Raw genomic sequence first — 56,461 nt, forward strand, 5'->3', positions numbered from 1 at the left:
GATCCTGATCGACGACCTGATTTCAAAAGGCACGAACGAGCCGTACCGGATGTTTACGTCCCGCGCCGAGTTCCGCTTGCACCTGCGAATCGACAACGCCGACCGCCGCCTCACTCCCTACGGACGCCGCGTCGGTCTGATCAACGACCAGGCATGGTCCGATTTCGACGCCAAGCAGAAGCGTCTGGAAGGCATGCGCGCGTTGTTGGAGAAGACGCGATTTACATCGGGCATGCTCGACCTGATTTCGGCAGAGCCTGGGAGCCAATCACCCGAAACGGGAGGGCACGACTCTAGTCGTGCCGCAAAGTTCCCTGATTCGACTGCGGCTTTAGCCGCCGGGGCTGAAGCCCAATTCATGGGGAGCGCTATTAGCACGGCTGAAGCCGTGCCCTCCCGTTCTCTGCGCGCCACTCTGGGCCAACCTCTTGCGCAACTCCTGAAGCGCCCTGAAATCACGATCGAAACTCTGGTTCCCGCGTTGCGCACACTCGCGCCAGATTTTTTTGACGAGTCTTCCTCCGTGAACCCCGTGACCTCCGTGGTTAAGATTTCGTCGTCCGTCCGCAACGAACTCAAATCCCTCGAAACCGAAATAAAATACGCCGGCTATCTCGACCAGCAGCAACGTGCCATCGACCGCCTGAAGAAATCCGAACAGCGCCGCATCCCCGAATGGTTTGACTATCGCGCCGTTAGCGGCCTTTCCCGCGAGATGCAGGAAAAACTGGGCCATGTAACGCCGCAAACCCTGGGACAAGCCTCCCGCATTCCCGGCGTAACTCCCGCCGCCGTGTCGCTCATCAACGTCTTTATCGAAATTCAAGCGAAGCGCCGCGAACAGGCGTCCGCGCTGTAACCCGTCCAATCAAACTCACTAGAAACGCAATATTCGCGCGCAGGCCTACATTCTGGATTTGACTGGCACTCACCGAAGTACTCCGCCATCGAGAGTTTAGAATCATCTCGATCTATGCCCAACAACTTGGAAGGCCAAACCGCCCTAGTCACCGGCGGATCGCGCGGCATCGGCCGAGCGATATGCCGGGCTCTTGATTCGAACGGGGCGCGAGTGATCGTCCATTACCACCGCAACCGCACCGCCGCCGAGGAAGTACGCGCCATGCTGTCGCGGCCACCCACCTTGGTGCAGGCCGACCTTGGCTCTGCGGATTCAATCTCCCAAATGGTCGCGTCGCTCGCAGACGATAGCCTCGACATTCTCATCAACAATGCGGGCATTTGGAAACCTACGCCGCTTGGGTCCACGAGCGAGGCACTCCTCGACGAAGTTCTGAGCGTGAATCTGAAGGGCATGTTCTGGCTCACGCAAGCGGCGATGCCCAAACTGCGCGACGACGCGCGGATCGTGAACATTTCGTCCACCGCCGGCCGGGTCGGCATTGCGGGTGGACGCAGCCTCTACAGCGCGACCAAAGCAGCCGTCGATTCGTTTACAAAGAGTTGGGCGCTGGAACTGGCGCCGCGAAAAATCCGCGTCAACGCCGTCGCCCCCGGCTACGTGGAAACCGATATGACCGCGGAGCACCTGGGCAACCCGAAGACAAGGGAGAATGCGCTGAGCCGCCATCCCCTGGGACGACTTGGAACGCCTGACGACGTCGCGAAAGGCGTTGTCTTTCTCTGCTCGGAGGAAGCGTCATTCATTACCGGCCAGTCGCTGAACGTGAGCGGCGGCTTTGTAATCTGATTTATTCCCTCTTGCAACGCGCGCCACTTCAGTCCGGCAAGCAAGGCGGCTGATTATTGTGTCAGGAGCATGATCATGCCGGGACTTGTAGCTGGGCCGTATCTCGACCTTCTCTTTTTCTTCGCTCTGTGGCATACTCCGCTGATGGTGACTGAATCTCGTCACCGGCATCCTGCAATGGAAGCATAAAAATAAATCTGATTTCGGACGAGTTTTCCATCGCCATCACCGAACTTCCACAGGCGCAAAAGGGATACGATGCAACGCACTCACTTAAACATCGTGGCGACCCTAGAGACAACCATCAGCCGCATGCCGGCGAACGTCGAAGCGGAACGTTCGATCCTGGGCGCGATCCTGCTCGACAATCAGGCTTATAACGACGCCGCACAGCACCTGAAGCCCGACGATTTTTCCATCGACGCGCATCGCCGTCTCTATTCCCGCATGATCGATCTCGCCGAGTCGTCCCGGCCCATCGACATCATCACGCTCGTCGAAGAACTCGACCGCCGCAAGGAACTCCAGGCCATCGGCGATGTGGGATACGTTTCCAGCTTGCTCGACGGCGTGCCCGATCGCCCATCGATCGAACATTACGTCAAGATTGTCCGCGACAAAGCCATTCTCCGCGGACTGATTCACGTCGCGAACTCCGCGATTGCCAAAGCTTCCGAACAGGCTGACTCGGCGGACGAAATTCTCAACGAAGCCGAAGCGGCTGTGTTTCAACTCTCCGAAAAGCGCATTGGCAAAGGCTTTCAGGGGATCACGGAAATTGTTCGCAACTCCTTCGGATCGGTCGATGCTCTTCTGCAACGCGGCCAGCGCATCACCGGCCTCGCCACGCATTACACCGACCTCGACGAGATGACCAGCGGATTTCAGAAGGCCGATCTCGTGATTCTTGCCGCTCGTCCCTCCATGGGCAAAACTGCGTTCGCGATGAACATCGCCGAGAACGCTGCCATCGATGACGGAAAAGTTGTCGGCATCTTCTCGCTCGAAATGTCGAGCGAAGCGTTGCTGCAACGTCTGCTTTGTTCGCGAGCGATTGTCGACGCGCAGAAGATGCGCACGGGATCCCTGTGGCGTGATGATATGCAGAAAGTTGTGCGCGCCATGGAGGAGTTGTCGCAGTCGCAACTGTACATCGACGACACGCCTGGACTTTCCATCAGCGAGATGCGTGCGAAGGCTCGCCGCCTCAAACAATCCCAGGGACGCCTCGACATGCTCGTCGTTGATTACCTGCAACTGATGTCGGGCGGCAGCAAGCGTTTCGAAAATCGTACGCAGGAAGTTTCTTCCATCTCGCGCGGACTGAAAGCTCTCGCCAAGGAACTGGAAGTACCCGTGCTCGCGCTCTCCCAGTTAAGCCGCGCTCCCGAAAGCCGCGGCGGCGACCACCGTCCGCAGCTCTCGGATCTGCGTGAATCCGGCTCCATCGAGCAGGACGCCGACCTCGTGATGTTCATTTTTCGCGAAGAGGTCTACAAGCAGGACGACCTCGCGCTCCGAGGCCGCGCCGAGATCATCATTGCTAAACAACGCAACGGCCCGATCGGCCGTTTTGACCTCGCTTTCCTTCACAATTCGACCCGCTTTGCCAACATGGCTGAAGGCAATAACGAGCCCGGAGAATAGGCCCTGAAAGAGGCATCCCACGGGCCAAGTTCGGCGCCCCTCCACCTGTGGAAAATGTTGTGGATGCTAAGGACCCGTTCTGTAACAATCCATAACCGACCCAGTGGTCGGTCATTCCCGCACCCCCTGCCCGTGACCTAAGAGCATGTTTCTAAATTGGTTAACCACACTCCGCGCGGGTGTTAACTAAAGCGGTCCGGGGTCTACACTTTCGTCACAATTATTAGGATTTGCACATTTCGGAATCAAGCGTCTACGCCGGAAAGCCCTGAAATCGCGAATTTTCGCGGCCATCTTCCCGCTCCTGCTTCTTACGCCGGATTGGCCTGTTCCGGCGCGCCCCGCGTCCACCAATCCGCAACGCTGATCCCAACCGCGATCATCGGCTTCTCGACGGTGTGATACAGCACAATCGGGATCGCAATCAGCAATCCGGCCAGCATCGGGAACTTGATCCACGCCGGCCACGAACTGAAGACGTCCGCCACCAGCCAGATACAAAATTGATGCGACAGATAAATCCCATAGGAGTACGTCGCGATCCAGTGGCTCGTCCAACGCAACCAGGAGGTTTGTATTTCCCCGAAGTAGGGAATCGCAACTCCAAGGATCAGGCAGAGAACCCAGGCCGCTCGATTGAGCGGAGCAAGCAGGTACACGCCCACCAGGATCAAAAGGAAAGGAAGCCAGAAAATGGATTTGAATTTTGGAATGTGCGGCAGAACAAACGCAATCACGCCCGGCAGAAAACAGGGCACGAATAGCACCAGCCCAATTCGGTCCCACGGAAAGGTCCCGGCAATCTGCTTGTAAAGGATGGCCACGATGACCGCGATCACCCACAGCACACCCAGCATCCGCAATGCATTTTGCTTTCCGCGAATCCACAGAAATAAAAACGGAAGAAAGACGTACATCTGCACTTCGTAGGGGAGCGACCACAACACGTTGACGATCGATCCGGGCTTGATCACATTCTGGATCAATAGCAAATTAGAAATGATGCGTCCCGTGGGAATTGCCACCACGTGCGAAAGCCCGGTAATGCCATTCGCCATCGAATCCAGGTGCAGAGCGACCGCGGCCAGAACTGCAATCATGCTGAGCGGGTAGATGCGAAAGATGCGGCGAATATAGAAATTTTCAACCAGGGCACGGCCGTTCAAGTGACTGCGTTCCATCGAGTACATCAACACCAGGCAGGTGTGGACAAAGAAAAGATAAACGCCAAACGTCCCCATGGTGGGAGCGCCGATGTGCAGCGCATCAGCCCAGTGAAAACGAACCAGAAGATGCTGTGCCAGGACCAGCAGCACAGCGACCGCGCGTAGGAGATCCAGATTGGCTGACAGCCGCGTTGGCAAAAAAGCTCCGCGAAAAATTCCGCCTCAGACTATCAACCGGAGCATCGCTTGGCAACGGCGTGCCGGCTAACTACTGCCTTCGCCGATTTTCAGCACGGCGAGAAATGCTTCCTGAGGAATATCCACCCGGCCAATGCGCTTCATGCGCTTCTTGCCTTCTTTTTGCTTTTCGAGAAGTTTTCTCTTGCGAGAAATGTCGCCGCCGTAGCACTTCGCAATTACATTCTTGCGGATCGCTGGCACCGTCTCACGAGCGATGATTTTCGCGCCGATCGCCGCCTGGATTGCTACTTCAAACATCTGGCGGGGGATCAGTTGTTTCATCTTCACCGCCAGAGCCTTGCCGCGTTCATATGCGAAATCACGATGGATGATGGTCGAGAGCGCGTCGACCGGCTCGCCTGCCACCATGATGTCGAGCTTCGACATCGGCGATTCCCAATTGCCCGACAGGTGGTAGTCGAGCGAAGCGTAGCCGCGCGAGACCGATTTCAGCCGATCATAAAAATCGAGCACGATTTCATTCAGCGGCAACTCATACTGCAGCATCACGCGCGCCGAGCTCACATACTCAAAACTTTTCTGCTTGCCGCGCTTTTCTTCCACCAGCTTCAAGATGCCGCCGACATATTCTTCATTGGTCAGGATCACCGCTAGAATCACCGGTTCTTCGACCTTGGCGATCTCACTTGGGTCCGGCCAGCGGGAAGGATTATCAACTTCGATTTTGCTGCCATCCGTCTTCGTAATCTGGTAACGAACGCCCGGAGCGGTCGTGATCAGTTCCAGGTTGTACTCGCGCTCCAGCCGCTCCTGGATGATTTCCATGTGGAGCAGTCCCAGAAATCCGCAGCGAAATCCAAATCCCAATGCCGCTGAACTTTCCGGCTCGAAGAAAAATGAGGAATCGTTGAGCCGGAGTTTTTCCAGCGCCTCGCGCAGGCGAGTGTGTTCATGGGCGTCCACCGTGTAGAGTCCCGCAAACACCATCGGCTTGATGTCTTCAAATCCCGGCAACTGCGCGATCGCCGGCCGATCATCATCGGTAATCGTGTCGCCGATTTTCGTATCGGCCACATTCTTGATATTCGCGATGATGAATCCAACTTCTCCTGCGACCAGCTCACCAATCTCCACCGGCTTGGGCGTGAGCACACCAAGCGCTTCCACCTGAAACACCTGTCCGTTTGACCACAGGCGAATCTTCTGGCCTTTTTTCAACGTGCCCTGAAAAACCCTAGCCAGCACGACAACTCCGCGATAGGGATCGAACCAGGAATCGAAGAGGAGCGCCTGAAGATGGGCTTCGGGCTTGCCTTTTGGAGGCGGGATTCGTTTGACGATCGCTTCGAGGACATCGGGTACGCCCTGCCCAGTTTTGGCGCTGATCAGCAAAGCGTCGGTGGCATCGAGACCGACCGCGCTCTCGATCATCTCTTTCGTGCGCGGGATATCTGCGCTCTGCAAATCAATCTTGTTGATGACCGGAATAATTTCCAGTCCATGATTGATGGCGAGATAGGAATTCGCCAGCGTTTGCGCTTCGACTCCTTGCGAAGCATCGACAATCAGCAATGCGCCTTCGCAAGCGGCCAGCGAGCGCGAGACTTCGTAGGAAAAATCTACGTGCCCGGGAGTGTCGATCAGGTTGAGTTGATAGATCTCGCCATCGTGCGCGGGGTACAACATGCGGACGGCATGGGCCTTAATCGTAATGCCGCGTTCGCGTTCCAGGTCCATCGAATCGAGGACCTGTTCCTGCATTTCGCGCATGGCGAGGGATCCGGTCAGTTCCAGCAGTCGATCGGCGAGCGTGGATTTGCCGTGATCAATGTGCGCGATGATTGCAAAATTTCTGATGCGTGTTGCTTCCATGGGATACGTTGATTCTAACAGGTGCAGAGGGCCAGAAGTTTTTGCGACAAATGTTCCACGTGGAACATTTGTACGTGCGATAATATAGGTATTAATCAATACATACAGTGATGACAAATGAAACAACGGAAAGCAGTTTCGAAGAAAAAAGCAACCACGCTCCGGGCGTCGGCTGACGAGCGAAAACGCTCCAAAGAAAAGACGCCGGAGTGGGCCGAACTCTTCAAGCCGATCAAGAAGCCCATTACTCTACGTGTGGACGCCGACGTCTTAGCGTGGTTCAAGAAACAGGGACGGGGCTACCAGACGAGGATCAATCGGGCGCTGCGAAAAGCGATGGAAGAGTGAAGGAAGGTCAGAGGTGAGAGGTCAGATTGCAGAGGTACGATTCACTACCCACGTAGTTTTCAGCTTCGCAATCTGAGCGGGCTCAGTTTCAGCCGGGAGCCGCGGCGAGCCGCGTCTCTACAGCTCACTTTTCTAGAACGGGTTGAGTTTTCCCAAGCCCTTTTTCTTTTTCTTGCTGGTGGAGATGTCGGCTAGTTCTTCGTCTTTCGCAGCCGAAGTAGTGGGCGTCGCAGTTGCGGGAGCAGCGGGCGTGCCTGCCAATTCGTTATTCTGCTGGAGTGGCGGCAAGGCCGTGGGATCAACGATCGGCTTCAGTTCGTTGGGATCCGGTGCGGCGCTGGGTGTCGGATCAGCGGTTGCCTGTTCTGCAGGCGCTGGCTGTTCGGCGGGCGGTGCGACGGCAGCCGGCGGATTCGTGACGGCTGGATTATCCGACCGTGGCGGCTCCTGGTTCGGTGCGGGCGTTCCGTTGATGGTTTGCACGCTCACTTTGTTGTCGCCGCCAACACTGCCGCCGATAGCTCGATTAACCGCTTGCAAGACGTCCTTGGCATTCACCGGGGTCGGATCAGTCATGGTTGGCTCGCCAACGCGGGACGCTCGTCCCGTATCCGGATGCCTGTTGATTGACCCCATCACGCTTGACATCATGCTGGGTTCGCGCCGGCTGGCGATTTCCTTCTTATTGAGTTCGAGAGCAGCACGCGTAGGCCGGGGCACGGGCTGATTCAACGCTTCGAGGCGCGCCTTGGCATCGAGGGCGCGGTCCATCGCGGGATAGCGCTGGATGATCTTGCGATACGCGGCCGCCGCACCTTTTTCGAACTCCTCAATCATTTTGGCTTTGGGACCTTCCGCCACTTTGGGATTTGACTTGATCATGGCGATCTCGCCCTCGTAAGTCTGTCCCAGCAAGAAGAGAGTTTCGTCGGCGCCGCTGTAAAGGGGATAGCGGTCGACCAGGGTCTGCAGGCGCGCGATCGCTGCAGGAAAAGCCTGGCGCAGATAGTAAAAACGTCCGATGTTGTATTCACGTTGCGCCAGAACTTCCTGCACTTCGCGCAGACGCTGCTTGGCTTCCTTGAGCAGCTTGCTGTCGGGATACTGCAGGATCACTTGCCGGTACTCTTCTTCGGCGCGCATCGCGTGCGTGTAGTCGCGATCCGCTTTTTCCATCTGCTGAAAGTGGATGTTCGCGACTTTCAGGGCAGCCTCGGCGGCTTCCGGCATGTTTGGAAAGAAGGTGCCGAAATCCTTGTATTCAATTTCCGCCTGTTGGAGAGCGGTGGACCCGCCTTCGGCGTACCAGGAATCGGCCACGGCCAGCTTGGCGCGGGCGATGAATTCGGAATCCGGATAGGTGTTGATCAGGGTTTGCAGGGTCATGCGTGCGACGTCGAAGCGGTTGTGCTTCATCGCGTCCATGGAGCGGTCGAACAGGACCTTGTCGGGCTGTTTCGAACCCACATTCGCGAGCGGATTGCTGACCTTCTTGTTGGTGCAGGCTACCGAAACTGCCAGGAGCGCGAGTAATCCGGATATCAAAACACGACGCATAGAAACCTCAAAAGGCTGCTGGCTACTAGCTTCTGGCTGCTAGCGACCAAAGCGATTTTGTTTGCCAGCAGCTAGCAGCTGTTGTTCAAACTCTTTGCAAATTGGCGCTGCGGGCGGCTTCCAGCAATGCAGAAGCATTCGCCTTGGGATCGCCTTTACCGAACACTGCGTTGCCGGCCACCAGAATTTCCGCGCCGGCTTGTACTATCTTGCTGACCGTATCCATCGCGACGCCGCCATCGACTTCGATTCGATAGGAGTATCCGCGGGCCGCGCGTATTTCTGCCAGTTTCCTCATCTTACCGAGCGATGAGGAAATAAACTGTTGTCCGCCAAACCCAGGATTCACACTCATCACGAGCACATAATCCACGACATCCAGAACCTCAGACAGCGTTTCCACCGGCGTCGCAGGATTGATCACTACGCCCGCCCGGCAGCCGTGACTCTTGATGAGATGCAGAGTCCGGTTCAGGTGCCGGCAAGCTTCCTGGTGCACGGAGATCCAGTTGGCACCCGCCTCAGCGAAATGCCCTATGTAGTCGTCGGGGTTCTCGATCATGAGATGGCAATCGAGTGGGAGCCGGGTTGCCTTGCGCAGAGATTTCACGACCGGAGGGCCGATGGTCAAATTGGGCACAAAATGGCCGTCCATGATGTCGACATGGATGACGCTGCCGCCGCCCGCCTCGGCCTGAGACACCTGGTCCGCGAGATGAGCAAAGTCAGCCGAAAGAATCGACGGTGCAAGTTCGATCAAAACCGGGAACCTGGACTTAACAAAGGAGATAACCTGCGAAGATTCTAGCACGTGCGGGGCAAAGGGAAAGGCTACGAAAGAGCGGTAGCAGTGGCTCAATTTGTCGAGCTTTTACCACGAAGGTCACGAAGGGTCGCACGAAGGTTCACGAAGGAAATCCTGGCCCAAGCCTTTGTGATACTTCGTGCGGAACTTCGTGGCCTTCGTGGTTTTGCTTCTGCGAGCGGACTCAAAATGACCCACTACCCACGTTTCCCGGTATGAGTCGCGAGTCCCGGCTATGATCTTGAAGGTGACGGCAAGTCCAGATATGCAGCCCGCCCTTCCGCGTCGAAAGGGATCCCGCCCAATCCTCAAGTTCTTTGTTCGATGGCTACTCACGGGTGTGGCACTCCTTTGGTTGCTGGCCGCGCTGACGTTGCTGGCCGCCCGGTGGATCGACCCGCCGTCAACGGCGGTGCATGACCAGCGCCGGTTGCAGGCCTGGATTCAGGGCAAGCCGTATCACGAACGCTACCGATTCATTCCGCTCGAGCAAATCTCGCCCGATCTCCAGCACGCGGTCGTCGCTTCGGAGGACGCGCGCTTCTACCAGCACCATGGGTTCGATTGGCACGAGATCCAAATCGCTGCCGAAGACGACCTGGATGGCGGGCGCTCGCGAGGCGCCTCCACCATTACGCAGCAACTCGTAAAGAACCTGTTCTTCGGAACCGGCCGCTCGATCCTCCGCAAGGGGGCGGAGGTCACACTGGTGCCGGTGGCCGAGCTTGTCCTCGGCAAGCGCCGCATTCTGGAGATTTACCTCAACGTGGTCGAATGGGGCCCGGGGATTTACGGTGCAGAGCCGGCGTGTCGTTACCACTACGGAACGGCCGCCCGGAATATCGACCGGCAACAGGCGGCCCGTCTCGCCGCGATTCTGCCGGCTCCCCTGAAGCGGCGGCCCGACCGCATGAACGACGCCAGCACGCGCATCCTCGAGCGGATGCGCCAGATGGGCTGGTAGTCGCGACCGAACTCATCTCTAACGCTACACTCCTTCCTGTATTGCCTCGACCTCGGCGACCGCCTATGTTCGTTTAAATAGCATTGAATTTGGATTCTGTAGCCTTCCCTCGTTGCCGTCCGTTCCCTCGGAATCGTTCCCGGCCAGCAACCTGCCAAGGCAGATCGGGTACGTCAGATGCCGCTCAAGATCCTCATCGCCGACGACAATGCAACTGTCCGGCGCCTGCTGCGAAGAACGATTGAGGACAATGCGGAACTGAATATTTGTGGAGAAGCTGAGAACGGCCGGATCGCCGTCGAGCAGGTCAGACAATCCAATCCAGATGTCGTGATCCTGGATTTCCAGATGCCGGTCATGAATGGACTGGAAGCGGCTCGTGAGATCGGGCGAATTGCTCCGAAAACCACGCTCGTGCTGTTCACCTTGTATGCCCACGCGGAGGTACTGAAACAAGCGGAGGCGGTCGGTATCCGCCGCGTTTTCTCAAAACCCGATTCCTTCTCCCATCTGGTCGCATGGCTACGAACCATGGCGGTGGTCGGACCGTCATGACACTGCGGTGTTGTAAGCGAGGGAAATGCTTTAGCGACTGCGGGATCGCGAGTGCGTAGGCGCTGGCCGCCCATGCGGAGCCTTGGATCGTGCTCCAACCTTGCCCGGCACTGACTTGCGAACCGCAAATTTCTTAGCGGGTGCATGGCGCTGCGGGCGCTCGCTTGAGAATACTTTTGGTTTGCTAAGCGGCAATACTTTTGGTTTGCTGAGCGGGAATACTTTTGGCTTGCTTAGCGGGATCACCTTTGTTCCCGAGGCCGCCGCCTTCAGGCGCGAAATCTCTTCCAGCGTCAGGCTGCGAAATTCTCCCGGCGGCACATCGAGCGCCAGTGGACCATACTGCACGCGCCGGATCTTCTCCACATGGTGTCCGACTTCTTCGAACATTTTGCGGACTTGGCGGTTGCGCCCTTCGATAATCGTCACTTCGAACCAGGGATTGTCGGACTCGCGGATCAGTCGAATCTTCGCGGGCGCAGTTCGCACCCGTCGTCCACCTTTCTCCGCGATCGAAACTCCCTTGCGCAGCTTTTCGATCTTCCCTTCGTCTGGCTGCCCCGCAACTTTGACCACGTAAACCTTCGGCACACTTGACGACGCCTTCATTAGCCCGTTGGCCAGCGCGCCATCGTTCGTCAGCAGCAGCAATCCTTCACTAGCCCAATCCAGCCGTCCCACCGGATACAGGCGCGCCTTGGCTCCGCCGATTAGATCCATCACCGTCGGCCGATTCTCGGGATCGCTCACCGTCGTGACATAACCCTTCGGCTTATTCAGAACGATGTAGGTATGGCGCTCCGGACCCCGCAGCAACTTGCCATCCACGCGGATGTGGTCCTGCTCGGAGTCAGCTTTCGTGCCCAGTTCGGTGACCATCTTGCCGTTCACCTGCACGCGTCCGGACGTAATCAGCTCCTCAGCCTTCCGGCGAGAAGCGACTCCGGCAGCAGCGATGATCTTTTGTAAACGTTCGATGGGCATTGATTTCAGACTACCAGAAAGAGTACCGTCACACCCGCAACTCGACCACCGTAGCCCCGCCTCCACCTTCGTTCTGCGGAGGCTCCGTCACGGTCGCGACGTGCGGATGCTTTTGTAGATATTGTCGTAGCGCCTTGCGCAATATTCCCATACCGCTGCCATGAACGATGCGGACGCGCGGCATTCCGGCGAGAAAGGCGCGGTCAACGAAGCGTTCCACGTCGCGCGTGGCATCGTCGACGTTCTGGCCGATGACGTTAATCTCCGTTGGCGTATTCAGATCGCTTGTGTCGTCCTGCAACGACACGTTAACGCCCCGCGCCCTGGCGGCTTGCACCGGCGAATCCGAGACGCGGCTGACCACCTCTGCAATATCTTCGCGAGCGATGCGCATCTTCATCGAGCCGATTTCCACTTCGAAGTGGCTGTCATCAATCTTCTTCTTCACCACCCCCGCGCGGCCCATGGACTTGAGCTTCACCGTGTCGCCTTCCGCTACATGCTTCACCAAGGCGGGTTGCGCGTTTGGATCGCCCCGGTCTGCGCCCGTCGCGGCCGCTACCACCGTGGAGTCGAATTGCTCGCGGAATTCGCGGCGCATTTTCGCGATGCGGCGTTCCGCATCCTTCGACAGTTTTTGCGCGGCGGCGCGATCCTGCACAGCATTGACCGCTTCCCGTGCGTGATACTCGAAATCCCGAAACATCATTTCGAGTTTCTTTTCCATCTCGCGAATCTTCGCTTGCTGTTCCTTGCGGCCTTCTGCGGCCAGTTGCTGTTTCTCGCGGTCCAGTTCCTGCTCGCGCGCCTGCAATTTCGCACGCTGCGTATCGGACTCGCGCAACCCCGCATGCAGGCGGTCGAGGAACTTTCCCACGTCCTGCACTTGCGTGCTCAGCCGTCCGCGCGCGGATTCGACAATTGCGGGATTCAACCCCAGTCGCTGTGCAATGTTGATTCCTGCGGACGCGCCCGGCACCCCGATTTTCAATTCGTACGTTGGCTGCAACGTGACCTCGTTGAATCCGACCGAGGCATTGATCACTCCCGCGGTGTTCGCCCCATACACTTTGAGCGACGTGTGATGAGTCGAGATCACGCTCATGCAGCCGATCGTGCCAAAGTATTCGGCGATCGCGACCGCCAGCGCGGCACCTTCCTCGGGATCGGTCGCGGAGCCGAGTTCATCGAGGATCACCAGCGAATCTCGCGTCGCCGTGCGGGAAATGAAATCGATATTCGTGACGTGCGCAGAGAACGTCGAGAGATTCTGCTCGATCGATTGATAGTCGCCGATATCGGCGAGGATCGCATCGAATACCGGCATATCTGCGCGGTCGGCGGGAACCGGAACGCCCGCTTGCGCCATCAATGCCAGTAAACTCACCGTTTTGAGTGTGACTGTCTTGCCGCCGGTGTTGGGGCCGGTGATGACCAGTTGGCGGCGATTGCCTTCCAGTTCCACCGTAACCGGCACGACGTCGACCTTCTTCAACTTCAGATTTCGTTCCAGCAATGGATGACGCGCTCGATGCAGCAGCAACCGGGAACCAGTTTGTGCCCCGTCCCCACACAAGCTCACCGCAACACAGTTGTAATCTTCGGCGAAGCGAGCCTTGGCGAACTGAAGTTCCAATTCCGCAAGAATATTCGCCGCCGCGAGGATCGCTTCGGAATTTTCGCCAATCCTCCGCGTCATCTCCAGCAGGATGCGATGGATCTCCGCCAGTTCTTCATCAAGCAGCCGGACAAGTTCATTGTTCTGCTCGATCGTCTCCAGCGGTTCAACGAACACCGTTTGTCCACTCGAACTTGCGCCATGAACCACGCCCTGCACGCGGCGTTTCTGCTCCACCTTCACCGGGATCACAAACCGTTCCCCGCGAATGGTGATGAGTTCGTCCTGCAGGGATCCACCGTCTGACAGGCGCCGCAAATATCCGCGTAACGATTCCTGGATCGTGCGTTTCTGTTTCTCAATTTCACGCCGGATACGGGTTAGCTCTGCCGAAGCACGGTCATCAAGTGTGCCGTCCGGCATGATCTTGTTGCGAAAATATTTCAGGAACTCGCCGAAATCCTGGATCTCAGCCGACAGCGCGCCCACCGCTTTCCATTCCGACCGCATCGCCGCCGGGGGCTGTTTTACAATCTCGCGCCATTCCGAAGCGCGATCCACCAGCAACACGATGTCGCGGATCTCAGTGGTCTCAATGGCCGCACCGCGAATGCGCGATTTCTCCAGCAGCTTGCCGACTTCCGGCAATCCACCGAATTCAAATCTCCCGCCGACGCGGCGATACTCCCGGATTTCCGTCGTAAGCTGGTGCTGGGTTTCAATCCACTGTCGGTCGAGTGACGGCTCCAGTTCCGCAACCCGCCGCCGCCCCAGTGGCGAAGAGGCGTAGCCCCCCAGCAATTCGCGCAGCGTCTCGAATTCCAGCAAACGCGCGCTGCTGTGGTGCATCGGATTGGGCACAAAGGACATGCTTCTTGATGGTACAACGAACGGCCTGATTGCCTTTGGCGACAAGAATCCAAGACTATTTAACTTTCAGTTAAATAGGCGCAAAGAATGCGCATGGGTCCCACGTTTACCTCTATAACCAATGTATGGACGTGTTGAACAAGCTGATGGTCCAGGACCGCGTCCGCCTCCGCCGCTCCGGCTGGCCCGACCCGGACGGCACCTGCGTCGTCTACTGGATGCAGCGTTCGCAGCGCGGAGTGGATAATCCCGCTCTCGATATCGCCGTTGAGGCCGCGAACGCGCTCGGCAAACCGTGCGTCGTATTTTTCGCGCCCGTCCCGTTCTATCCCAACGCAAACCTGCGTCACTACCGCTTCCTCGTGGAGGGCATTCCCGACATCGCCGAAGCGCTCGCCAAACGCGGCGTTGGATTTGTCCTACGACGCTTTCCCGATCACAGCCTCTTGAAGTTCTGTGCGGAAGTGCGTCCCGCGCTGGTTGTGGGCGATGAGAATCCGCTTCGCGAAACGGAACACTGGCGCGACCTGGCTTCGAAGAAGCTGCGTGTGCCGTTCTGGACGGTCGATTCCGACGTCATTGTCCCTTCGCGCCTGATTGAAAAAGAACAATACGCTTCGCACATCATTCGCAAGAAGCTCGAAGCGCACCTGGACACGTTCCTCGTGAATCCGACCAACGTGCGTGCGAAAGTCGCTTGGAAACCTCTCGCGCATCTGCACTCGCTGGCGCCGGATTTCGACATCACCGATGGCTGGACGCTGGACCGCACTGTCCAGCCGGTGAGCACATTTAAGGGTGGCACTAAGGAAGCGCTTAAACTGCTGCGTGAGTTCGTCAAGCAAAAGCTCGAAACGTACGGTCATCGCCGCAACCATCCTGAAACCGACGGCACCAGCCGCCTCTCTCCTTATCTTCATTTCGGACACATCGGCCCACTCACCATCGCCCTCGCAGTCAAGAACGCGGACGCACCCCAGGCAGCGAAAGATTCCTACCTCAACGAGTTGTTAGTCTGGCGCGAGCTGGCGATTAACTTCGTCACCTACAATCCCAACTACGACAATTTCGAGAGTGGTGAAAATTGGGCGCACCGCTCGCTCGCCGCGCATGCAGCCGACCTTCGCCCAGTCCTATACACCGAAAAACAGTTGGAGAACGCCGAGACCTACGACCCGCTCTGGAACGCAGCGCAGAGTCAAATGGTGAACGGCGGCTGGATGCACAACTACGTACGCATGTACTGGGGCAAGAAAATCCTGGAGTGGAGCCGCACTCCGGCGGAAGCCTATCGCGTCGCGGTGGCGCTGAACGACAAGTACGAACTCGATGGCCGTGATCCCAACGGCTATTCCGGAATCGCCTGGTCGATCGTTGGCAAATTCGATCGTCCCTGGTTCGACCGGCCAATTTTCGGGACCATCCGCTACATGTCGGGGCATAGCACCGGAAGAAAATTCGACAGCCAGAAATACATCGAGCAGCAAAATCAGCCGGTGCTTTTCTAGTTTGACCGTCACATGTTTGCCGGCCGGTTCAACATCATTCCCAGGAGGAGCAAGGCTTCCGGAGGGCTGCGCGGACTTTGGGCTCACCAAAAGGCAACCCTGCAGCAGTATTGAATGACCTTCGTAACTTGGTTGGTGTTTACATCGCCGTAGAATTTCAAATGTGACAGTGTGTCTTTCCAGAGGCCAGAAAGTATGGCTGGCGATGGCTTCCGCATGCGTGTGTCTTGCGCTAGTCGTGTCTCTGGCGTGGCGGCCTTCTTCCTCTCTCACCACAGCTGGAGACTTGATTCAATCCTTGCTGCTGTCTTCTCTCCTGGTCGCTGTTGCGATCAATATGCGTGTGGGCGAGCGTCCTGAGCGTATCTTCTGGCTGTTCATGTCGATCGGTACAGGGTTATGGCTTTCTTCCCAGTTGCTGTGGACATATTTCGAAGTGATTCTAAGAAAGGAAGTGCCAAATCCATTTATCGGGGATGTGGCGATCGTCTTGCACTTGGTCCCGATCGTCGCGGCGCTCGCGATACGTCCTGACAGGGAAGGACAGAGATCGCAACTCCGATCACTCGATTTCGTCCTCCTCTTTAGTTGGTGGCTATACCTCTATCTTTTCTTTGTCATCCCGTGGCAGTACGTAATTCCCGATGCCCACACCTACGGCATCAACTTCGATGTGCTGTATTTTGCGGGGCATGTTGTCGTACTTTTCGCAGCCGCTGATGCCTGGCGAAACGGCGTGGGAATGTGGCGCGCAATATATGGACGAATCTTCCTGGCATCCCTCGTGTACGCGACTGCCTCGATTGCTGCCAGTGTGGCGATTGACTATGGCGTGTACTACACAGGTTGCCTCTACGACATTCCTCTGCTCTTTTCTATCGTGTTATTTACGCGGATGGCTCTGCTCGGCAGTCATACGAGATCCACGGCGAGCCCGACAGGCACGCCCGCTGGACATGGACAACCCCGGGTGACAGCCCTCGCCATTCTGGCTGCGATGAGTCTTCCGATCCTGGCGGCCTGGGGAGTTTTTCTCAGCGACGCGCCGGATAGAATTCGGCAATACCGACTTGGCTTGACGCTCGCGATGATCGTCTTCATCGGAGCATTGCGATCCATAAAACAGTACACGGCGGACAAGGAACTCGCGCACGCCAACGCGGAACTGCAGGAAGCCTCGGTGACAGACGCGCTGACGGGAGTGCGCAATCGCCGTTTCCTGACAACGACAATCGACAAGGACGTGCAGCAAGCTCTTCGCTTCTATTCGAGCGGTGACACGATGAATCGCAACCGCGATTTGATCTTTTATCTCATCGACGTCGATCATTTTAAATTCGTGAACGACCGATTCGGACATCAACAGGGAGATGTTCTCCTGGTGCAGGTTGCGGCAAGAATCAGCTCCGCGATTCGATATTCCGATGTCTTGATCCGATGGGGCGGCGAAGAATTTCTGGTCGTCTCGCGATTCACTGATCGGGAGAATGCTGAGATTCTGGCCAAGCGAGTCCTGGAAGCAATCGGAGGCGAAAATTTTCAGCTCACTTCCGAAGGAATACGCCGAACCTGCTCGATTGGATGGGCAGTGTTTCCGTGGTCGCCCGAAGAACCGGAAGGCGTTTCATGCCAGGAGGTTCTCCGCCTGGCAGATCAAGCTCTCTATCAGGCAAAAAATGCTGGCCGCAACACGGCAATAGGGCTGCTTTCGATGCCTGCGGTGTGCCATTCTGAAAAGAGGGGTCAAGTCTCCGGTAACCAGCCTGGCGAGGAGACTCAGGCCAGAGTGGTTGCCACAAAGGGGCCTGAGAACTTGCTGCCGCACGATGGTAAGCACTGAACAATGATTTGAGCGGTTCATCGCGCTCACGATCAAACCGCCATCCGACGCTATCCCAATACAAACTTTACGATTGCCGCGAGAGAAAGTTTTTTTTCGAACTCCGATAGTTGTGGCAATGTAGATGAATGCCAAAATCCTTCCGAATCGATCTACTCGGCAGTCCGAAATTTCAGGGAGAAATTGGGAAGTCGAAGAGCGGTCCCGCACCGGAACGAGTGCGCTGTCCGATCGAGGGTTGCGAATGCGCTTACGAAATGTTCGGCTCCCTGCCGGCAAATCGCACGGGCGATGTCACGATCTTGCTGGAACGGGTGCAGCGGGAACATCCCAGTCACACCAGCGAGGTGCTGTCGGTAAATCAGTTCCGCAGACCTCGTAAGTAATGGCCCAGCACTGGAATCACTGTGATCGCATCAATACAGAATCAGCTTGCCGAAAAACGCCGTGTTCCGCCAGAACAAATCGTTCATCCCCGACCAATGTAGTTCCTGCTTCAGAGGGCCAGCGCCCGCGTCATTGTCGTTAACGGCCAGATCGAACCCGATCGCGGCGCCACCCGCATGGATCGGTTTCATTTGCGCACCGGGCAACGCCATCAGCAGTTCCAGGTTGTAGCCATCGGGTGTTCGTTTGAATGCGAAGGTTCCCCGGTAGGGCGGTTTGCTGAAAACCGCCGTCACATCGTTCTTTGCCATTACCTCGTCGGGATAGGCAAGCGGTTCTTTACTGCCGTCCGGAAGGGTGAACATGGGTTGGGTCGCGTCCGGCTGGTTCTTCCAGAAATTGTCGAAGACGAAGGGATGTTTTTCGCTGAACACAAAATGAAATTCATGGTGCATCGGATCGCCGATGTAGTAGCGCGCCATATTCGATCCGTCATTGTCGAACATCAACTCGATCCCATCGTCATCCCACGAGCCGGTGTCATTGGTTTGGATCAGCGACCCGTGGGGCTCCGTCACTTTGTCGTCGACCACGTGGACGGCCACGTAGATGTACTGCTCGTCCCACGCCAGCTTGAAGGTGGCGGAAAGATCCTTCGGACCACCCCAGGATTTCGACGACATACCCTGGCCGACAAAAAAGAATTTCTCCTGGTCCATCGTGAAAGCCTGCACCGAAGCCCACTCGGAAAGATCGCCATCGATGGTGATCGGGAATATGCGCCGGGGAGCATAGTAAGTCGCCCAGGAATAAGGGGACGAACCCTGTAACCAAACGGGAATCGTTATCACGGCGAAGAATACCGAGAGTTTCAGGGCGCGGGAGATGTTCATTGAGAGGATCTCGTCGACTCCGGGGTCGGCGCTGATTGTACAAGGCGACGAATCGACTCTCGGGGTGATGTGGCGACTCAGGACTGTCCCGGCAAGGAAGACGGGTTCTCCCAACTACCCAGTGGGCCTCAAGGCCTAGGATGCGTCATCGTCTTGGCCGAACAGCGTTTTGACGTCTTCAACAGCGGTCAAGATCAGCACTACAACGCAGCCTACTGAGCCCACGATGAATATTCCTTCCAGCAGGCGAACCATCAACACGATCGTGGCGTTCATACGAAGCCCTCAAATCCCAGTTCAGCACAAAGGGCATAAGGATTTCGTAAGGGAACCCGCGTTCCGAGGTAGAATCGAGGCAGCGATTCGGGGTGTGCACTATGAGCGTTGTGTTTCTCTTTGTGTTTCGCCTGCTTGAGGTTATGTTCGTCATCGGACTATTGGGTTGTCTGTTCGTGATCCCATCGACTGCCTACATGATGTTCAAGGTCCTCGCCGGCGGCGATGATGGCTCGCCCGAAGAGCCGGAACCTGCTCCATAGGTTCGAGACCGCGTTTCCCTCTGCATCCAGCGAATCTTGGATCAATGACCGTTGTAAGCAGGCCTATCCCATTCATTTAGCTGGCTTTTCTTGCATACTGGCATTTTCCGCATGCCCCAGATGGGCACAGTCCCTTTGCTGTTCCGGAGTGATCGGGGTGGGGGTTTCACCGGCGGGGACAGAATTGCAGCGCATCGTATCCTCGAACCCCGGCGCAGAGAAGATGAACATCAGGCTGATCGGCTCGGTGCCCGTGTTCTTTGCACTGACCCAGGTTTGAGCCGGAATAAAAACCAATCCCCCCGCATGGAGATCGCTCTCCTCGTCGCCGAGCCAAACGTGAGCCTTGCCGGTTTGAATCAGCAGGATTTCATCCTGATCCAAGTGCCTGTGCTTCGGTATCGCGGCTCCGGGCGCAAGTTCCTCGGTGCCCGCGACAAGATGCTGAGAACCGTTGTTTTTGGGACTCACTTTCAGCATGAACTGAGAGGAAGCCGGGCGGCTGGAGTCAGTGTGAACGCGGCGAGTTCGCAGTTCGCCTTGGTCCTTTTCCAACAGAAGCGGCTTAGCCTTGGTCTCTGGGCCTGGAACTGCGTTGGATTGACTCGATTGAGAGAACGCACTGGACAGCCCGACCACTACTACGACCGCCGTAACCGCACGCTGTATTGATGTTGATTTCACGCGTCACCTCTAGTGGGGAGTCTACGCGGAGCACCTGTGGAATACACTTCGGCAAAAGAGGACGGATGAGAAGGCCGATCACGTACACGCAACCAGCCGTTTCTTGGACTTCGCTGCTCTCTTGATAGGCCTAGCGTTTTGCTTCCGCGATCATCGGCAGGCGGGCGGCGCCGAATAATCCTGCATCGCTTCCCAGCAAGGCTCGCGTGATGATTGTCTTCCGGCCGGGGCCGGGATCGACATGCGAGGAGGCTCCTCCACTTAGTGCCAGAGCGTCGGCGGGTGCAGTGGCCGCATAGACCATGCAGCGCTGCCGAAGTTCCTCGAAGACGGCGGGTGCAAAGGCCTCCCACCCGCTGGCCACTCCGCCTCCCACCACATAAATCGGGAGGTTGAGGGAATTGACGAGGGTGGAAAGGACGATGCCCAGAGCACGTCCCACGCGGCGGTAAATGCGTTTTGCGTCGTCATCGCCTTGCAGGGCGAGATTAAAAATGGATTTCGCGCTGAACTCCGCATCGGTGTGCGCAGCGCGTGCCAGCGTGCAGGATTCGTTCTGGGCGATGGCTTCCCGTGCCATGCGCACGATCGCGGTGGCGGAAGCATACTGCTCGAGGCAGCCGCGATTCCCGCAGCCGCAGGGATGCCCCTCGGGCTCGACGGTGGTGTGTCCAAACTCGCCCGCCATGCCGTTCATGCCATGCCAGATCTTGTTTTCCATCACCAGGCCGCCGCCTACTCCAGTACCGAGTGTCAGCATTGCCATGTCGTCATATTCTTTGGCGGCGCCCAGCCATTTCTCGCCGAATGCGGCAACGTTGGCGTCGTTCTCCAAAATCACCCTGGTGTTGAGGCGGCGCTCGATCTCGGCGCGTACGGGGTAGTCGGCCCAGCCCGGAAGGTTGGGAGATTCGCGAAGGAGACCAGTTTCCATGTCGATAATGCCGGGCACGCCGATGCCGATGCCGAGCAGGGCAGACGAATTCTTGTACTTGCCGGACAAATGCTGGATGGCCTCACACATATCGTTCAGGACATGATCGCGGCCGAGTGAAACTTTTGTGCCGAGCGTGACCTTCTCTACCAGGTGGCCATCCACATCGACTGCAGCAATCCGCAGGTTGGTGCCGCCCAGGTCGACTCCGATCGAAAAATCTTTCATAAGTTGAATTCTCTATGGAAAAGTGCGTTGATCTTCAGTCCTTGATAGTAGTCCTTTGAAGGACGGCAAGCCATCTGTTTTGTACACGGGGCTCTTCGGCGACGTCAATATTAAATCGTTCTACTAGGCCTATTTTTGGCATTTTGCGCAATAGTGACTGCTGCGGCCGATCAACACGACTCGTTTGACAGGGGTGCGGCACACCAGGCACGGTTCGCCTTCGCGGCCATAAACCCGGTGCTGGAGTTGAAAGAAGCCTTCTTCTCCGTCGGCGTCCACGTAGTCGGAGACGGAGGATCCGCCGAGCGCGATGGCCTCCTGCAAGACTTCGCGTACGGAAAGGTAGAGCCGGTGAAGGTCGTCCCGAGTTAAGGAAGAGGCACGACGGCGCGGCCGGACCCCGGCCCGAAACAAACCTTCGTCCGCGTAGATATTCCCCACACCGCGCAGGAGTTTTTGGTTCAGGAGCGCGCTTTTGATGGGAGTCTTGCGTCCACGAAACAATTTCACAAATGCTTCTTCTCCAACTTCGAGGGGCTCGACACCGCCGGGATCGAATCCGCCGGGGTGGACACCGAGCTTTCCGAACATGCGTGGGTCGACGAACCGAAGCTCGCGACCGGAAGCGAGTTTGGCAATCAGGTGAGTGTGTTTGGCGATCTCGTCGCCGGGTTCGCAGACCGTCATGCGGCCCGTCATGCCGAGATGGACGATCCACTGTGCCGGTTGGTTATTGTTAGAGGCCGTGGCGCGGCGGGTACGCTTCTCCCCCGGCGCAGGGCCGTCGAGGTCGAAGAGGATGTGCTTGCCGGCCCGGTGCACGCGCAGGATTCGTTTGCCCTCCAGCGTAGAAGCAATTTTGGCAGCCGTCGACTTCAGAGGCTGTTTTCTCGAGCCAATCCAAACGGAATCGATCGTGTCTCCGGCGACTCGCTTTTCCAGGCCGCGGACAATGGTTTCAACTTCGGGGAGTTCGGGCATTGAGTCAGGATATCGTAAGGGCAGAGGTTAGAAGTCAGATTGCAGAGGTGAGAACTCATGACGCTGACGGTTTTTACCTTTTCAATCGGACCTTTTACCTCTGACCTTACGATTGCTCGCGGGCATGGCAATTCGGTATGCTAGAGCGTACACACCGGCTGTCGCCGAAGATCCCAGTTTCCAGTCAATTTTTCCCGAGTCGCGTGAGACGTGTGTGTGCGAACTTGGCAGGCAAGTCACATCCATTCCACGGAGCATGAATTGAGCAGAGGCAAAACCGCGGTCATTGTTGGAGCCCAGTGGGGCGATGAAGGCAAAGGCAAGATTGTCGATGTATTGACACAGACTTTTTCCGTGGTCGCCCGCTATGCGGGCGGACACAATGCCGGACACACGGTCATCATTGAAGGAAAGAAGTATGTGCTGCAACTGGTGCCGGGTGGCGTCCTGCGCCCGACCTCCATCAATGTCATTGGCAACGGTGTGGTCTTCGATCCGATCGCATTTCTCAAAGAGGTGGCAACCCTGCGCGCTGGCGGCGTGAAGGTCGACGGCAATCTCTTCATCTCGAATCGCGCGCAAGTGATTCTTCCTTACCATCGCCAGATGGAACTGGGGTCGGAGAATGCCCCCGGCCGCGTGAAAATTGGGACGACCTCGCGAGGGATTGGTCCGGCTTACGAGGACAAGATGGGACGCCGTGGTTTGCGCGTCGCGGACTTGCTCGACTCGGCCCTGCTGCGGACGCACATTGAAAATGCGGTTCGGGAAAAGAACATGATCGGGCACGCGCTGTTTAACTCCGATCCACTCGATGCCGACAAAATGTTCAAGGAATATTCGGAAGCGGCGGAACAGATTCGACCGTTTGTCTGCGATACCGCGTGGCTACTGAACAAAGCGATTGCAGACGGCAAGTCCGTGGTATTCGAAGGCGCGCAGGGGACGATGCTCGATATCGATCACGGCACGTATCCATTCGTGACGTCGTCGAGTGCGACGTCCGGAGGAGCGGTGACCGGAACGGGCGTTCCGCCGACGTCGATCGATACCGTGATCGGCATCACCAAGGCGTACTGTACGCGCGTGGGAGAAGGACCGTTCCCGAGCGAACTGCTCGACGAGCAGGGCGAAGACCTGCGCAAGCGGGGCAACGAATTTGGCGCGGTGACGGGACGTCCGCGGCGCACGGGCTGGCTGGATTTGCCTCTGTTGCGCTACGCTGGCATGATTAACGGCATCGCCTGGCTGGTGGTGACCAAGCTCGACGTGCTCGACCATCTCAAGGAAATTCCGGTTTGCGTGGGATACAAGATCAACGGGAAAGAGACGGTCGAAGTTCCGGCACAGGCCTGCGGTTACGAGAAGATCGAGTGCGTGTACAAGAAGATGCCGGGCTGGGCCACTCCCACGCAGGACATTCAAACGGTGGAAGGATTACCCAAGGCGGCGCGCGAGTATCTTGCTTTCATCGAAAAGGAAACCGGAGCGCGTGTCGGCATGATTTCGACCGGGCCCGATCGCGAACAGACAATTCTAGTGCCGGAATTTGTGAGCCAGTTGGGCCTGCAACCAATCAAGCGCCCGGCGGCTCGATCCTGAACCTATAATCAAGAGAGAGCAAGAACGGAGCGACGGATGGTGGTCCTGGCAGTGACGTGGATGGCGAAGGTCGGACGCGAGTCCGAAGTGGCAGCACTCTTTGAGAAGCTAACCGCCGAGTCGCGCAAGGAGCCCGGCTGCGTGATGTACCAGGTACACAAGCACAAGACCGAAGCGCGGCGCTTCTTCATCTACGAACAATACAAGGACGACGCGGCGCTCGAAGCGCACCGCTCCACTCCACATTTTCTCCAGCTTGCGAAAAAAGAATTGCCCAAGGTCGGGGATCGGACCGAAGGGCATTTGTTCGAACCGCTGGGCTGATTCGAGTTATTACTTTCTGACTTCGGTCTCCAGCGACGACATGCCACCGATGATCTGCCAACTGTTCCCGACCCTTATCCAGGTGTGAGTGATGCGGGATGTCTTTGGTTCGCCGTGCCGGTCTTTGTCGGTCCAGGCCGACGTCAACCAGTAATGCACGACCACCAGATTCTCAGTCGCCTCGCTATCTGCGGGTTCTAGAACGTAGGACTCCATGTGAAGTCCTTTCGTCGTATTTGCGGTGATCCAATCGGTGATGTGGTCCGTGCGAACAGGCTTAGGGCTCATGTAGGGCCAACCGACAAAGTTGGGATGCCACAATGCGCGGTAGGCCGGCAGATCCACCGCCTTCACCTCTTCCCAGTAGGAATGCTCCAGCTTCCAAACCGCCGTTTCTGCAGTGGACTGTTGAGCGAAACAGAACGCAGCCATGCAATGCAAGAGGACGGCGGCCAACGCGATATTCCTGGTCATGATGTTGTCCTTAGGGCAACGCCGTTTTCCCTGAAGGGAGCGGTTACTTGCCCTTGTCGATCATCAATTCCCCGCCCGACGCGTAGCTTTCCTTCGAGAGCTCCACGAAGGTCACAACGATCGCTTCGCGCCGCGCGCCTGCTTCTTCCACCATGGTGTCGGTAATGCGTTGTGCGATCTTGCGCTTCTGATCGGCAGTGCGGCCTTGCAGCATAGTGACTTGAACTAGAGGCATAGAAGAAACCTTCCGGATAGGGCTTGCCTGCTCAGGCTAGCAGGGGCATGTCCCTTTCGTCACCTTGATTCACGCAAGTTTTTCTTATATAGACATTCTATATACAGGAAGGCAGGCTCATATGACCTCGATCGACGCGCAGATTAAGCGGGGGAGCGCCGAACTTGCCGTTCTCACACTGCTCGCGGAGAACCCGCTGCACGGCTACGAAATCGCCAAGCGTATCGAAACCGAGAGCAAAGGCGTGTTGCGGTTCGATATGGCATCACTCTATCCCATGCTTTACCGCTTTGAACGAAAGGCCTGGGTCAAGGCCGAATGGCAAACGCTGCCCAACGGTCGTCGCCGTCGCTGCTACCGACTTACACCAGCGGGCAGGAAGCAAATTGAGCCGCTGCGCGCCCAGTGGCGTGCTTTCTTCCAAGCGCTTCAGAACGTCACGGGGTTTCAAAATGCCTGACTGGAAAAAACTGATCCGGAAACACGTGGTTGCACTGCGAGTTTGCCCTGCTAGCTTTGGCGACGAACTCGTAAATGAATGGGCGAATCATCTTGAAGATTCCTTCGAGATGTTCCAGAACGAGGGATTGTCTAGGGAAGATGCGTTGGGCCGGAGCCTGGATCAGATCCGCCAGTTCTCGGGGATAGGTTCACAGCTGCGGATCTTAAGGGAGGCACTCATGCGTGGCTTTACGAAGCAAGTTGCACTGCCAGGCGTGCTTACGTTTGCATTGGCAACGGCTATCGGCGCAGCACTCGATTTCGCTAATATCAGGCCGAAAACCATTCTTTTCAGCGATGGACTATTCCTGTCGCTGCCCCTCCAGTTGCTCAGTTTGCTTCCACTTTGTGGAGCGATTGGCGCGTACCTCTCGCATCGCAACGGTGGTTCGGCTCTTCAGCGCATTGCTGCGTCTATGTTCCTCCCCGCGATCATGGCGGTGCTATTCGTCGCCACCGCCGTTGCGGGAGGGATAATGTCGCGATTGGTTCCAAACTATGGATGGAATGCCTCGTTGGTTGTTCGAGGCCTTGCACTCTGGCTGACAACCTATGCAATCTTGCCGGCAATTCCCCTTCTTCTGGGGTCTGCCGCCGAGATCAAGGTCAGTTCGATGCGCACACACCCGATGTGAACGGGGCAGCGCGCGGCAAAACCGCGCTACTGCGCCAGTTCGTATCCGGCAAAAAAGAAACTCAACTCAAAGCGAGCGGTGTCTTCCGCATCCGATCCGTGGATCGCGTTGTATTCGATGGTGCTCGCCCACTTTTTGCGGATGGTGCCTTCTTCGGCATTCGCAGGGTTGGTAGCGCCCATAAGTTTGCGCAGATCGGCGATGGCATTTTCTTTTTCGAGCGCCAAGGCGACGACGGGGCCGCTTGACATGAAATCCGTCAGCGAGCTGTAGAACGGGCGGGCCGCATGCACGGCGTAGAACTGCTCGGCCTGATGCTTGGAGATCTCCAGCATCTTCATGGCGAGGATATGGAAGCCGTTCTTTTCGAACTGCTCGATGATGTCTCCGATCGCGTTCTTCTTGACCGCGTCCGGCTTGATGATGGTGAGAGTACGCTGCAGGGTTTTCATGGAATTTGTCGTTTGTCCTTGGTTCTTAGTCGTTGGTCGTTGGTCATTCGCTTAAAATCTCGATCTCGCGCGATTCCTACGCCTTTGCGGTCGCACCAATCGCGGCCGCAAGTGTTTCGCCGATGTCGGCGGGGGATTTCGCCACCCGGATACCGCATTTTTCCATCGCCGCAATTTTTTCGGCGGCCGTGCCTTTGCCGCCGGAGATGATCGCTCCAGCATGGCCCATACGGCGGCCGGGAGGCGCAGTCTGTCCGGCGATGAATCCGACGACTGGTTTCTTCATGTTGGCTTTCACGAAGTCGGCGGCGAGTTCCTCGGCGTTGCCGCCAATTTCTCCGATCATGACAACCGCTTCCGTTTCCGGATCGCGATTGAACAGATCCAGCGCGTCGATGAAGTTCGTTCCGATGATGGGATCGCCGCCGATGCCGATCGCGGTCGATTGTCCGATGCCGCGCTGCGTCAGCTGGTGCACCGCTTCATAGGTCAGCGTGCCAGAGCGCGAAACGATGCCGACGTTGCCTTCTTTGTGAATGCTGCCGGGCATGATGCCGATTTTGCATTTGCCGGGAGAGATGATGCCGGGACAATTCGGACCGATCAGGCGCGAGCGGCGGTCTTGCAGAAATTCCCAGGCGCGGACCATGTCAAGCGTCGGGATGCCCTCGGTGATACACACGATGAGCTCGATTTCGGCATCGGCGGCTTCCATGATGGCGTCCGCGGCGAATGGAGGCGGAACAAAAATCACGGTCGCGTTGGCGCCGGTTTTGTCGGCCGCTTCCTGCACGGTGTTGAAGATCGGCCAGCCTTCGTGGGTCGTGCCGCCCTTGCCGGGAGTGACTCCGCCGACTACCTGCGTTCCGTACGCGGCGGAGGCCTTGGCGTGAAATGTTCCTTCGCGTCCGGTCAGGCCCTGCACGATCAATCGCGTCTTCTTGTTAACCAGAATTGCCATGATTGCTCTTTCCTGAAAAACTAAGCTTTTGCGGCTGCCACTACTTTGTCGGCTGCATCCTTCATCGTCTCTGCGATCAGGAAGTTCAGGCCGGATTCTTTCAGAATCTTCTTGCCTTCTTCAACGTTGGTGCCTTCGAGGCGCAGCACGACCGGCAACTGAATATTCGTTTTGCGAGCTGCTTCGACGACGCCGCTGGCGAGCGTATCCACGCGGAGAATCCCGCCAAAGATGTTGATCAGCACGGCTTTCACGCTCTTGTCGCTGAGCAGGATTTCGAACGCATGCGCCACTTGTTCGGCATTGGCGCCGCCGCCGACGTCGAGAAAATTCGCCGGCAGGCCTCCCGCATACTTGATGATGTCCATGGTGGCCATGGCGAGACCGGCGCCGTTCACCATGCAGCCGACGCTGCCATCAAGCTTGATGTAGTTCAGGTTGTACTTCGAGGCCTCGACTTCGAGCGGGTCTTCTTCCGTAAGATCGCGCAGGTCGCGGATGTCGGGATGGCGGAAGAGTGCGTTATCGTCGAAAGTCATCTTCGCGTCCAGCGCAAACACGCGTCCATCGGTCGTCGTAATAAAAGGATTGATCTCGACCAGCGACGCATCTGTTTCCAGGAATGCACGGTAGAGGCCAATGAGAAATTTCACTGCGGGATTGATCTGGGCGCCGGTGAGTCCGAGGGCGAACGCGATCTTGCGCGCCTGGAAAGCTTCCAGTCCCATGCCCGGATCGATGTGCTGCTTCAGGATCGCTTCGGGATTCGTGGCCGCCACCTGCTCGATGTCCATGCCACCCGCTGCGGATGCCATGAAAACGGGCTTGCCTTCCGCGCGGTCGACGAGGATGCCGAGATAGAGTTCCTTCTCGATGGGCAACGTTTCCTCAATCAGCAAGCGCCGTACGACTCGGCCTTCGGGTCCGGTCTGGTGCGTGACGAGTGTCATGCCGAGGATTTTGCCGGCGAGTTCACTGGCTTCCTGCACGGACTTGGCAATCTTGACGCCGCCGCCCTTGCCGCGCCCGCCGGCATGGATCTGCGCTTTAACGACTACGCCTGTGGCTCCAGCGTTGAACAATTCCTGCGCTGCAGCTTCGGCCTGTTCGCGGGTTTGCGCCATGGTGCCGCGCGGCACCGTCACACCGAACTTCCTCAGGATTTCTTTCCCCTGATACTCGTGAATCTTCATAATGATTCCTGGATTGCGTACTCGCTCGATTTCAAACTGAGAGAACCCCGCTTGCAGATTCGGAGAGCAGTCAGCAAACTTCCAATTTTATAGGACGTTCCGGCAATCGGCAAAGGATGACGGCACAAGCAGGCGTGATCACGGTCACTGCCGGGGCCGGAGCCAGATGGATATTGCCATCAGTCCCGAACCAATCAACAAGTATTTCCAGGCTTGGCCATCGTGCGCTTGGTAGCTTCGAAAAACATAAACGACGGTAAAGAGGGCGATCAAAACGTACGAGCACCAGTGCGTTTTAGATTGAAAGCGCTCATACCACGTCTGCTTGCTGCCACCATCCATCAGAACCATGATGTGCGTCTCTTTGGTGATTTGCTTTGTCAGGATAATTATCACCCCTTTTGCAACAGAAACCTGCATCGCGTCACCGACCGCGGTAGTCTGATAGGCAATATGAAACTGGTATCCGTGAATGTCGGCATGCCGCGTCTGCTGAGCTCGAAGGGCGCAACTTTCAAGACCGGGATATTCAAGAAGCCCGTTGCCGGGCGGATCATGCTGCGAAGAACCAATCTGGACGGCGACCGCCAGGCCGACCTCTCCGTGCATGGCGGGCCGGGCAAGGCGGTGTACGGCTATCCGTCGGAACATTATCCCTTCTGGCGCAAGGAATTGTTGCTCGACGAATTGCCCTGGGGATCGTTGGGTGAAAACTTCACGACCGAGGGTCTGCTCGAGACCGGGGTGAGTATGGGGGACCGGTTCCGCCTCGGGTCAGCGGAGATCGTCGTCACTACTCCCCGCATGCCTTGTTACAAACTGGCGGCGAAGTTTCAACGCGACGACATCATTCAGAGCTTCCTGCGCAGCGGGTTCAGTGGTTTTTACTTTTCTGTGGCGGAGGAAGGCGAAGTGGGTGCGGGTGACGACTTCCAGCTTCTTGGAAAAGAAACTCCCAGCCTGACGATCGCCGAGATCAATCATATTTACTTCACCCCGTCGCCGGATGTTGCGTTGCTCAAGCAGGCAGTGGAAATCAAGAGCTTGCCCGAAAGCTGGCGCGAACGCTTTCAATCGCGCATCGAAGCAGCCCACCACAAACAGCGGATTTGAAAGGATGTGTCTGCTGGAGTAGTTTGGAAAACAGAAATGATCACCGAAGTCCTTCACCGGGTAGTGAACCACCGCACCTCTCTCTCGCGCGCTGAAGCACGAGAGGTGATGGCGGAAATCCTTACGGGGAAGTGCACCGACGCGCAGATTGCGGCGTTGCTGGTTGGCCTGCATATGAAGGGCGAGACGGTGGAAGAGATCGTTGGATTCGCCGAGGCAATTCGTGGAGCGGCGACGCATCTGGAACTGCATGGAAATTCCGTCCTGGACGCGAGCGGCACGGGTCGCGATGCGCTCGTGGATACATGCGGCACGGGCGGCGATGCCAGCGGCACATTCAATATCTCAACCGCGACGGCGTTTGTGGCGGCGGGTGCAGGCGTGCGGGTTGCAAAACACGGCAATCGCAGCGTCACCTCGAAGTGCGGCTCGGCGGATGTGATGGAGTCGCTGGGCGTCAACATCAACTTGTCGGCGGCGCAGGTGGCGGCGTGCCTGGATAAAGTCGGCATTGCCTTTCTGTTCGCGCCCGCGATGCACTCCGCGATGAAGTATGTGCAGCCTGTCCGTCGAGACCTGCGGCTACGCACGGTCTTCAATCTGCTTGGGCCGCTTACGAATCCGGCGCGCGCGACTTGCCAGGTGGTTGGCGTCTATGCGGACGATCTGGTGGACAAGCTGGCGGAAGCCCTGAGCATGCTGGGATTGCGTCGGGCGCTGGTTGTCCACGGGAGCGACGGGCTGGACGAAGTCACGATCTCGGGGCCTACGCGGATCGGCGAAGTACGCAACGGCAGCGTACATACGTACGAAGTGACACCAGAGGAATTCGGCCTCAGTCGCGCCGCGCTCGATGACATCGCGGGCGGAGATGCCGCGTTCAACGCATCATTAATCCGCGATGTACTAGCCGCGAAGCAGTCGGCTCACCGTGATGTCGTGATCCTGAACGCGGGCGCCGCACTCGTGGCCGCTGGTCGAGCTGATCATTTAAGGGATGCAGTGCCGCTAGCGGCGGAGGCGATTGACTCAGGAGCGGCCCGCGAAAAGTTGCAGGCCCTGGTTAATTTCTCCGGCCATCCAGAGTTGTCATCCTGAGCGATGCCAAGGACCTGCTGCCTCACTAACTGCTACTGACTACTTCCCACTCGCCTGTTGTTTCAGTTTCTCAATCTGCTGCAGGTGGTTGGCACCGTGGATGCCGATCCGTTGGATAATTTCGGCGACGTTCATTTCTCGTTGAAATTCGGGGCGGTGAGCAGACTTCTTAAGGTCGGCTGCGTTGACTTGCTTCAACAGGCGCAGGTTGTGATGGCGCGCGATTCCATAAAAGGCGACGAGTTCGGCCGGAGGCGTATCCATGTAGTGCAGGTTGCGTGCCCATGCATCCTGATCGAGAGGCGCGATGACGGGCTTTTCATCAGCGAGCATTTGGCGCATACGATATCCGACGACGATCTCCATGTCGGCGAGGTGACCGAGAATTTCGAGTACGCACCATTTGTCAGGCGATGGTTTGTAGCGCAAAACCTTATCTGGCAGGCCTGAGACGGCAAGCGCGATCTCTTTCGGGCTTTTTTCGGCAGCGTCGAGGAGCTTCTTGATTTCGGTGTCAGTCATGGGGTGAACTGGTCTTCATAGTTATTGGTAAATGTTAGGGGGGCGCTCGCTGTTCGTCCTTCGCGGTCGCTAACGCAAACCGCATATGGAGAGCGCGCGGGCACCAGATTAGCAAGTACAAATTGCAAATTGCTTTACTTTACTTCCACCTTCTCCAGGTACGCTGCCACCTGTACGTTCCATCCCAATTCTTTCTTCATCGTATCTTGCAGTTGGGACGAGGCAGCAGGTTCGCCGTGCACGAGGTACGTTACGCCTGGTTGATTGGTGAAGGTGTGCAACCATTGCAGCAGTTCAGGTGTATCGGCGTGGTCGCTGAACTGTTCGAGAGCCGCGATCTGCGCACGGATGGGTACGAACTGTCCAAAGATTTTGACTTCCGGCGCTCCACTCTTGATGATTCCGCCGCGCGTGCCCGGAGCTTGAAAACCGATGAAGAGGACCAGGTTCTTTGGGTCGGGAAGGCGCTGAGCAAGATGATGCAGAATGCGTCCGCCGGTGACCATGCCGCTGGAAGAGATAATGATGCAGGGAAACTGGCTCGCGTTAATCTTCTTTGATTGTTCCGCAGTGAGTGCGAACGTCAATCCTGGCCAGTCGAGGGGCGATCCATATTTCTTGATCAGATCGGCGGCTTGCGGCGTGTACTCCTCGGAATGCTTCAAGTAGACGTCGACGGCCTTGATCGCCATCGGACTGTCGCAATAGACGGGCACGCGCGGAATCTGTCCCGACTCCATCAACTCCTTCAGCATGAAAATAAATTTCTGGGTTCGTTCGACTGCAAATGCCGGGACTACAACGCTACCGCCGCGTTGCACAGTTTCACGAATCAACCGGGCAAGTTCGGGGCGCGGGTCAGTGTCAGGATGTTTGCGATTGCCATAGGTGGATTCCATGACCAGAACGTCGGTGGCTTCGCCTTCCTGAGGTCCGGAGTGCACGATTTTTCCGGGAGCAATCTGACTGTTACGCACGCGTCCAATGTCGCCTGTAAAGAGCAGGCGGCGCGATTGACCGTCGGTCTTGAGCGTAAGCTCCGCCATGGTCGAGCCGAGGATGTGAGCGGCGGGTACGAAGCGGAATGAAAGTTCGGGGCTCACTTGCGTCGTCTGACCGACGACGACCGGCTTGAAATATTGCATGCAGTTCTGCGCATCCAGCAGCGTGTACAGAGGCAGTGCCGGATCGTGCTTGGATGCTTTGGTCTTGTTGTAGTACGCCGCATCTTCTTCCTGCAGGTGACCGGAATCGGCGAGCACGATCGAGCAGAGTTCGATGGTAGCTTGCGTTGCGTAGATGGGGCCGCGAAATCCTTCTTTCACCAGGCGGGGAATCCAGCCGCAGTGGTCGAGGTGCGCGTGCGTAAGGATAACAGCATCAATTTGTGGAGACGGAACTGGAGGTTCCTGCCAATTGCGCTCGCGCCATTCTTTTTGTCCCTGAAATAGGCCGCAGTCGATCAGGACCTGAAGGCCCTGTTTGCCGGTCGAATCAATCGTGGTGTTGATCAGGTGTTTCGAGCCAGTCACGGTGCCGGCGGCGCCGAGGAATTGAATGTAGGACAAGAGTTCCTCCAGTCGAGATGATCAAGAGAATCTAACACGAGGGCAGAGGTCAGAGGTCGGATTGCCGAGGTGAAAATCCAAAGCTGTGAGGCCGGTACTTATCTTTGCATTCTGACCTCGAACCTCTGACCTCAGGCTACTACTCGGAAATCTTGAATACGTTGTTGGTCAGGTCGCTCTCCGGCACACTGCCATCATTGACGACGACTTCGGTGGCGGTGCCGGGCACTTCTACGCGAGTGGTGGCGGTGGACTTGGCGCGAACCTCGATCCGGCGCGTGATTTCGCCGGTACCGAAACGAATCGTGAAGGGAACTTCAGCTCCGGCAGAGCCCAGATTTTCGATGGTGACGGTCGCGAGTTGGATGTCTTTCGCGCCCTTCCACAGATGCACGGACAGCACGCGGAGGTCAGGTAAGCCGCGATCGTGATCGACCCAGTCGTCAAAGAACCAGTCTAGATCGCGCTTGGCTGCTGCTGTGACGAGTTGCTCCAGATACCTGGGGTTGGTGTCGTCCGCGGCGCGATATTTGTGGAGCACCTGCTTGAGTGCATCCTCGCCGATCATGTCGCGCAACATCCACCAGACGTAGGCGGCTTTGCTGCGGTAATAACTCTCATCAAAGGTGGTCGTCAGTGGCTGACCGGAATTTTTACCTTCTGCCACGGTCACTTCTTTTTCTACTTCTACGAAAGTGGTGCGATGCAGATTCAGAAAATCGATGGCAGCGGACCGGCCGTTCTGCTTTTGTTCGCGATACAACGCTTCTGCGAAATGAGCGAGGCCTTCGTGGACCCAGGGACGCGGAGAAGAGAATGCAGAGTGCACGAGTTCGTGAACCAGATTGATCTCGGCCTGCTTACCATCCTCGCGCGCCAGGGACGTCAGCAGCAGCGTTCCGCTCTCGAAGGGCGCTGCCTTGGGATCGAGCAGGTCTGCTATTGCGATGACCGTGTTGGGTGTACCAAACCATTCGGTCACGAACTTCGTGGCAGGGGCAACCGAGTCTCCGTAGATTGCAGCGCCCTCTTCGTGGCCCGGCATCGTGTAAACGCTTACCTTCGACGAATCACCAGCGGAGACATGCTTGTAATTCGCCACGACGAAAGAAGGAGTGATACAGGCAACGGGCTCAAACCGGCGCTCGGAGCAAAAATAAGACGATGAGGGGTGATCCTTTTCTCCCGCTGCGCTGCCTCGAACTCCACTAACGGCATCGCCCATGAGCACTGCTTCCGCGGCCGCCGGACTTTCCGAAGTGCAAAAGCGGACGATCATTGAACTGGCAGCGGCCCGTGCTCTCCACCGGTCTGCCACCTGAAACATGCTGTTGCCTTCGGAGAAATCCGCCGCCTCGGTCGCAATCGGATACCACGCTACGTAGCCTGCTCCGCGCACGGCGGTGAACTTCGGACTGATCTGGTCCCAGCTGGCGTGTTTGGCGATGTCTTCGGGGACGCCAATCTGCGTGAGCCGGGATGAGTCCTGGGCAATGGTGCCCTCGTAGCCGACTTCCAGTTCCACGGAATCCTTCGGCTTGATCTCGGCCGGTAACGTGACGATGGCTTCAGAGAGCGCGCCGGTGTGATCGATGTCGGAAACGTAAGGCTGCGAGACGTACTGGAGGGCTTTGTCCCCTGCCTTGATGGAACGCCAGGCAAGCGATGCCGAGATTTGCAGGACGGCTATTTTCTGGGGTTGGGTGGAATCGTTGCGGAGCGTGATTTTACCGCGCGCGCCGAGGCGTTGCTGCTCAGGTTCGAGACGAATCTCCAGATCGTATTTTGTGAAGGCAAAGGCTTCACGATCGATGGCCAGGGCAGAAGAGCTCAGGCAGCAGAGCAGGACGAGCGCCCAAAAGAACCTCATGATTACTTCGATGCGGCCGGACGCCGCTGGCGCACCACTTCAAACAATACAATTCCTGCCGCTACCGACACGTTGAGTGACGGAACCTGTCCCAGCATCGGGATGGAGACGAGAAAATCACAGTGTCGCCGGACGAGGTCATGCAATCCCTTGCCTTCGGCTCCCAGGACTACGGCGCAATGCATCTTGTAGTCGACTTTGTCGTAAGTTTGCGGACCGCGTTCGTCGAGTCCAACGACCCAGATGTTGTTCGATTTCAATTCCTCGAGTGCGCGCGAGATGTTCGTCACTTTCGCGATCGGAAGATGTTCGCTGGCCCCGGCAGAAACTTTGGCGACGACGCCTGTAACGCCGGCGGCGCGACGATCCGGGACTACTACGCCGTCGGCGCCGGCAGCGTCGGCGGTCCGCAGGATTGCTCCCAGGTTGTGCGGATCTTCGACGCCGTCCAACACAACGATCAGCGAGTGTTCGGCGCGGCGCGCAGCCAGCAGGTCGTCGAGGTCGTTGTATTGCTTGGCGGAGGTTACGGCGACGAGTCCCTGATGCGCGGCGTTGCCAGCCAGTTGGTCGAGTTCAGTTCGCGTCAGGAAGCGAACTTGCACGCCGATCTTGCGGCACTCGTCGATCACGCGCTTGAGGCGGATGTCCTTGCGTTCGGAGGCGACACCCACCCATTGAAAATTGCGGCCTCGGGCTTTAAGTGCTTCGACGACGGTATTGATTCCGTAGAGAACGTTCATGGCGAAGACTTAGTTTACTCTCTGCCCGATGCTCTGACTTGAAACCCCTGGAAACTATCATCCTGAACGAAGCAAGGGATCTGTACTGCGGTTCCCTCACTTCGTTCGGGATGACAGTTCCTAGGGTTCGAACACCGGCGTCAGCCCGTCCCGCTACAGCCTGCTAGACTAAAAACTTGGGAGAAGAACCGTTGAACAGTGTCTATATCGTGTCGGCGGTGCGTACGCCGATCGGAAAATTCGGGGGTACGCTGGCTTCGCAGACCGCGGCTGACATGGGTGTAGTCGCGGCCAAAGCTGCGATGGAGCGGGCTGGAGTTCGTCCGGAACAGGTCGAAGAGGCGATCTTCGGCAATGCGCGGCAGGCGGGCGGCGGGCCGAATCCAGCGCGGCAGATTTCGATCCGCAGCGGCGTCCCGCAGGAGGTCCCGGCCTACACGGTGAACAAAGCGTGCGCTTCGGGAATCAAGAGCATCGCACTCGGCTTTCAGGAAATTGCCACTGGGAATCTGGAATGTGTTCTCGCGGGCGGCACCGAGTCGATGTCGCGGCTTCCTTATTATCTTGAGGGCGGGCGATGGGGATACCGGATGGGCCATCAGGAACTCGTCGACGGCATGTATCGGGACGGATTTTTTTGTCCGCTGGCAAAAATGTTGATGGGAGAAACGGCGGAGGTGTTGGCCGAGCAGTACAAAATTTCCCGCGAAGTACAGGACGAGTTCGCATTGGTTTCCCAAAGGCGTGCGGCGACGGCTCAATCGAGCGGACGCCTGGACGCGGAGATTGTGCCGGTCACGATCGAAGGGAAAAAAGGTTCTACGATTTTCGCGCGCGACGAACATCTGTTTCTTGAAGCGACCCCGGAAAAGATGGCCAAGCTTGCGCCGGTATTTTCAAAGACGGGCACGATTTCAGCAGGCAATTCGTCAGGCATCACGGATGGCGCGGCGGCAGTTGTGCTCGCCAGCGAGAATTTCGTGAAGAAAAACAATCTGAAGCCATTGGCGAGGATCATGGCGGCTACTTCCGCCGGTGTCGACCCGAAAATCATGGGCATCGGGCCGGTCCCCGCGATTCGCAAGATGGAAGCGAAGCATGGCCTGAAACTCGCCGACTTCGATCTCGTTGAACTCAACGAGGCATTTGCTGCGCAAGTGCTGGCCTGCGATCGAGAATTACATTTCAACCGCGAGAAGTTGAACGTCAACGGTGGCGCCATTGCACTGGGGCATCCGATTGGATGTACGGGAACGCGGATCACGGTCACGCTCGTTCACGAAATGTTGAAGCGCAAAGCGAAGCGCGGTCTCGCCACTCTGTGCGTGAGCGGCGGCATGGGGATGGCGCTGGCGATCGAAAATGTCTGAACGTCACAGGTAGTCCCCTTCGGGGGTTCCGTTCGTTTCAGCGCTATACTCAACGGAGATATTGTTCGCCTGCGGCCAAGTGCTTATGCCCATTTCTGCCGTTATCGTCGACGATGAACAACTGGCCCGCGATGAACTGGCGTTTCTTGTCCAGAGTGGTGGAGAGGTCACGGTTGTGGCGCAGGGCAAGAACGGGCTGGAGGCAGTCAGCCTGATAAAAGAGCACAGTCCCGACCTGGTTTTTCTGGATGTGCAGATGCCGGGGCTCGATGGCTTTGGAGTCATCAAGAAATTACTCGACCGCAGGTTGCCTCTTCCCAAGATCGTGTTCGCTACCGCTTTCGACCAGTACGCGGTAAAAGCGTTCGAAGTGAATGCGGTGGATTACATCCTGAAACCTTTTGACAAGAAGCGAGTGACGCAGGCGGTGGAAAAGGCACGTGCGCAGATTGGCGAGAATTCCGGGTCGGATGAAAAACTGGACGCGCTGGTTCGCATGCTGGAGTCGCAGAAGTCGCAGACTGCCAAGATCCTGATCAAGGCGGCAGGACGGTTGCTGCTAGCCGATCCGAAGGACATTTGCTACGCAACCATCGATGATGGAGTGATCACTGTGGTCACCACCGGGCACGCCGGCATGGAAGGACAGAGTAACTGCCGCACGCTCGAAGAACTCAACGAGAATCTGAATCCCAGCCTGTTCTGGCGGGCGCACCGTTCGTTTCTGGTCAACATTCATCACATCCGCGAAGTGGTGCCGTGGTTCAAGAGTTCCTACCAGCTCCGCATGGATGATAAGAAGCAGACAGAAATTCCCGTCAGCCGCGCACAGACCCGCCGCCTTCGCGAACTCTTCAACCTCTAGGAATCCAAAAAAGAAAAAACGGGCGGCCCAAAAGTGCGCGGGGCCGCCGCGGGGGAGGAATTTCTATGAGGCGATGGCCTGCAATGCGATCCGATTCGCGATCACGAGGGTTGAGCCTTCCAGGCGGATCAACTCTTTTCGTTTCAGATCACTCAGCAGGCGGGTCACGGTTTCTCGCGAGGATCCGATCATTTGAGCGATTTCTTCATGGGTGAAATTTGAGGCGACGCGCACCTCCAAGTTGCGTGGCTCTTTCGCGGCCCACGAAAGTAGAAGGCGAGCTAGTTTCTCGGTGGAACTGCGCGCGAGGAGAAGATCGTGGACATCGTGGAAGGCCGATCCGATCTCCTGCCCCAGAAGCCGCGCGCATGCCAGCGCGGCGTGACTATTGCAGCTGACCAGGTTGAGAAAGCTTTCGCGGTCGACGAATTTGATCTGACAAAGCTCAAGCGTGGTTGCTTCGATCGGGGAGGGCGTACCGGAAACGACTGCACTCAAGCCGAGCACCTGGCGATCGCCCGCGACCTTGAGAATGACGGTCTTGCCGTCTTTCGCTTGCACGGAAAGTTTTACGCGGCCGGAGCAGACGATGAAAACGCCGCGTGGCGATTGTCCTTCCGTCATCAGCAGGGCATCGGGCGGGTACAGTGTGAGGTGTCCCATGCCATGTAACTCGGCCAGGAGCGGATCCGGCAGGGAGCAGAAATCGCCCTCCCGGCGCAACGTGCAGCTTAGACAACCGTCGGAAAACATGAAGCGGCGAGGCACACGCATAGAATTCCTGCTCGCCACAATCGGGCCAGTCGATGTCGCGGTCGCGGAGAAACTGAAGGTGCCGAGCATGCTTCGACGGTGCACCCTAACAGCCATCTCGCCGGCATTCGCGAATCAAAGAAAGCAGGCTAGTTACTGCGGAACTAGAGTTCGATGAAGGAGTTCACTCGACGGAGGGTTGGCAAGATTGCCCAAAAACTCGGCAGGGCATCAATCCAAATATTCAGTACGCGATATGCCAAGTTTCTGAAGCTTGTATTGAAGGGTGGTGCGTTTCAGTCCCAAACGGGCTGATGCTCCGCGCGGGCCGGAGAGAACACCTCGGGTCTGGCGCAGGATGTCGATGATGTGGTCCCGCTCGCGGTCGCGCAGGGTGCCTTCCGAGCCATTTTGCCGGCGAGCAATTTCTTGTCGTAACTCGGTCAGGGGAGCACGTAGCACCGAGCCTTCGGAAAGGATTACAGAGCGTTCAATGAAATTCTCCAGTTCTCGAATGTTGCCCGGCCAGTTCCACTGCATCATGGCGTCCAATGCTTCCTGGGGAACGGTTTCAATATGGCGGCCTAACCGTGCCGAGGACTTTTCAACGAAATGGCGAACCAGCGCCGGAATGTCTTCGCGGCGTTCACGCAGTGCAGGGAGATGGAGCGGAAAAACATGCAGCCGGTAGAAAAGATCGCTGCGAAACTGTTTCTGTTCCACCGCGAGCGACAGATCCCGATTGGTGGCGGCAATCAGACGTGTGTCCACGCGAATGGTCCGCGTGCCGCCCAGACGTTCGAACTCCTGATCCTGCAGTACCCGGAGCAATTTGGGCTGCAGTTCGAGAGCGATTTCGCCGATCTCGTCGAGAAACAGAGTGCCCTTGTCGGCCAACTCGAGCCTGCCAATCTTCTGGCTCACGGCGCCGGTGAAGGCGCCTTTTTCGTGTCCGAATAACTCACTCTCGAGCAGGCCGGTCGGAATGGCGGCGCAGTTCAGTTTGATGAGGCTACGCTCCTTGCGCCGGCTCATGCTATGGATTGAGCGCGCGATGCGTTCTTTGCCGGTGCCGGTTTCGCCGGTGATCAGCACCGTGGAATCGGTCGCCGCAACAATCGAGGCGTAGTCCAGAACACTTTTCAGCGCAGGGCTACGGCCTACAATTTCGTTCCACCGCATCTCGCCGCGGATTTCACCTTCGAGCTGGCGCTTATCGCTGGCCAGGCGGTGTTTTAACTGCGCGATTTCGCGATGGGCACTGGCATTCCGGATTGCGGAGGCAATCAGGTTCGCTACCTGCTGCAGGTATTCGATATTGGCCGGACTGAATGCGTTCTTCTCCGTACTCCCCAAGTTGAGGGTTCCCCACGGCCGATCGGCGGCAATCAGGGGGACGTTGACTAACGACTGTACTCCGGTCGTACGCAAGGTGTTGCCGAGTGGCGTATCCAGCCGGGCCAGGTCTTCTGCGGTCCAGACGACCGCTTTGCGCGTTTCGAGAGCGCGCCGCGAGAGAGCTTGTTTCACTGGTACATGATCGCCCTGAGCGTGATATGCGTCCCAGGGATGGGTATCGGCGGCATATCGACGCAACGACGTACCATCTTCTTCCAGCAACGTGAGTGCGGAAAAGTCGTGACGGATGATTCCGTGGAGGTCGGCGAGAATATTCGCAGACAGATCCTCCAAGTCCAGGTTTGTGCCGAGATCCCTGCCGATTGTGACCAGGCCCTGCAGTCGTTCGAGCTGAATCTCCGTCGCATGATAAGCTTCCCGATTTTCCAGAGCGAAGGCGAGCACGTATGCGATGCGCCGCAAGAATTCCAAGTCCGCCGCGTCGGGAACACCGGGACGAGTTGTGCCGATGCCGAGCGCTCCGAAACGGTTTCCCGGTGTGGTCAGGGGCTCCGCGGAATAGGAACGCACGCCCTGTTGACGGAGTTCCTCCGTGCAGAGCGGGAAGCGCTTCTCCGATTCTACGTCGGCGATGGTCACCGCCTGCTGATGCGTCCAGATCCACCCGCCGAAACAGTCTTCTACCGCAAAACCATCGAACTGTCCGTGGTCTTCGGGTCCCTTCCAGTAGTGGGTGATCATGCAGTTCTGGATAGGGTCATAGAGGGCGAATTTCAGGTAGTCGCAAGCGGTGACGCTGAGAATGCGGGGGGCTAATTCTTTGAGGATGTCGGGAAGGCTGGGTGCCCGAACGACGAGTTCGGTGGCCTCAACAAGCAACTGATCCCGATTAACAACTATTTGTTCTGAGGCTGGCCGTTGAACGTACGGCAGGTCGGTTTGGCGACGCGCATCTTCTCCTGTGCGAGGAGAGTTCTCCGCCATGTGCGTACCTCATCAATTCTTCCGCACGGTTACAGCGCCGGGCAGCAGATTTGGAGCGTCAGATTATCGGGTGGTCGCCCTCCGCTTTGTAAGGCGGTGCGACGGGAGTTTCTGGAACATCTGGCACGCAGTCGCCAGTTCCTCAGTTGGGAACCGGTCGTTCTCTCCCGGACGGGAGCCCCCTCAGGTCAGCGTCACCAGTTTTTCGGATCGTGCTTATAAAACCAAAACACTGTATCTTAGCTGTTAGTAATTAGCAAACCAAGGATTTTCAAGGGTTTATCGAATAGGATTCCCGTTATGGCACGCGGCTTTGAAAGTAAGTCGGTGGAGCAACAGCAGGCTGAGATGCTGGATCGCCGTCCTCGGAACGGTCCACCCCCGACTTTGGCCGAGCAAGACAAGAACCGCAAGCGGCAAGGCCTTTTGTTGTCCCGAACCAACCTGGAGCGACAACTGGGAGCGGCTGCGAATCCCCGACATCGCCAGATGTTAACTGAGGGTATCGCCGAACTCGACCGGCAACTGGCTTTACTGCAATGATTTACGCTTGAAAGAGGAATTCTTCCCTCCGTTCCTTTCGATACCCGCTATAACGAAAAGCAGAGTCGAGAAGCGCATGTCTCACGTTATAATGAGGGTGCTCATGAAGGCCTACGTTTACGTTTCGCTAAAGAAGAGCGTGCTCGATCCCCAGGGAAAAACCATCCAGGGTGCGCTCCATAAGATGGGATACAAAGGGTTGCAGGACGTGCGACAGGGTAAGTACTTTGAATTGTCGCTGAACGGCGGCCTTTCCAAGGATCAAGCCCATGCCGAAGTCGAGCGGATTGCGCGCGAAGTCCTTACTAACCCGGTGATCGAAGAGTTTCGTTTCTCCCTCGAAGAATAGTTTTCAGCTCTTACCCTAGCGGCGAGCCGAAGATCGTCAAGAAGACCCGAAAGAATACCGTCCCCCAACCATTGAACGAAGGAGTCATCATCCATGTGCGGCATTGTCGGATATGTGGGGAAGAAGGATGTTGTCCCGGTCATCATCGAAGGCCTGCGGCGTCTTGAGTATCGCGGGTACGACTCTGCCGGAATTGCCGTAGCCGGCAATGGCGAAGGCTTGCAGATCCGGCGCGCCGAGGGCAAACTGCGGAACCTGGAAGAAGTGATCCGCGCAAAGCCGCTGGATGGAACGTTTGGCATCGGGCATACGCGCTGGGCCACGCATGGCCGTCCGACAGAAGAGAACGCCCACCCGCATCGGGATTGCACCGGCCAGATCGTGGTCGTGCATAACGGGATTGTCGAAAATTACCTTTCGCTCAAACGCAGGCTAAAAGAAGAAGGCCACAAGTTCACGACCGAAACCGATACGGAAGTGATTGCCCACCTGATCGAGAATCATTACTTGAAAACTGGTAATGGACATCGTCCTACGCTCGAAGATGCCGTGCGAAAAACCGTGAAGGAACTGACGGGCGTGTTCGCGCTGGTCGTGATCGCGGTCGATGATCCAAACAAGATTGTGGCGGCTCGGAATGGTCCGCCGGTTGTGATCGGAATTGGCAAGGACGAATATTTTGTGGCGTCCGACGTGCCCGCGCTGCTGGAACACACGCGCGATCTTTTCTTTCTGGCCGACGGGGACCTGGCGGTGATTACGCAGTCGGGAGTGAAGGTTTCCGATTTCGACGGCAAAGCCGTGGATCGCCCGGTGCAGCGCATCACCTGGGATCCGATCATGGCGGAAAAGGGCGGATTCAAGCATTTCATGCTCAAGGAAATCTACGAGCAGCCGCGTACGATCCGCGACACGACCATTGGGCGCGTTTCGCAGGACACGGGAAGGATTTTTCTCGACGAGATGCACGTCAGCGACGCTGAGTTCAAGGCGCTGAAGAAAATCAATATCACTGCCTGCGGTACCAGTTGGCACGCAGGGTTGGCGGGCAAGTTCATGATCGAGAGTTTGGCCAGAGTCCCCGTCGAAGTCGATTATGCCAGCGAGTGGCGTTATCGCGATCCCATCATGGGGCCGGACACGATGACGCTGGTGATCTCGCAGTCCGGTGAAACGGCCGACACGATCGCCGCGCAGCGGGAAGCAAAAGCCAAAGGCTCGAAGACCCTCGCCATCTGCAACGTGGTCGGATCGATGATTACCCGGGAAGCGGCGGGAACGATCTATACGCATGCCGGCCCGGAAATTGGCGTTGCGTCGACCAAGGCGTTCAGCGGGCAACTTACTGCGCTGTATCTATTCGCGTTGTATCTCGCACAAGTGCGCGGCACGTTGGCTCCGGAACAAGCCAAAGCACTGGTGCAGGAACTCACCCACATTCCCGGGAAACTGGAACAGCTTCTTACGCACGACCAGGCCTGTGAAGATCTCGCCAAAATTTACGGACGGGCACAGGACTTCCTCTTCCTCGGCCGCGGCATTCACTATCCCATCGCTCTCGAAGGGGCGCTTAAGTTAAAGGAAATTTCCTACATCCACGCGGAAGGATATCCGGCGGGAGAAATGAAACACGGTCCGAACGCGTTGATCGATGAAAACCTGCCGGTAGTGATCATTGCGACCCGTGATGTGAACAGTCCTGCATCGATGACACGCTACGAGAAAACGATTTCGAACCTGCAGGAAGTCAAAGCGCGCTCCGGCATTGTGATCGCGCTCGCGACTGAGGGCGACGACGAAATTGCCGGGAACGCCGATCATGTCCTCTATGTTCCTCCGGCGCCGGAAGAGTTGTCGGCGATTCTGGAAATTGTTCCCCTGCAACTACTGGCGTATCACATCGCGGTGCGCAGAGGATGCGACGTGGACCAGCCGCGAAATCTGGCAAAGTCGGTGACGGTAGAATAGCGAGCGGGCGATTTCCGGCCGTATCGGCAGAGCGACGCAGGGTATGCAAAAGATCCACAGAACAATTGCGTTGGCGGTGGTGCTATATGTTGGCACTCCACTGCTTTTGCGTGGCCAGGCTGCACCGGAGAATTTGATCCATGTAGAAATCGCCGGGTTGCGCAGCGAAAAAGGCCAGGTTCTGTGCGCGCTGTTTTCCTCTGCTGCTGATTTTCCGAGGCGAGGCGACAAGGCAGTCGCACACGCCGGCTCCGGGATATCGCAGGGCCGCGCGGTTTGCGATTTTCCGAACATCGCGCCGGGAACTTATGCGGTCTCGGCTTTTCACGACGAAAATTCTAACTCCAAAATGGACTCCAATTTTCTGGGAATTCCCCGGGAGGGCGTCGGTGCCTCGAACGATGCCAAGGGCCGCTTTGGACCGCCGAAATTTGATGCTGCCTCCTTTCGTTTTGCAGGCGGTCGCGCTGACCTCAAGATCACCCTCAGCTACCTGTAGCTGACCGCCCGCACGCCCTGTTCGCCCCTTGAGGCCTTACAATACTTGCGATTCCAAGGAGATCTCCCCGTGTACGTTGCCGACAGCCATCGCTACGATTCCATGCAATATCGCCGCTCGGGACGCAGTGGCATTCACCTTCCCGCCATTTCGCTTGGCCTGTGGCACAACTTCGGCGGTGTGGATAATTTCGAGAACGCGCGCGCCATGTTGCGCCGTGCATTCGACTTGGGTATCACGCATTTTGATCTGGCGAACAACTATGGTCCTCCCTACGGATCGGCGGAAGAGAATTTCGGCCAGATTCTGAAAAAGGACTTCCTCCCGTACCGCGACGAACTGATTATTTCGACCAAGGCAGGCTGGGACATGTGGCCGGGGCCTTATGGAGATCTCGGCTCGCGGAAATACATCCTGGCGAGCCTCGATCAGAGCCTGAAGCGGATGGGGCTGGAGTATGTCGACATTTTTTATCATCACCGTCCCGACCCTGATACGCCCATGGAAGAGTCACTGGGCGCGCTCGATACGGCTGTTCGTTCGGGAAGGGCGCTCTATGCCGGGATCTCGGCTTACAACGCGAAGCAGACAGCCGAAGCAATCAAGATCATGCGTGCGCTGGGGACGCCCTGCCTGATTCACCAGCCGAAGTATTCCATGCTGGTGCGCGATCCTGAGCAGGGACTGCTCGATGAGCTGGGAAAAGAAGGCGTGGGTTGCATCGTATTCAGCCCTCTGGCGCAAGGACTGCTTTCCGATCGCTATCTGCAGGGCATCCCCACCGACTCGCGGGCGGCGCGCGATTTTTTTCTAAAGAAGAAAGACATCGACGAGCGCAAGGTCGCCATGCTGCGTGAGTTGAACAAACTGGCGCAGCAACGCGGGCAATCGCTGGCGGAGATGGCTGTTTCGTGGGTGTTGCGCGATCCGCGCGTCACCAGCGCCCTGGTTGGAACGAGCAAAGTGCAGCAGGTGGACGACAACGTGGCCGCGCTCAAGAACCTGAAGTTCTCGAGCGAGGAGTTGAAGAAGATCGACGGCATTCTCGCGGGGACGGGGGCTTAGGTGGAGCCGACGCGTTCTTTGTAAAGACGCGGCTTGCCGCGTCTCCGGGCCACCGAAACGTTGTCAATGTAGAGGGCGACGGGGCAAGCCCCGTCTCTACGTCAAGAATCATCGACTTGCCTGATTCGAAACGCGACACCGCGTCATCCAAACAAATAATGGCACAATTTCAAACTCTACGGGCTAGGCTGGCGCGCGCTACTGCTCTCTCCGATTTCACCAAGCACCTCGAATTTGAAGTGATCGGTATGCAGCGACTCGGCTTTGTTCCGGGCCAGTGGCTTTCGCTGAAGGCTTCGACTCCGGAGGGCGAAGAAATTACCCGTGCATATTCGATCGCGTCGGCGCCTTCGGAAGACGCTCGTTTCGCATTCTGCCTGAATCGCGTGCAGGACGGCTTCATGTCGAACCATCTCTGTAGCATGGCCGAGGGCGAGGAGATTACTTTTCAAGGGCCGTTTGGGAATTTCATTCTGCGTCCGCCGTTGCGGGATACAGTATTCATCGCGACCGGGACCGGCGTCGCTCCCTATCGGTCGATGCTGCATTGGCTGCTGGCAGATCCGCATCGACATGAGGGAAAGCAATTCTGGCTGCTGTTCGGTGTGCGTTCTGAGCAGGACCTCTATTACCGGGAAGAGTTTGAACGGCTCGCCGCCGAACACTCTAATTTCCATTTTCTGCCCACCCTCAGTCGGGGAGAGTCGGAATGGAAGGGCCTGCGGGGATATGTCCAGCAGCATTTGCTGGAAATTGTCGGCGACCGCACCGATATGCACGCCTACATCTGCGGTCTCGACAAGATGGTGAGTGCGAATCGCGAATTGTTGAAATCGCGAGGCTGGGATCGGAAGCAGATTCTGTACGAGAAATACGACTAGCAGCAGTCAGTACTCAGCATTTAGCCAAACTCTAAAACCCTGGAGCCCGCGCAGTGTCCACGAAAAAATCTGTTGTCCGATGTGCGTGGGCCAGGAACGATCTCGCCATTGCTTATCACGATGCGGAGTGGGGAGTGCCGCAGCATGATGACCGTGTGCTTTTCGAGTTCCTGATTCTGGAAGGTGCGCAGGCCGGTCTCAGTTGGGACACCATCCTGAACAAGCGAGAGAACTACCGTGCGGCTTTCAGTGGTTTTGATCCCGAGAAAATTGCACGCTATGACGGGCGAAAACGGCAGGCGCTGATGCAGGATGCAGGCATTGTCCGCAACCGCTTAAAGATTGCCGCGGCCGTACAAAATGCCAAGTCATTTCTGGCAATACAAGAAGAGTTCGGATCGTTTGACAAATATATCTGGCAGTTCGTCGCAGGTAAGCCTCGTCGCAACGCATGGAAGGCCGGACAAAAGCTTCCAGCCAGCACTGCGGAGTCGGATGCGATGAGCAAAGACCTTAAGAAGCGCGGGTTCACGTTTGTGGGCACGACGATTTGCTACGCGTTTATGCAGGCGATGGGGATGGTGAACGATCATGCCGTCGAGTGCTTTCGATATCGCGAGGTCGGCCGTCAGGGTTAGTGGGATGAGAATGGTTCTCATCTAAATCCCGAATGCTGTGGACGTTGAACGATCGGAGAAACCAATGAACGCTTTATTACTTGCACTCGGCATCGGAATCGTAGCCGGACTGCGGGCCATGACCGCTCCCGCAGTTGTGGCGTGGGCGGCTTATCTGGGCTGGCTCAACCTGACGGGATCCTATTTTGCATTCATGGGATCGAAGTGGACTGTGGCGATCTTCACACTCGCTGCGCTCAGCGAGTTTGTAACCGATCAGCTTCCGCGGACACCGGCCCGCACAACCGCCGGACCGCTCTCCGCGCGAATCGTAATGGGCGCGCTGACCGGATCGTGCGTGGCCGTATCAGGAGGGAATTCCCTGATAACAGGAGCGGTAATCGGCGCAATCGGGGGCGTCGTTGGCGCTTTCGCCGGATATAAGGCGCGCGTCGGACTAGTGAAGAGTCTCGGTGTCCCGGATTTTGCGGTTGCCATCCCCGAGGATCTGTTGGCGATTGGGTTGGCGCTCCTGCTGGTCCGGCACGGATAGCGCCGGAGACCGGCTGGCGCAGGGATTCGTATCAGGATACGGCTTCAGCCGTATCGCTCAAGCGGCGAAATTGACGGGCTTCAGCCCCTGCGGTGGCGGATCGAGTGCGAATCCCGGATGCGCCGACGAAAACGCATACTGATCCGGTGTCAGGACCAATCGTCGCTTTACGGGATTGTTGCGAATGTACTCTTGAACCTGCGCGAACGCTGATTCGTCCACGATTCGGACTTCGGAAAAACCTTTCTGCCAGAATGGCGCTTTCACGCCCAGTTCCTTGCCAGCTCGGAACGCGAATCTGCCCTTGATGAACTGGACAGCCTTCTCAATACTGATCTCGCTTCCCACCGTGAGCAGCATATGAAAGTGGTCTGGCATGACCACGAATTCATGCAGTCGGAACTTCCCCTGTGCGCGATATTCGTAGAGCACTGTGAGAAACAATCCTGCAGCGCCGTTAAATTGAAGCAAGTTGCGTTTGTCCCACGTGGAAGAGGTCACGAAGAAGGTGCGGGCGTTGGATGCGATCTGCTCAGGTTCAGCGTTGCGCGGAGGGATGGACATTGGACGAAGATGAATTGTGGCGGGCTGGGTTGTATGTGACCCGCGTACGAGAGAAATGTGATGATTCCGAAACGAGCCCCAGCGCCTGAAGGCGGGAATCTCTTTGGCGCTGTTGCGGCACGCCTGAAAGGCGTGCCCTGATACGAACCTGCGCGGCCAGTTCATCCCATTCTTCAAACCGTGCGGTCCATTCAAACATATCTCCGGATCGCAAAGCCTTCCTAGTTTCATCTTGCAACTTCAATCGTAATCAAGCATCCAATACTTGACAGCAAGTCACTCAAGTTCTAGCATGGATTCGAACGCAATCATGTTTACATTGATTATAAAGCACTTATCAGTCTAGGAGGACGCGATATGGGGAAGATTATTGGAATTGACCTGGGTACCACCAACTCCTGCGTGGCGGTTATGGAGGGTGGCGAGCCCAAGGTGATTGCCAACGAAGAGGGTGGCCGGACTACGCCTTCGGTGGTTGGATTCACGAAGACCGGCGAGCGGCTGGTGGGGCAGGTTGCCAAGCGGCAGGCCATTACCAATCCGGAGAACACGATTTTCTCGATCAAGCGGTTCATGGGACGTCGTTTCGATGAAGTGAATGAAGAAATGAAGATGGTCCCGTACAAGGTCGAGCGCGATGGCGATAACGTCGCGATTGACGCGCAGGGGAAGAAGTATTCTCCGCCGGAAGTCTCGGCCATGATCCTGCAGAAGTTGAAGAAGGCGGCGGAAGACTATCTCGGCGAGAAAGTGACCGAAGCGGTCATCACCGTGCCCGCGTACTTCAATGACGCACAGCGGCAGGCGACCAAAGATGCCGGCAAAATTGCCGGACTCGATGTGAAGCGCATCATCAACGAGCCGACGGCGGCGGCGCTCGCGTACGGGCTCGACAAGGGTAAGGACGAGACGATCGCGGTCTATGACTTCGGCGGCGGCACGTTCGACATTTCCGTGCTCGAAGTCGGCGAAGGCGTCATCGAGGTCAAGGCCACCAATGGCGACACCCACCTGGGCGGCGACAACATCGACCAGCGGCTGGTGGAGTGGCTAATTGACGAGTTCAAGAAAGATGAAGGTCTCGACCTGCGCGGCAAGGGCAACGAGATGGCGCTGCAGCGTCTGCGTGATGCAGCCGAGCGGGCCAAGATCGAGCTTTCGACCACGATGGAGACGGAAATCAATCTGCCGTTCATTACGGCGGACGCTTCCGGTCCGAAGCACCTGGTGAAGAAGCTGACGCGGGCGAAGCTCGAGTCGATGATCGAAGACTTGATTCAGAAGTCTGTCGGGCCTTGCAAGCAGTGCATGAAAGATGCGGGCGTCGATGCCAGCAAGATCAATGAAGTGGTGCTGGTTGGCGGCCAGACGCGTATGCCGCGCATTCAGGCGCTGGTGAAGGAATTGTTCGGTCGCGAGCCTCATAAGGGCGTGAATCCTGATGAAGTCGTGGCCATCGGGGCGGGGATTCAGGGTGGCGTGCTCGGCGGCGAAGTGAAAGACCTGCTGCTGCTGGATGTGACTCCGCTGACGCTGGCGATTGAAACATTGGGAGGCGTGGCAACGCCGATGATCCCGCGCAACACGACGATTCCGACCAAGAAGACGGAAACGTTTTCTACGGCGGCTGACAGTCAGACGTCGGTTGAAGTTCACGTGTTGCAGGGAGAGCGTCCGATGGCGGGGCAAAACCGGACTTTGGGCAAGTTTCATTTAACCGGACTGCCACCGGCTCCGCGTGGGATCCCGCAGATCGAAGTGACGTTTGATATCGATGCCAACGGCATCCTGAATGTCACTGCGAAAGACAATGCGACCGGTAAAGACCAGAAGATCACGATCACGTCGTCTTCCGGCTTGTCGAAAGAAGAAGTCGAGCGCATGGCCAAGGAAGCGGACGCGCATTCGGCGGAAGACAAGGCGCAGCGCGAAGCGATCGAGGCCAAGAATCAGCTCGACACACTCGTTTACAACATCGAAAAGATGTTGAAGGAGCATGGCGACAAGATCGATGGGTCGGAACGCGGCGAAGTCGAAAACGCTCTGGCCGACGCGAAGAAAGCCATCGAAAGCGGCGACAAGTCGCAGATGGACTCAGCGCGCGAAAAGCTGACGGCAGCCTCGCATAAGCTGGCGGAGCAGATGTACAAGGCGACGCAAGCTAGTGCAGCTCCGGGTGCGGGACCTTCGGCGGGCGCTGGGCCGGCTCCGGGTGGAGACGGGCAGGCGTCTTCGCAGAAGAAAGACGAAGGTGTCATCGACGCCGAATACGTGGACGTCGAAGACAAGAAGTGAACAAACGTCAGGTCCAGAACGTAGCACTTCCGTGGGGGCGCGATGGGCGCCCCCAACGTGCATCTAAATAAGAGAGTGAGGCGTACGGATCGTGGAGTCAGAAAGAGGAAACCAATTGAGATTCGAAGTCAATGGCCAGATGTTTTTCGTAAACTTCGTTCCGGAAGAGGGACGCTGGTATTGCTACGCTCCCACCGGCACAGGAGTGCAGCGGATTCCGGTCTCAATGGATGCGGCGCCCTTTGAGGCGTTCGCGATTCCGATGGACGAGCAGGCGAAAGAAGTAGTGGACTAGAACGAAGTTCTCAGATCCTGGTTCTCAGTTCTCAGTGTTGAAACCTTGCAGAATATGTCATCCTGAGGTCGCGAAGTGGCAACCGCTTAACTGATGTCGAGGCAAGCGGGTCCTTCGCTTCGCTCAGGATGACACTTTCGTATAGGGATGTTTAAGACCGACCGCTAACGAATGGCTACCCAAACCAAAGACTATTACGGCGCGCTGGGCGTAAAGAAATCCGCTTCTACGGACGATATTCGCAAGGCGTTTCGCAAGCTGGCTCGCAAGTACCATCCTGACGTAAACCCCAACGACAAAAGCGCGGAAGAAAAATTCAAGACGATCTCCGAAGCGAATGAGGTCCTGAGCGATCCCAAGAAGCGCAAGGTATACGACCAGGTTGGTTTTTACTCGGACAATATCGATCCGGCGACGGCCGAGGCATATGCGCGCGGCGGCGGACAGCCCGGCGCGGGCGGATTTGAGGGATTTCCGGGTGGGCAGAATCCGGGATCTGCGGGTGCCGGCGGCGTGCATTTTGATTTTGGCGGATTTGATTTTTCCGACATGTTCGAAGGCGCGCGCGGCGGTGGACGAAAGGCTTCGGGCAGTGGTGGCGGGTTCCGCGATATTTTTTCCAATATCTTCACCAGCGGCGGCGGGCGTCCGGAAGCGTCGCAAGAAGGTCCCGAGTCAGGCACCGATCTTGAATACCAGGTCAACGTTCCGTTCTGGACCGCAATCCGCGGCGGAGTGATGCGTCTGAATATTGCGCGGCGCGATGTATGCGGAAGTTGTCACGGAAACGGCTATCTGGAATCGCCGGGAACCTGTCCGCAATGCAAAGGGAAAGGCACCATCGAGCAGACCGGCGGGCGGATGAAGTTCAACGTGACTTGTCCGCGCTGCCATGGCTCGGGCAAGAATATTTCTGCGTGTCCTACATGCCATGGCGAGGGCACCGTCGAGCGTACTGATCCGTTGGAAGTCCGCATCAAAGCGGGAACCCGCGCTGGGCAAAGGATTCGGATAGCCGGCAAGGGAAATGCTGGGATGCGCGGCGGCCCGACGGGCGATCTCTACGTCATTATTCGAACCGACGAGCATCCGGTCTTTCGACGCGAAGGGGATGACATCTATGTCACCGTCCCGGTCACAGCATTCGAGGCGGCCCTCGGAGCAAAAATCGAAGTGCCCACGATTGATGGACGAAGCACGCTGAAGATTCCTCCCGGCACGCAGTCCGGGCAAAAGCTGCGGTTGCGGGAGAAGGGCGTGCCCTCGGCAACCAAAGATGGGTTGCGTGGGGATGAGATCGTCGAAGTCAAAGTCACCGTCCCAATGCCCCGCGACGAAAAGACGAAGGAACTGCTCCGCGAACTGGCCAGGCTAAATCCGGAAGATCCGCGAGAAGAACTTTGGAAGGAAATATAGGAACGCGGCAAGCAAGCACTGCAGATCCCTCGCTCCGCTCGGGATGACAGCTCTTGATTTTCTATTGATAGTTGACGCAGTCAACTAATCTTCTTGACTCTATCTGGCCACCCGGTCATACTTCGACCATGCCGTCGACTTCCGCTGTCTCCTCGCGTATTGACTCAGTCCGACGCTTCAATCGTTTCTACACACGGCAAATCGGAGTGCTAAATGAAGGACTGCTTGAGAGTTCGTTCTCGCTGACGGACGTGCGGGTCCTCTATGAACTGGCGCACCGGGAGCAGGCCACGGCTGCGGGCCTCTGCAAAGACCTCGGCCTCGATGCCGGATACTTGAGCCGCATTCTGAGGAGTTTTGAAAAGCAGGGACTGGTCGAAAAGAAGGACTCTCCCTTCGACGCACGGCAGAGTCTGCTGAGTCTGACGAGAAAAGGCAGAAGAGTATTTGATCCGCTGGATTTGCGGTCGAATGAACAAGTCAGTGAGTTGCTCGGCCGGTTGTCGCCGGCGAAACAAGAGAACCTGATCCACGCCATGCATACGATCACGGCTGCCCTGGATCCCGAAGTGAAGACCGCAGAGGCCTACCTGCTGCGGCAACATCGTCCAGGAGATATGGGTTGGGTCGTTCAAAGGCACGGCGAACTGTACTGGCAGGAGTATCACTACGACGAGCGCTTCGAGGCACTGGTCGCCAAGATTGTTGGAGACTTTATCGAGAATCTCGATCCCAGCCGGGAGCGTTGCTGGATCGCCGAGCGCGATGGCGAGAATGCGGGATCGGTATTCCTGGTGCAAAAATCCAAGGCCGTTGCCAAGCTTCGCCTTTTGTTGGTTGAGCCTTCTGCGCGAGGACTCGGTATTGGAGCGCGCCTGGTGGCCGAGTGCGTGCGTTTTGCCCGCGAGGCTGGATACAAGAAGATGGTGCTCTGGACCCAGAGTGAACTCATCGCCGCGCGGGCCATCTACCAGAAAGCGGGTTTCAAGTTGGTCGACCAAAAGAGGCACGACAGCTGGGGTCAGAAGAGCATCGTGGCGGAGACCTGGGAGTTCACACTTTGATAGTTGTGACCACGGAGGATGGCGCCAGCGCCCGTCCTTGAATAGAATTTCCGCATGGCACGTTACGAACGCGCAATCCTCATAGCGTCACTTTGTTTTTTCCCCGTTTTCATGGTCGGCGCGCAGGAAAAACAGCGCGATTCGGATTTGCGCGGCAGTGTCGTCGAGGAAAACACCTATCGAAACCCCGCATTGGGCATGACGATCAGCTTGCCGTGCAGCTGGCAGTTATTGCAGTCCACAACGCCCACGCCTACCGACCCTTCCTGTACGGGCCCGCTCTGTGGGCCGCCGGACATTAACGCTGTCTTGGAATCGAAAGCCGGGTCGCAGCCGGCTTACAGGCTCTATCTGTCCGGCTGGAAGCTCTCGCGGCAGTACCTCAACCGAAGCCGTTATCCCCTCAAATGGTTTGCGGGAATCATGCTCGAAGGAAGCTTGGATCCCAATCTCGTACCAATGGAAAAACAGACATCGATTCAGTTAGACGGAAAGCCGGCCTTCCGACTCTTGACCGCTGGCCGTGGTGAGAAAAACCCGCGAGTTCTGGGCTACGTCGCGGAAGCCAACGGATTTGTTTTTCTCATGGTCGGTGCCGCGCCAACGCAGCCTCAGCCAATGCAGTCTGCAATCGAATCGCTGAAGTTCCACTGACGCTATACTCACGTCCCGGGCAGACGTCCGCCATTACCTCCGTACCGAGCTACGTAGACAAAAATTTTCAATAAAAATGTTGCAGCTGTAGAAATTTCCCGTAATCTCATACATGCGAACCAACTTCTCCGCAATGCTCGGGAAATCGCTGGACACCCGGGAGCCGCGTTCACGTCAAGGGAGACGCGGTGGTGAGAGTGAGTCGCTTGAGGAGGAAGCCATCGGAATTGGCAACTGCAACCGCACCTTCTAATCTCGCACAGCCTCGCTTCAGTCCTGCTGTCGCTCCCCGGAAAAAGTCTATCCGCCTTACGCTGTGGCCCTTGGTGGCCGCGACGTTCTTCATGGTCTCAGGTGGTACGTATGGGACCGAAGATATCGTCCACGGCGCGGGCTACGGCAAAGCGATTCTCATCCTGCTGCTCACCCCGCTGCTCTGGAGCTTGCCCACTGCGTTCATGATCGGCGAACTGTCGAGCGCCCTGCCGCATGAAGGCGGCTATTACGCATGGGTGCGCCGTGCCATGGGGAACTTCTGGGGATTTCAGGAAGCGTGGCTTTCGCTGATCGCGTCGATCTTCGACATGGCGATCTATCCCACGCTCTTTGTCGCGTATCTCACACGCATGTTCCCGTGGTTCCAGGAGAACCATCGTGGCGTGCTGGTTGCGCTGGGCGTAGTGATCGTCTGTGCGCTGCTCAACATTGCGGGCGTGAAGGTCGTATCTACGACTTCGCTCTGGCTGTTCTTCGCGCTGTCGGCGCCGTTTGCGGCGATCTTCGTGCTTGCGCCGATGAAGATTGGCGCTCTGGCCAGTGCAGTCACAAAGCCGACGACTTCCCATGTCGACATTCTCGGCGGGCTGCTCATCTGCATGTGGAACTACATGGGATGGGACAACGCTTCGACGATCGCAACCGAGGTTGAGAAGCCGCAGCATACCTATCCGCGGGCGATGCTGGTGGCAGTTTGCATTGTTTGCCTGACCTACGTTCTGCCGTTTGCGGCCATGTGGATGACCGGCCTTCCGGCCAGCGCGTGGGAGACCGGCGCATGGGCGGATATCGCGCAGTTGATGGGCGGTCCGGTGTTACGCATCGCGCTGGTTGCCGGCGGGATGATGAGCGGCTTCGGCATGTTCAACGCGCTGGTCATGAGCTACTCGCGCTTGCCTCTGGCCATGGCACAGGATGGCATGCTGCCGAAGGTTTTCGCGAAACTGCATCCGAAATCACGCTCGCCCTGGGTCGCGATTCTGGCTCTGGCGGTGGGATGGGGATTGGCCTTGAATCTCGGCTTCGAGCGGCTGGTCACGATGGACATCATGATCTATGGGGTCAGTCTGTCGCTGGAGTTCCTGGCTCTGATCTTCCTGAGAATTCGAGAGCCGGAATTGCCCCGGCCATTCCGTGTTCCGGGAGGGATGTTTGGAGCAATCGCGGTCGGGATTCCGCCCGTGCTGCTGCTCGGATTCGCGATCGTGCGCAGCCAGAGCGAGACCGTGCTGGGCATGAGTTCGTTTCTGTTTGGGCTGATCCTGATTGGCTTGGGCGTCGTGGCGTATGGCATCAACTACGCGCTGAAACCGGGTGGATGGGCTCCGGTGGAACGAAAGCCGGAACTGGCCGCTCAGTTCGCTTCCGCGGATTCACGCGGATAAACGCGGAATCCAATTCAACCTATTACCGTAGAGACGCGGCCTGCCGCGTCTCTTTTATTTTGATGCAAGTCCTCCCAATAGAAATCGGACTCTCGTGTTGTACAGTAATGGGCAATGACGAAGCGCAAGTCCAAGGGCGCGTACATGATCTCGGCGGTGGCGGAGATGTACGACATTCATCCGCAGACGTTGCGTTTGTACGAGCGTGAAGGGCTGCTCAAGCCCAGCCGGACCGAAGGCAATACGCGGCTTTACACCGACGAAGATTTGCAACGGCTGGAGTTCATCCTCAATCTGGCGCGCGACCTGGGCGTGAACATCAGTGGGATTGCCATCATCCTGCAAATGCGGGAGCGGATGGAAGAAACGCAACGGCAGATCCAGGATTTCGTGCAGTACATCCAGCAGGAAGTGCTGACGCGGGCCAATGCGGCGGCTGATCCTTCCAAGGGCGCGATTGTGCCAATCCGGCGGACCGCGATCACGCCGCCAATCGTTCCCGGCAAAAGACGGTAGTTCCTTCCGCCCGATTGCCTACGGCGTAAAGCCATACTCCACCGACAGATCAGCGTTCACCCATAGGGCGCCTTTGCCATCCGTGTTGCGCCGAAATATTACGTAGTATTTCGCGCCGTCGTCCTGGGTGGTGCGGAGAGAGATGCTCACGGTGTGATCGTGCGACGGCTCGATTGCATAGAGAGATTCGGCGCTGCGATGGTTGATGTAGGCGTCGTATTGGTCTTCGGTCATGACCATCAACTCGATGTCGGCGGATTCGTCGCTGATGCGCGCTCCTCCGGCTCCTTGCACAAACGAAGAAAAGGTTCCGGTCAGATGGGGCGCGAGGGCGTGTGCCGGTACGTCAAACGACAGTTTCTGCGACTTGTCGACCTTCGTGAGGCCGTGCGTCACTCGTTGCGGCGCCAGTTTTGGTCCCTGGTTGACGCGATCCAGACTCGAGTCGGGATTCAGGTCTTTGTTTCCGCGATTGCACCCAAGGACTCCAATCAGTGCCATGCTCACCATGGCTGACATCAGCTGGCGTTTCATTCCCAATCTCCTGCGTTCGCAATTTCGTCGGGCGTATCCGGCGTGGATGAATTTACGAAACTTTCATTTGTCC

General features: G+C 57.2%; 57 protein-coding genes (1 of these 57 cut by a window edge). 33 read left to right on the forward strand and 24 right to left on the reverse strand.

Annotated features, from left to right (window positions below):
* The 3 genes from mnmG to dnaB all read left to right on the forward strand — a co-directional run.
* On the forward strand, positions 1-859 hold the 3' end of the coding sequence (gene mnmG / locus HY010_14945; protein ID MBI3477027.1) for a tRNA uridine-5-carboxymethylaminomethyl(34) synthesis enzyme MnmG. Its footprint begins 1,358 nt before the window's first position; only the last 859 of its 2,217 coding nucleotides appear in the window; its start codon lies off the left edge, out of view; its stop codon occupies positions 857-859.
* A 114-nt stretch (positions 860-973) separates the two neighbouring features.
* Positions 974-1,711: a 3-oxoacyl-ACP reductase FabG gene (locus HY010_14950; protein ID MBI3477028.1), complete on the forward strand. Its 738-nt coding sequence runs from the start codon at positions 974-976 to the stop codon at positions 1,709-1,711.
* 258 nt (positions 1,712-1,969) lie between these two features.
* Positions 1,970-3,358, forward strand: a complete 1,389-nt coding sequence (gene dnaB, locus HY010_14955; protein ID MBI3477029.1) for a replicative DNA helicase — start codon at positions 1,970-1,972, stop codon at positions 3,356-3,358.
* A gap of 311 nt (positions 3,359-3,669) precedes the next feature.
* Here dnaB and HY010_14960 read toward each other — a convergent pair whose 3' ends face one another.
* Together HY010_14960 and lepA are read right to left on the reverse strand one after the other, a co-directional pair.
* Positions 3,670-4,722: an acyltransferase gene (locus tag HY010_14960; protein ID MBI3477030.1), complete on the reverse strand. Its 1,053-nt coding sequence runs from the start codon at positions 4,720-4,722 to the stop codon at positions 3,670-3,672.
* A gap of 66 nt (positions 4,723-4,788) precedes the next feature.
* Positions 4,789-6,597, reverse strand: a complete 1,809-nt coding sequence (gene lepA / locus HY010_14965) for an elongation factor 4 (protein ID MBI3477031.1) — start codon at positions 6,595-6,597, stop codon at positions 4,789-4,791.
* 117 nt (positions 6,598-6,714) lie between these two features.
* On the opposite strand from lepA, the gene HY010_14970 reads away from it, so the two are divergent.
* Positions 6,715-6,945: a BrnA antitoxin family protein gene (locus HY010_14970; protein MBI3477032.1), complete on the forward strand. Its 231-nt coding sequence runs from the start codon at positions 6,715-6,717 to the stop codon at positions 6,943-6,945.
* A gap of 132 nt (positions 6,946-7,077) precedes the next feature.
* Here HY010_14970 and bamD read toward each other — a convergent pair whose 3' ends face one another.
* Both bamD and HY010_14980 read right to left on the reverse strand, forming a co-directional pair.
* Positions 7,078-8,502 carry an outer membrane protein assembly factor BamD gene (bamD, locus tag HY010_14975; protein ID MBI3477033.1) on the reverse strand — a complete coding sequence of 475 codons (1,425 nt, stop codon included), beginning with the start codon at positions 8,500-8,502 and terminating at the stop codon, positions 7,078-7,080.
* An 85-nt stretch (positions 8,503-8,587) separates the two neighbouring features.
* Complete coding sequence (locus HY010_14980; protein MBI3477034.1) at positions 8,588-9,262, reverse strand: ribulose-phosphate 3-epimerase; 675 nt, start codon at positions 9,260-9,262, stop codon at positions 8,588-8,590.
* A gap of 310 nt (positions 9,263-9,572) precedes the next feature.
* Here HY010_14980 and mtgA point away from each other — a divergent pair, with 310 nt between their 5' ends.
* Together mtgA and HY010_14990 are read left to right on the forward strand one after the other, a co-directional pair.
* The gene (mtgA, locus tag HY010_14985; protein ID MBI3477035.1) at positions 9,573-10,271 is read left to right on the forward strand and encodes a monofunctional biosynthetic peptidoglycan transglycosylase; all 699 of its coding nucleotides are present in this window, start codon (positions 9,573-9,575) and stop codon (positions 10,269-10,271) included.
* 177 nt (positions 10,272-10,448) lie between these two features.
* The gene (locus tag HY010_14990; GenBank protein ID MBI3477036.1) at positions 10,449-10,826 is read left to right on the forward strand and encodes a response regulator; all 378 of its coding nucleotides are present in this window, start codon (positions 10,449-10,451) and stop codon (positions 10,824-10,826) included.
* A 30-nt stretch (positions 10,827-10,856) separates the two neighbouring features.
* Here the strand turns inward: HY010_14990 and HY010_14995 are convergent, their stop codons facing one another.
* Both HY010_14995 and HY010_15000 read right to left on the reverse strand, forming a co-directional pair.
* On the reverse strand, positions 10,857-11,810 hold the full coding sequence (locus HY010_14995) for an rRNA pseudouridine synthase (protein MBI3477037.1): 954 nt from the start codon (positions 11,808-11,810) through the stop codon (positions 10,857-10,859).
* 28 nt (positions 11,811-11,838) lie between these two features.
* Positions 11,839-14,298: an endonuclease MutS2 gene (locus tag HY010_15000; GenBank protein ID MBI3477038.1), complete on the reverse strand. Its 2,460-nt coding sequence runs from the start codon at positions 14,296-14,298 to the stop codon at positions 11,839-11,841.
* Positions 14,299-14,423: 125 nt separating this feature from the next.
* On the opposite strand from HY010_15000, the gene HY010_15005 reads away from it, so the two are divergent.
* From HY010_15005 to HY010_15015, 3 genes are all read left to right on the forward strand, one after another.
* On the forward strand, positions 14,424-15,806 hold the full coding sequence (locus HY010_15005; GenBank protein MBI3477039.1) for a deoxyribodipyrimidine photo-lyase: 1,383 nt from the start codon (positions 14,424-14,426) through the stop codon (positions 15,804-15,806).
* A gap of 163 nt (positions 15,807-15,969) precedes the next feature.
* Complete coding sequence (locus HY010_15010; GenBank protein ID MBI3477040.1) at positions 15,970-17,646, forward strand: diguanylate cyclase; 1,677 nt, start codon at positions 15,970-15,972, stop codon at positions 17,644-17,646.
* A gap of 128 nt (positions 17,647-17,774) precedes the next feature.
* Entirely contained in the window at positions 17,775-18,032 is a 258-nt protein-coding gene (locus HY010_15015) for a hypothetical protein (GenBank protein ID MBI3477041.1), read from the forward strand.
* Between the two features lie 30 nt (positions 18,033-18,062).
* Here HY010_15015 and HY010_15020 read toward each other — a convergent pair whose 3' ends face one another.
* Together HY010_15020 and HY010_15025 are read right to left on the reverse strand one after the other, a co-directional pair.
* Complete coding sequence (locus tag HY010_15020) at positions 18,063-18,926, reverse strand: hypothetical protein (GenBank protein ID MBI3477042.1); 864 nt, start codon at positions 18,924-18,926, stop codon at positions 18,063-18,065.
* Positions 18,927-19,061: 135 nt separating this feature from the next.
* Complete coding sequence (locus tag HY010_15025; protein MBI3477043.1) at positions 19,062-19,202, reverse strand: hypothetical protein; 141 nt, start codon at positions 19,200-19,202, stop codon at positions 19,062-19,064.
* A gap of 101 nt (positions 19,203-19,303) precedes the next feature.
* Between HY010_15025 and HY010_15030 the strand changes: the two genes are divergently transcribed.
* Complete coding sequence (locus HY010_15030; GenBank protein ID MBI3477044.1) at positions 19,304-19,465, forward strand: hypothetical protein; 162 nt, start codon at positions 19,304-19,306, stop codon at positions 19,463-19,465.
* Between the two features lie 72 nt (positions 19,466-19,537).
* On the opposite strand, the gene HY010_15035 is transcribed toward HY010_15030, so the two are convergent.
* The 3 genes from HY010_15035 to mutM form a co-directional block, all read right to left on the reverse strand.
* Positions 19,538-20,149 carry a cupin domain-containing protein gene (locus tag HY010_15035; GenBank protein ID MBI3477045.1) on the reverse strand — a complete coding sequence of 204 codons (612 nt, stop codon included), beginning with the start codon at positions 20,147-20,149 and terminating at the stop codon, positions 19,538-19,540.
* Positions 20,150-20,279: 130 nt separating this feature from the next.
* A complete protein-coding gene (locus HY010_15040) occupies positions 20,280-21,311 on the reverse strand; it encodes an ROK family protein (GenBank protein ID MBI3477046.1) in 1,032 nt (343 codons plus the stop codon).
* A 129-nt stretch (positions 21,312-21,440) separates the two neighbouring features.
* A complete protein-coding gene (gene mutM / locus HY010_15045; GenBank protein MBI3477047.1) occupies positions 21,441-22,292 on the reverse strand; it encodes a bifunctional DNA-formamidopyrimidine glycosylase/DNA-(apurinic or apyrimidinic site) lyase in 852 nt (283 codons plus the stop codon).
* A 261-nt stretch (positions 22,293-22,553) separates the two neighbouring features.
* On the opposite strand from mutM, the gene HY010_15050 reads away from it, so the two are divergent.
* Together HY010_15050 and HY010_15055 are read left to right on the forward strand one after the other, a co-directional pair.
* The gene (locus HY010_15050) at positions 22,554-23,894 is read left to right on the forward strand and encodes an adenylosuccinate synthase (GenBank protein MBI3477048.1); all 1,341 of its coding nucleotides are present in this window, start codon (positions 22,554-22,556) and stop codon (positions 23,892-23,894) included.
* 36 nt (positions 23,895-23,930) lie between these two features.
* The gene (locus HY010_15055) at positions 23,931-24,218 is read left to right on the forward strand and encodes an antibiotic biosynthesis monooxygenase (GenBank protein ID MBI3477049.1); all 288 of its coding nucleotides are present in this window, start codon (positions 23,931-23,933) and stop codon (positions 24,216-24,218) included.
* Positions 24,219-24,227: 9 nt separating this feature from the next.
* On the opposite strand, the gene HY010_15060 is transcribed toward HY010_15055, so the two are convergent.
* Positions 24,228-24,692, reverse strand: a complete 465-nt coding sequence (locus HY010_15060) for a nuclear transport factor 2 family protein (protein MBI3477050.1) — start codon at positions 24,690-24,692, stop codon at positions 24,228-24,230.
* 43 nt (positions 24,693-24,735) lie between these two features.
* Positions 24,736-24,927 carry a tautomerase family protein gene (locus HY010_15065; GenBank protein ID MBI3477051.1) on the reverse strand — a complete coding sequence of 64 codons (192 nt, stop codon included), beginning with the start codon at positions 24,925-24,927 and terminating at the stop codon, positions 24,736-24,738.
* 121 nt (positions 24,928-25,048) lie between these two features.
* Between HY010_15065 and HY010_15070 the strand changes: the two genes are divergently transcribed.
* The gene (locus HY010_15070; protein MBI3477052.1) at positions 25,049-25,387 is read left to right on the forward strand and encodes a PadR family transcriptional regulator; all 339 of its coding nucleotides are present in this window, start codon (positions 25,049-25,051) and stop codon (positions 25,385-25,387) included.
* The gene (locus HY010_15075; GenBank protein MBI3477053.1) at positions 25,380-26,063 is read left to right on the forward strand and encodes a hypothetical protein; all 684 of its coding nucleotides are present in this window, start codon (positions 25,380-25,382) and stop codon (positions 26,061-26,063) included. Before HY010_15070 ends, HY010_15075 begins: the two co-directional genes overlap by 8 nt.
* Positions 26,064-26,089: 26 nt before the next feature.
* Here HY010_15075 and ndk read toward each other — a convergent pair whose 3' ends face one another.
* The 3 genes from ndk to sucC all read right to left on the reverse strand — a co-directional run bounded on the left by ndk (position 26,090) and on the right by sucC (position 28,669).
* Complete coding sequence (gene ndk, locus HY010_15080) at positions 26,090-26,515, reverse strand: nucleoside-diphosphate kinase (GenBank protein ID MBI3477054.1); 426 nt, start codon at positions 26,513-26,515, stop codon at positions 26,090-26,092.
* A gap of 76 nt (positions 26,516-26,591) precedes the next feature.
* A complete protein-coding gene (gene sucD, locus HY010_15085; GenBank protein MBI3477055.1) occupies positions 26,592-27,476 on the reverse strand; it encodes a succinate--CoA ligase subunit alpha in 885 nt (294 codons plus the stop codon).
* Between the two features lie 20 nt (positions 27,477-27,496).
* Positions 27,497-28,669 (reverse strand): ADP-forming succinate--CoA ligase subunit beta, encoded by a 1,173-nt coding sequence (gene sucC, locus HY010_15090; protein MBI3477056.1) that lies wholly within the window; start codon positions 28,667-28,669, stop codon positions 27,497-27,499.
* Between the two features lie 453 nt (positions 28,670-29,122).
* Here sucC and HY010_15095 point away from each other — a divergent pair, with 453 nt between their 5' ends.
* Positions 29,123-29,782, forward strand: coding sequence for an MOSC domain-containing protein (locus tag HY010_15095; protein ID MBI3477057.1), 660 nt, complete (start codon positions 29,123-29,125; stop codon positions 29,780-29,782).
* Between the two features lie 36 nt (positions 29,783-29,818).
* Positions 29,819-30,880 carry an anthranilate phosphoribosyltransferase gene (gene trpD / locus HY010_15100; protein ID MBI3477058.1) on the forward strand — a complete coding sequence of 354 codons (1,062 nt, stop codon included), beginning with the start codon at positions 29,819-29,821 and terminating at the stop codon, positions 30,878-30,880.
* A 39-nt stretch (positions 30,881-30,919) separates the two neighbouring features.
* On the opposite strand, the gene HY010_15105 is transcribed toward trpD, so the two are convergent.
* The 4 genes from HY010_15105 to rlmB form a co-directional block, all read right to left on the reverse strand.
* Entirely contained in the window at positions 30,920-31,402 is a 483-nt protein-coding gene (locus tag HY010_15105; GenBank protein ID MBI3477059.1) for a DinB family protein, read from the reverse strand.
* A gap of 134 nt (positions 31,403-31,536) precedes the next feature.
* Positions 31,537-32,970 carry an MBL fold metallo-hydrolase gene (locus HY010_15110; protein ID MBI3477060.1) on the reverse strand — a complete coding sequence of 478 codons (1,434 nt, stop codon included), beginning with the start codon at positions 32,968-32,970 and terminating at the stop codon, positions 31,537-31,539.
* Positions 32,971-33,109: 139 nt separating this feature from the next.
* On the reverse strand, positions 33,110-34,840 hold the full coding sequence (locus tag HY010_15115) for a hypothetical protein (protein MBI3477061.1): 1,731 nt from the start codon (positions 34,838-34,840) through the stop codon (positions 33,110-33,112).
* A gap of 2 nt (positions 34,841-34,842) precedes the next feature.
* Positions 34,843-35,583, reverse strand: a complete 741-nt coding sequence (gene rlmB / locus HY010_15120) for a 23S rRNA (guanosine(2251)-2'-O)-methyltransferase RlmB (protein ID MBI3477062.1) — start codon at positions 35,581-35,583, stop codon at positions 34,843-34,845.
* 191 nt (positions 35,584-35,774) lie between these two features.
* Here rlmB and HY010_15125 point away from each other — a divergent pair, with 191 nt between their 5' ends.
* Both HY010_15125 and HY010_15130 read left to right on the forward strand, forming a co-directional pair.
* The gene (locus HY010_15125; protein ID MBI3477063.1) at positions 35,775-36,953 is read left to right on the forward strand and encodes an acetyl-CoA C-acetyltransferase; all 1,179 of its coding nucleotides are present in this window, start codon (positions 35,775-35,777) and stop codon (positions 36,951-36,953) included.
* 85 nt (positions 36,954-37,038) lie between these two features.
* Positions 37,039-37,818: a response regulator transcription factor gene (locus tag HY010_15130; protein MBI3477064.1), complete on the forward strand. Its 780-nt coding sequence runs from the start codon at positions 37,039-37,041 to the stop codon at positions 37,816-37,818.
* A gap of 63 nt (positions 37,819-37,881) precedes the next feature.
* Here HY010_15130 and HY010_15135 read toward each other — a convergent pair whose 3' ends face one another.
* Positions 37,882-38,592, reverse strand: a complete 711-nt coding sequence (locus HY010_15135; GenBank protein ID MBI3477065.1) for a Crp/Fnr family transcriptional regulator — start codon at positions 38,590-38,592, stop codon at positions 37,882-37,884.
* Positions 38,593-38,802: 210 nt separating this feature from the next.
* Positions 38,803-40,914, reverse strand: a complete 2,112-nt coding sequence (locus HY010_15140; GenBank protein ID MBI3477066.1) for a sigma 54-interacting transcriptional regulator — start codon at positions 40,912-40,914, stop codon at positions 38,803-38,805.
* Between the two features lie 300 nt (positions 40,915-41,214).
* On the opposite strand from HY010_15140, the gene HY010_15145 reads away from it, so the two are divergent.
* The 8 genes from HY010_15145 (at position 41,215) to HY010_15180 (ending at position 47,389) form a co-directional block, all read left to right on the forward strand.
* On the forward strand, positions 41,215-41,457 hold the full coding sequence (locus HY010_15145; GenBank protein MBI3477067.1) for a hypothetical protein: 243 nt from the start codon (positions 41,215-41,217) through the stop codon (positions 41,455-41,457).
* Positions 41,458-41,560: 103 nt separating this feature from the next.
* Positions 41,561-41,806 (forward strand): phosphoribosylformylglycinamidine synthase subunit PurS, encoded by a 246-nt coding sequence (gene purS / locus HY010_15150; protein MBI3477068.1) that lies wholly within the window; start codon positions 41,561-41,563, stop codon positions 41,804-41,806.
* Positions 41,807-41,899: 93 nt separating this feature from the next.
* Complete coding sequence (gene glmS / locus HY010_15155) at positions 41,900-43,774, forward strand: glutamine--fructose-6-phosphate transaminase (isomerizing) (GenBank protein MBI3477069.1); 1,875 nt, start codon at positions 41,900-41,902, stop codon at positions 43,772-43,774.
* A gap of 43 nt (positions 43,775-43,817) precedes the next feature.
* Positions 43,818-44,273 carry a DUF2141 domain-containing protein gene (locus HY010_15160; GenBank protein ID MBI3477070.1) on the forward strand — a complete coding sequence of 152 codons (456 nt, stop codon included), beginning with the start codon at positions 43,818-43,820 and terminating at the stop codon, positions 44,271-44,273.
* A 102-nt stretch (positions 44,274-44,375) separates the two neighbouring features.
* Positions 44,376-45,338 (forward strand): L-glyceraldehyde 3-phosphate reductase, encoded by a 963-nt coding sequence (gene mgrA / locus HY010_15165; GenBank protein ID MBI3477071.1) that lies wholly within the window; start codon positions 44,376-44,378, stop codon positions 45,336-45,338.
* Between the two features lie 158 nt (positions 45,339-45,496).
* Positions 45,497-46,219 carry an FAD-dependent oxidoreductase gene (locus tag HY010_15170; GenBank protein MBI3477072.1) on the forward strand — a complete coding sequence of 241 codons (723 nt, stop codon included), beginning with the start codon at positions 45,497-45,499 and terminating at the stop codon, positions 46,217-46,219.
* A 53-nt stretch (positions 46,220-46,272) separates the two neighbouring features.
* A complete protein-coding gene (locus HY010_15175) occupies positions 46,273-46,857 on the forward strand; it encodes a DNA-3-methyladenine glycosylase I (GenBank protein ID MBI3477073.1) in 585 nt (194 codons plus the stop codon).
* 64 nt (positions 46,858-46,921) lie between these two features.
* Positions 46,922-47,389 (forward strand): DUF4126 family protein, encoded by a 468-nt coding sequence (locus tag HY010_15180; GenBank protein ID MBI3477074.1) that lies wholly within the window; start codon positions 46,922-46,924, stop codon positions 47,387-47,389.
* 57 nt (positions 47,390-47,446) lie between these two features.
* On the opposite strand, the gene HY010_15185 is transcribed toward HY010_15180, so the two are convergent.
* On the reverse strand, positions 47,447-47,953 hold the full coding sequence (locus HY010_15185; protein MBI3477075.1) for a transposase: 507 nt from the start codon (positions 47,951-47,953) through the stop codon (positions 47,447-47,449).
* Positions 47,954-48,310: 357 nt separating this feature from the next.
* Between HY010_15185 and dnaK the strand changes: the two genes are divergently transcribed.
* The 7 genes from dnaK to HY010_15220 all read left to right on the forward strand — a co-directional run bounded on the left by dnaK (position 48,311) and on the right by HY010_15220 (position 55,854).
* Entirely contained in the window at positions 48,311-50,248 is a 1,938-nt protein-coding gene (gene dnaK / locus HY010_15190) for a molecular chaperone DnaK (protein MBI3477076.1), read from the forward strand.
* 115 nt (positions 50,249-50,363) lie between these two features.
* Positions 50,364-50,543 carry a hypothetical protein gene (locus HY010_15195; protein MBI3477077.1) on the forward strand — a complete coding sequence of 60 codons (180 nt, stop codon included), beginning with the start codon at positions 50,364-50,366 and terminating at the stop codon, positions 50,541-50,543.
* A gap of 171 nt (positions 50,544-50,714) precedes the next feature.
* Positions 50,715-51,959, forward strand: a complete 1,245-nt coding sequence (locus HY010_15200) for a J domain-containing protein (protein MBI3477078.1) — start codon at positions 50,715-50,717, stop codon at positions 51,957-51,959.
* A 128-nt stretch (positions 51,960-52,087) separates the two neighbouring features.
* Complete coding sequence (locus tag HY010_15205; GenBank protein ID MBI3477079.1) at positions 52,088-53,023, forward strand: MarR family transcriptional regulator; 936 nt, start codon at positions 52,088-52,090, stop codon at positions 53,021-53,023.
* A gap of 54 nt (positions 53,024-53,077) precedes the next feature.
* Positions 53,078-53,677 carry a hypothetical protein gene (locus HY010_15210; GenBank protein ID MBI3477080.1) on the forward strand — a complete coding sequence of 200 codons (600 nt, stop codon included), beginning with the start codon at positions 53,078-53,080 and terminating at the stop codon, positions 53,675-53,677.
* A 344-nt stretch (positions 53,678-54,021) separates the two neighbouring features.
* Positions 54,022-55,338 (forward strand): APC family permease, encoded by a 1,317-nt coding sequence (locus HY010_15215; protein ID MBI3477081.1) that lies wholly within the window; start codon positions 54,022-54,024, stop codon positions 55,336-55,338.
* A gap of 114 nt (positions 55,339-55,452) precedes the next feature.
* A complete protein-coding gene (locus HY010_15220) occupies positions 55,453-55,854 on the forward strand; it encodes a helix-turn-helix transcriptional regulator (GenBank protein MBI3477082.1) in 402 nt (133 codons plus the stop codon).
* 18 nt (positions 55,855-55,872) lie between these two features.
* On the opposite strand, the gene HY010_15225 is transcribed toward HY010_15220, so the two are convergent.
* The gene (locus HY010_15225) at positions 55,873-56,388 is read right to left on the reverse strand and encodes a hypothetical protein (protein ID MBI3477083.1); all 516 of its coding nucleotides are present in this window, start codon (positions 56,386-56,388) and stop codon (positions 55,873-55,875) included.
* Positions 56,389-56,461: the final 73 nt, after the last annotated feature.

The organism is Acidobacteriota bacterium (assembly GCA_016196065.1).
Classification (GTDB): Bacteria; Acidobacteriota; Terriglobia; order Terriglobales; family Acidobacteriaceae; genus Acidiflorens.

Excerpts from the sequence above, each read along its gene's own strand:
- HY010_15140 (MBI3477066.1), bottom strand. The coding sequence starts at position 40,914 with ATGGCGGAGAACTCTCCTCGCACAGGAGAAGATGCGCGTCGCCAAACC.
- HY010_15185 (MBI3477075.1), bottom strand. The coding sequence starts at position 47,953 with ATGTCCATCCCTCCGCGCAACGCTGAACCTGAGCAGATCGCATCCAAC.
- dnaB (MBI3477029.1), top strand. The coding sequence starts at position 1,970 with ATGCAACGCACTCACTTAAACATCGTGGCGACCCTAGAGACAACCATC.
- HY010_15040 (MBI3477046.1), bottom strand. The coding sequence starts at position 21,311 with ATGAAAGATTTTTCGATCGGAGTCGACCTGGGCGGCACCAACCTGCGG.
- HY010_14990 (MBI3477036.1), top strand. The coding sequence starts at position 10,449 with ATGCCGCTCAAGATCCTCATCGCCGACGACAATGCAACTGTCCGGCGC.
- HY010_15005 (MBI3477039.1), top strand. The coding sequence starts at position 14,424 with ATGGACGTGTTGAACAAGCTGATGGTCCAGGACCGCGTCCGCCTCCGC.
- HY010_15215 (MBI3477081.1), top strand. The coding sequence starts at position 54,022 with ATGGTCTCAGGTGGTACGTATGGGACCGAAGATATCGTCCACGGCGCG.
- HY010_15030 (MBI3477044.1), top strand. The coding sequence starts at position 19,304 with ATGAGCGTTGTGTTTCTCTTTGTGTTTCGCCTGCTTGAGGTTATGTTC.
- HY010_15205 (MBI3477079.1), top strand. The coding sequence starts at position 52,088 with ATGCCGTCGACTTCCGCTGTCTCCTCGCGTATTGACTCAGTCCGACGC.
- HY010_15020 (MBI3477042.1), bottom strand. The coding sequence starts at position 18,926 with ATGAACATCTCCCGCGCCCTGAAACTCTCGGTATTCTTCGCCGTGATA.
- HY010_15075 (MBI3477053.1), top strand. The coding sequence starts at position 25,380 with ATGCCTGACTGGAAAAAACTGATCCGGAAACACGTGGTTGCACTGCGA.
- HY010_14970 (MBI3477032.1), top strand. The coding sequence starts at position 6,715 with ATGAAACAACGGAAAGCAGTTTCGAAGAAAAAAGCAACCACGCTCCGG.
- bamD (MBI3477033.1), bottom strand. The coding sequence starts at position 8,502 with ATGCGTCGTGTTTTGATATCCGGATTACTCGCGCTCCTGGCAGTTTCG.
- HY010_15135 (MBI3477065.1), bottom strand. The coding sequence starts at position 38,592 with ATGCGTGTGCCTCGCCGCTTCATGTTTTCCGACGGTTGTCTAAGCTGC.
- dnaK (MBI3477076.1), top strand. The coding sequence starts at position 48,311 with ATGGGGAAGATTATTGGAATTGACCTGGGTACCACCAACTCCTGCGTG.
- HY010_15070 (MBI3477052.1), top strand. The coding sequence starts at position 25,049 with ATGACCTCGATCGACGCGCAGATTAAGCGGGGGAGCGCCGAACTTGCC.
- ndk (MBI3477054.1), bottom strand. The coding sequence starts at position 26,515 with ATGAAAACCCTGCAGCGTACTCTCACCATCATCAAGCCGGACGCGGTC.
- trpD (MBI3477058.1), top strand. The coding sequence starts at position 29,819 with ATGATCACCGAAGTCCTTCACCGGGTAGTGAACCACCGCACCTCTCTC.
- mgrA (MBI3477071.1), top strand. The coding sequence starts at position 44,376 with ATGCAATATCGCCGCTCGGGACGCAGTGGCATTCACCTTCCCGCCATT.
- HY010_15200 (MBI3477078.1), top strand. The coding sequence starts at position 50,715 with ATGGCTACCCAAACCAAAGACTATTACGGCGCGCTGGGCGTAAAGAAA.
- sucC (MBI3477056.1), bottom strand. The coding sequence starts at position 28,669 with ATGAAGATTCACGAGTATCAGGGGAAAGAAATCCTGAGGAAGTTCGGT.
- rlmB (MBI3477062.1), bottom strand. The coding sequence starts at position 35,583 with ATGAACGTTCTCTACGGAATCAATACCGTCGTCGAAGCACTTAAAGCC.
- HY010_15220 (MBI3477082.1), top strand. The coding sequence starts at position 55,453 with ATGACGAAGCGCAAGTCCAAGGGCGCGTACATGATCTCGGCGGTGGCG.
- HY010_15115 (MBI3477061.1), bottom strand. The coding sequence starts at position 34,840 with ATGAGGTTCTTTTGGGCGCTCGTCCTGCTCTGCTGCCTGAGCTCTTCT.
- mtgA (MBI3477035.1), top strand. The coding sequence starts at position 9,573 with ATGCAGCCCGCCCTTCCGCGTCGAAAGGGATCCCGCCCAATCCTCAAG.
- HY010_15065 (MBI3477051.1), bottom strand. The coding sequence starts at position 24,927 with ATGCCTCTAGTTCAAGTCACTATGCTGCAAGGCCGCACTGCCGATCAG.
- sucD (MBI3477055.1), bottom strand. The coding sequence starts at position 27,476 with ATGGCAATTCTGGTTAACAAGAAGACGCGATTGATCGTGCAGGGCCTG.
- lepA (MBI3477031.1), bottom strand. The coding sequence starts at position 6,597 with ATGGAAGCAACACGCATCAGAAATTTTGCAATCATCGCGCACATTGAT.
- HY010_14950 (MBI3477028.1), top strand. The coding sequence starts at position 974 with ATGCCCAACAACTTGGAAGGCCAAACCGCCCTAGTCACCGGCGGATCG.
- purS (MBI3477068.1), top strand. The coding sequence starts at position 41,561 with ATGAAGGCCTACGTTTACGTTTCGCTAAAGAAGAGCGTGCTCGATCCC.
- HY010_15105 (MBI3477059.1), bottom strand. The coding sequence starts at position 31,402 with ATGACTGACACCGAAATCAAGAAGCTCCTCGACGCTGCCGAAAAAAGC.
- mutM (MBI3477047.1), bottom strand. The coding sequence starts at position 22,292 with ATGCCCGAACTCCCCGAAGTTGAAACCATTGTCCGCGGCCTGGAAAAG.
- HY010_15015 (MBI3477041.1), top strand. The coding sequence starts at position 17,775 with ATGCCAAAATCCTTCCGAATCGATCTACTCGGCAGTCCGAAATTTCAG.
- HY010_15000 (MBI3477038.1), bottom strand. The coding sequence starts at position 14,298 with ATGTCCTTTGTGCCCAATCCGATGCACCACAGCAGCGCGCGTTTGCTG.
- HY010_15060 (MBI3477050.1), bottom strand. The coding sequence starts at position 24,692 with ATGACCAGGAATATCGCGTTGGCCGCCGTCCTCTTGCATTGCATGGCT.
- glmS (MBI3477069.1), top strand. The coding sequence starts at position 41,900 with ATGTGCGGCATTGTCGGATATGTGGGGAAGAAGGATGTTGTCCCGGTC.
- HY010_15095 (MBI3477057.1), top strand. The coding sequence starts at position 29,123 with ATGAAACTGGTATCCGTGAATGTCGGCATGCCGCGTCTGCTGAGCTCG.
- HY010_15160 (MBI3477070.1), top strand. The coding sequence starts at position 43,818 with ATGCAAAAGATCCACAGAACAATTGCGTTGGCGGTGGTGCTATATGTT.
- HY010_15130 (MBI3477064.1), top strand. The coding sequence starts at position 37,039 with ATGCCCATTTCTGCCGTTATCGTCGACGATGAACAACTGGCCCGCGAT.
- HY010_15180 (MBI3477074.1), top strand. The coding sequence starts at position 46,922 with ATGAACGCTTTATTACTTGCACTCGGCATCGGAATCGTAGCCGGACTG.
- HY010_15145 (MBI3477067.1), top strand. The coding sequence starts at position 41,215 with ATGGCACGCGGCTTTGAAAGTAAGTCGGTGGAGCAACAGCAGGCTGAG.
- HY010_15055 (MBI3477049.1), top strand. The coding sequence starts at position 23,931 with ATGGTGGTCCTGGCAGTGACGTGGATGGCGAAGGTCGGACGCGAGTCC.
- HY010_15225 (MBI3477083.1), bottom strand. The coding sequence starts at position 56,388 with ATGAAACGCCAGCTGATGTCAGCCATGGTGAGCATGGCACTGATTGGA.
- HY010_15170 (MBI3477072.1), top strand. The coding sequence starts at position 45,497 with ATGGCACAATTTCAAACTCTACGGGCTAGGCTGGCGCGCGCTACTGCT.
- HY010_15025 (MBI3477043.1), bottom strand. The coding sequence starts at position 19,202 with ATGAACGCCACGATCGTGTTGATGGTTCGCCTGCTGGAAGGAATATTC.
- HY010_15210 (MBI3477080.1), top strand. The coding sequence starts at position 53,078 with ATGGCACGTTACGAACGCGCAATCCTCATAGCGTCACTTTGTTTTTTC.
- HY010_14995 (MBI3477037.1), bottom strand. The coding sequence starts at position 11,810 with ATGCCCATCGAACGTTTACAAAAGATCATCGCTGCTGCCGGAGTCGCT.